Source organism: uncultured Campylobacter sp. (genome assembly GCF_937973075.1).
Classification (GTDB): Bacteria; Campylobacterota; Campylobacteria; order Campylobacterales; family Campylobacteraceae; genus Campylobacter_B.
Window position 1 is genome coordinate 1 of the sequence record NZ_CALBWL010000078.1, and the last position, 43232, is coordinate 43232.

Annotated in this window: 39 protein-coding genes and 1 tRNA gene; 25 read left to right on the forward strand and 15 right to left on the reverse strand. The window is 47.3% G+C overall.

Features of this window, described 5'->3' with window-relative positions; translation table 11 throughout:
• Positions 1-270: 270 nt before the first annotated feature.
• The 6 genes from metE to Q0274_RS10780 all read left to right on the forward strand — a co-directional run bounded on the left by metE (position 271) and on the right by Q0274_RS10780 (position 9463).
• The gene (gene metE / locus Q0274_RS10755; protein WP_298029614.1) at positions 271-2553 is read left to right on the forward strand and encodes a 5-methyltetrahydropteroyltriglutamate--homocysteine S-methyltransferase; all 2283 of its coding nucleotides are present in this window, start codon (positions 271-273) and stop codon (positions 2551-2553) included.
• 1483 nt (positions 2554-4036) lie between these two features.
• Positions 4037-5596 carry an MBOAT family protein gene (locus tag Q0274_RS10760; RefSeq protein ID WP_298029615.1) on the forward strand — a complete coding sequence of 520 codons (1560 nt, stop codon included), beginning with the start codon at positions 4037-4039 and terminating at the stop codon, positions 5594-5596.
• Positions 5597-6907 (forward strand): DUF459 domain-containing protein, encoded by a 1311-nt coding sequence (locus Q0274_RS10765; RefSeq protein WP_298029617.1) that lies wholly within the window; start codon positions 5597-5599, stop codon positions 6905-6907. It abuts the gene before it with no gap.
• On the forward strand, positions 6900-7952 hold the full coding sequence (locus Q0274_RS10770; protein WP_298029619.1) for a GDSL-type esterase/lipase family protein: 1053 nt from the start codon (positions 6900-6902) through the stop codon (positions 7950-7952). Before Q0274_RS10765 ends, Q0274_RS10770 begins: the two co-directional genes overlap by 8 nt.
• Before the next feature lie 416 nt (positions 7953-8368).
• On the forward strand, positions 8369-9079 hold the full coding sequence (locus Q0274_RS10775) for a metallophosphoesterase (protein ID WP_298029621.1): 711 nt from the start codon (positions 8369-8371) through the stop codon (positions 9077-9079).
• Between the two features lie 150 nt (positions 9080-9229).
• Complete coding sequence (locus Q0274_RS10780; RefSeq protein ID WP_255349569.1) at positions 9230-9463, forward strand: SelT/SelW/SelH family (seleno)protein; 234 nt, start codon at positions 9230-9232, stop codon at positions 9461-9463.
• Positions 9464-9739: 276 nt separating this feature from the next.
• On the opposite strand, the gene efp is transcribed toward Q0274_RS10780, so the two are convergent.
• Positions 9740-10303 carry an elongation factor P gene (gene efp, locus Q0274_RS10785; protein WP_298029623.1) on the reverse strand — a complete coding sequence of 188 codons (564 nt, stop codon included), beginning with the start codon at positions 10301-10303 and terminating at the stop codon, positions 9740-9742.
• Positions 10304-10391: 88 nt separating this feature from the next.
• Between efp and Q0274_RS10790 the strand changes: the two genes are divergently transcribed.
• Positions 10392-11132: a hypothetical protein gene (locus Q0274_RS10790; protein WP_298029625.1), complete on the forward strand. Its 741-nt coding sequence runs from the start codon at positions 10392-10394 to the stop codon at positions 11130-11132.
• Positions 11133-11285: 153 nt separating this feature from the next.
• On the opposite strand, the gene Q0274_RS10795 is transcribed toward Q0274_RS10790, so the two are convergent.
• Positions 11286-11420 carry a hypothetical protein gene (locus Q0274_RS10795; protein ID WP_298029627.1) on the reverse strand — a complete coding sequence of 45 codons (135 nt, stop codon included), beginning with the start codon at positions 11418-11420 and terminating at the stop codon, positions 11286-11288.
• Between the two features lie 71 nt (positions 11421-11491).
• Positions 11492-12328, reverse strand: a complete 837-nt coding sequence (locus tag Q0274_RS10800; RefSeq protein ID WP_298029629.1) for a DUF234 domain-containing protein — start codon at positions 12326-12328, stop codon at positions 11492-11494.
• 74 nt (positions 12329-12402) lie between these two features.
• On the opposite strand from Q0274_RS10800, the gene Q0274_RS10805 reads away from it, so the two are divergent.
• Positions 12403-13743: an aminotransferase class V-fold PLP-dependent enzyme gene (locus Q0274_RS10805; RefSeq protein ID WP_298029631.1), complete on the forward strand. Its 1341-nt coding sequence runs from the start codon at positions 12403-12405 to the stop codon at positions 13741-13743.
• A gap of 611 nt (positions 13744-14354) precedes the next feature.
• Here the strand turns inward: Q0274_RS10805 and Q0274_RS10810 are convergent.
• Genes Q0274_RS10810 through Q0274_RS10840 form a run of 7 tightly spaced genes read right to left on the reverse strand, consistent with a single transcriptional unit; the run spans position 14355 to position 20302 of the window.
• Positions 14355-16178 (reverse strand): phosphoethanolamine transferase, encoded by a 1824-nt coding sequence (locus Q0274_RS10810; RefSeq protein ID WP_298029633.1) that lies wholly within the window; start codon positions 16176-16178, stop codon positions 14355-14357.
• Positions 16179-16200: 22 nt separating this feature from the next.
• Positions 16201-16977 carry an undecaprenyl-diphosphate phosphatase gene (locus Q0274_RS10815; protein WP_298029634.1) on the reverse strand — a complete coding sequence of 259 codons (777 nt, stop codon included), beginning with the start codon at positions 16975-16977 and terminating at the stop codon, positions 16201-16203.
• Positions 16964-17578, reverse strand: coding sequence for a thiamine phosphate synthase (thiE, locus tag Q0274_RS10820; protein ID WP_298029636.1), 615 nt, complete (start codon positions 17576-17578; stop codon positions 16964-16966). The genes Q0274_RS10815 and thiE overlap by 14 nt, the downstream gene beginning before the upstream one ends.
• Entirely contained in the window at positions 17571-18107 is a 537-nt protein-coding gene (locus Q0274_RS10825; RefSeq protein ID WP_298029638.1) for a hypothetical protein, read from the reverse strand. The genes thiE and Q0274_RS10825 overlap by 8 nt, the downstream gene beginning before the upstream one ends.
• Positions 18108-18166: 59 nt before the next feature.
• Positions 18167-18907 carry a basic amino acid ABC transporter substrate-binding protein gene (locus Q0274_RS10830; RefSeq protein ID WP_298029640.1) on the reverse strand — a complete coding sequence of 247 codons (741 nt, stop codon included), beginning with the start codon at positions 18905-18907 and terminating at the stop codon, positions 18167-18169.
• Positions 18908-18918: 11 nt separating this feature from the next.
• A complete protein-coding gene (locus Q0274_RS10835; protein ID WP_298029642.1) occupies positions 18919-19647 on the reverse strand; it encodes an amino acid ABC transporter ATP-binding protein in 729 nt (242 codons plus the stop codon).
• Complete coding sequence (locus Q0274_RS10840) at positions 19640-20302, reverse strand: amino acid ABC transporter permease (RefSeq protein ID WP_291940149.1); 663 nt, start codon at positions 20300-20302, stop codon at positions 19640-19642. The genes Q0274_RS10835 and Q0274_RS10840 overlap by 8 nt, the downstream gene beginning before the upstream one ends.
• 169 nt (positions 20303-20471) lie before the next feature.
• Here Q0274_RS10840 and putP point away from each other — a divergent pair, with 169 nt between their 5' ends.
• The 7 genes from putP (at position 20472) to Q0274_RS10875 (ending at position 31432) form a co-directional block, all read left to right on the forward strand.
• Positions 20472-21980 carry a sodium/proline symporter PutP gene (gene putP / locus Q0274_RS10845; protein WP_298029644.1) on the forward strand — a complete coding sequence of 503 codons (1509 nt, stop codon included), beginning with the start codon at positions 20472-20474 and terminating at the stop codon, positions 21978-21980.
• The gene (locus Q0274_RS10850) at positions 21973-23316 is read left to right on the forward strand and encodes a DUF2130 domain-containing protein (RefSeq protein ID WP_298029646.1); all 1344 of its coding nucleotides are present in this window, start codon (positions 21973-21975) and stop codon (positions 23314-23316) included. The genes putP and Q0274_RS10850 overlap by 8 nt, the downstream gene beginning before the upstream one ends.
• A gap of 530 nt (positions 23317-23846) precedes the next feature.
• A tRNA-Ile gene (locus Q0274_RS10855) sits at positions 23847-23923 on the forward strand.
• Between the two features lie 247 nt (positions 23924-24170).
• Positions 24171-25481 carry a dicarboxylate/amino acid:cation symporter gene (locus tag Q0274_RS10860; RefSeq protein ID WP_298029648.1) on the forward strand — a complete coding sequence of 437 codons (1311 nt, stop codon included), beginning with the start codon at positions 24171-24173 and terminating at the stop codon, positions 25479-25481.
• A 28-nt stretch (positions 25482-25509) separates the two neighbouring features.
• Positions 25510-26190, forward strand: coding sequence for an aspartate/glutamate racemase family protein (locus Q0274_RS10865; RefSeq protein ID WP_298029650.1), 681 nt, complete (start codon positions 25510-25512; stop codon positions 26188-26190).
• A 323-nt stretch (positions 26191-26513) separates the two neighbouring features.
• Entirely contained in the window at positions 26514-30647 is a 4134-nt protein-coding gene (gene dnaE, locus Q0274_RS10870) for a DNA polymerase III subunit alpha (protein WP_298029652.1), read from the forward strand.
• A gap of 608 nt (positions 30648-31255) precedes the next feature.
• The gene (locus Q0274_RS10875) at positions 31256-31432 is read left to right on the forward strand and encodes a hypothetical protein (protein ID WP_298029654.1); all 177 of its coding nucleotides are present in this window, start codon (positions 31256-31258) and stop codon (positions 31430-31432) included.
• Positions 31433-31596: 164 nt separating this feature from the next.
• Here the strand turns inward: Q0274_RS10875 and hisG are convergent, their stop codons facing one another.
• Genes hisG through Q0274_RS10900 form a run of 5 tightly spaced genes read right to left on the reverse strand, consistent with a single transcriptional unit; the run spans position 31597 to position 34698 of the window.
• The gene (hisG, locus tag Q0274_RS10880; RefSeq protein WP_298029656.1) at positions 31597-32208 is read right to left on the reverse strand and encodes an ATP phosphoribosyltransferase; all 612 of its coding nucleotides are present in this window, start codon (positions 32206-32208) and stop codon (positions 31597-31599) included.
• Positions 32205-32825 carry a type III pantothenate kinase gene (locus Q0274_RS10885; RefSeq protein ID WP_298029658.1) on the reverse strand — a complete coding sequence of 207 codons (621 nt, stop codon included), beginning with the start codon at positions 32823-32825 and terminating at the stop codon, positions 32205-32207. Before Q0274_RS10885 ends, hisG begins: the two co-directional genes overlap by 4 nt.
• Positions 32812-33147, reverse strand: coding sequence for a hypothetical protein (locus Q0274_RS10890; RefSeq protein WP_298029660.1), 336 nt, complete (start codon positions 33145-33147; stop codon positions 32812-32814). Before Q0274_RS10890 ends, Q0274_RS10885 begins: the two co-directional genes overlap by 14 nt.
• Positions 33134-34147 carry an L-seryl-tRNA selenium transferase gene (locus Q0274_RS10895; RefSeq protein ID WP_298029662.1) on the reverse strand — a complete coding sequence of 338 codons (1014 nt, stop codon included), beginning with the start codon at positions 34145-34147 and terminating at the stop codon, positions 33134-33136. The genes Q0274_RS10890 and Q0274_RS10895 overlap by 14 nt, the downstream gene beginning before the upstream one ends.
• Positions 34147-34698 carry a hypothetical protein gene (locus Q0274_RS10900; RefSeq protein WP_297963491.1) on the reverse strand — a complete coding sequence of 184 codons (552 nt, stop codon included), beginning with the start codon at positions 34696-34698 and terminating at the stop codon, positions 34147-34149. The genes Q0274_RS10895 and Q0274_RS10900 overlap by 1 nt, the downstream gene beginning before the upstream one ends.
• 116 nt (positions 34699-34814) lie before the next feature.
• Between Q0274_RS10900 and gatC the strand changes: the two genes are divergently transcribed.
• The 10 genes from gatC to Q0274_RS10950 form a co-directional block, all read left to right on the forward strand.
• The gene (gene gatC, locus Q0274_RS10905; protein ID WP_298029664.1) at positions 34815-35102 is read left to right on the forward strand and encodes an Asp-tRNA(Asn)/Glu-tRNA(Gln) amidotransferase subunit GatC; all 288 of its coding nucleotides are present in this window, start codon (positions 34815-34817) and stop codon (positions 35100-35102) included.
• 10 nt (positions 35103-35112) lie between these two features.
• Positions 35113-36195, forward strand: coding sequence for a type IV pilus twitching motility protein PilT (locus Q0274_RS10910; RefSeq protein WP_005871218.1), 1083 nt, complete (start codon positions 35113-35115; stop codon positions 36193-36195).
• Positions 36195-36872, forward strand: coding sequence for a CvpA family protein (locus tag Q0274_RS10915; protein ID WP_100067315.1), 678 nt, complete (start codon positions 36195-36197; stop codon positions 36870-36872). The genes Q0274_RS10910 and Q0274_RS10915 overlap by 1 nt, the downstream gene beginning before the upstream one ends.
• Positions 36869-37336, forward strand: a complete 468-nt coding sequence (locus tag Q0274_RS10920) for a Fur family transcriptional regulator (RefSeq protein ID WP_005871221.1) — start codon at positions 36869-36871, stop codon at positions 37334-37336. Before Q0274_RS10915 ends, Q0274_RS10920 begins: the two co-directional genes overlap by 4 nt.
• Before the next feature lies 1 nt (position 37337).
• Positions 37338-38831, forward strand: coding sequence for a lysine--tRNA ligase (lysS, locus tag Q0274_RS10925; protein ID WP_298029666.1), 1494 nt, complete (start codon positions 37338-37340; stop codon positions 38829-38831).
• Positions 38832-38833: 2 nt separating this feature from the next.
• On the forward strand, positions 38834-40081 hold the full coding sequence (locus tag Q0274_RS10930; protein ID WP_298029667.1) for a serine hydroxymethyltransferase: 1248 nt from the start codon (positions 38834-38836) through the stop codon (positions 40079-40081).
• 94 nt (positions 40082-40175) lie between these two features.
• Positions 40176-41207: a hypothetical protein gene (locus tag Q0274_RS10935; RefSeq protein WP_298029669.1), complete on the forward strand. Its 1032-nt coding sequence runs from the start codon at positions 40176-40178 to the stop codon at positions 41205-41207.
• A complete protein-coding gene (locus Q0274_RS10940; RefSeq protein WP_298029671.1) occupies positions 41207-41992 on the forward strand; it encodes a shikimate dehydrogenase in 786 nt (261 codons plus the stop codon). Before Q0274_RS10935 ends, Q0274_RS10940 begins: the two co-directional genes overlap by 1 nt.
• 478 nt (positions 41993-42470) lie before the next feature.
• A complete protein-coding gene (locus tag Q0274_RS10945) occupies positions 42471-42677 on the forward strand; it encodes a DUF4492 domain-containing protein (RefSeq protein WP_298029674.1) in 207 nt (68 codons plus the stop codon).
• Positions 42678-42679: 2 nt separating this feature from the next.
• The coding region (locus tag Q0274_RS10950; RefSeq protein ID WP_298029672.1) for a cytochrome ubiquinol oxidase subunit I at positions 42680-43232 on the forward strand (553 nt) is incomplete at its 3' end.

Below are 43232 nucleotides of genomic sequence, written 5' to 3' on the forward strand. Positions count from 1 at the left end.
GTCGCAAGGCTTTACTAAGTTTTAGTAGAATCTTGCGACGAGGTTTAAATTATGATGAATTTAACGCCTTTAAATTCAATCCTAAAATTTTAACTTATGGAATTTCGTAGATAAAAATTCCATTTCAGATTTTATTGGCTAAATTCCACCCCTGCGCTTTTGGATAAAATTTCGTTCATTTTCGAGATTAGATTAAAATTTTAATGACGGCAAAAGAAATTTTAGATAAAATCAATATTTTAATACCAAAATTTTACTCAAAGGATAGAGATGAAGAGTTACGTTACGGGCTTTCCGCGCATCGGAGAGCAGCGCGAGTTAAAGAAGGCTTTGGAGAGTTATTGGGCGGGCAAGTGCGATTATGACGCGCTAGAGCGGGTTGCTACAGAACTAAAAGATCGCCACATCAAATATCAGTTGGATGCTTGGAGCGGCTTAATTAGCGTAAACGACTTTTCATACTACGATCTGATGCTCGATACCAGCGTGCTTTTCGGCGTGATCCCGCAGCGCTTCGCGGCTCTTTCGGCGCATGAGCAGTATTTTGCGATGGCGCGCGGCAGTAAAGACGCAGTCGCGATGGAGATGACGAAGTGGTTTAATACAAACTACCACTATATCGTGCCTGAGATCTCGGCGTATACGGAATTTAGCCTAAATCCTAGTAAAATTTTAAGCGAGTACAAGGCCGCGAAGAATAACGATTTTAAGGATTCCTGCGCGCTAAAGATAAATTTAATCGGACCTATTACTTACTTGGCGCTTAGCAAATCAAGCGACAAAAGCGATCCACTCGCGCATTTAGATGCCCTTGCCGCGAAATATGAGGAGCTGCTAAAGCTTCTTAGCGAGCTTGATAACGAGGTCGTAGTTCAGATCGATGAGCCTATCTTTGTGACGGATCGCGCAGCGGAGTTAGCGCCAAAGATCGAGCCTGTTTATCAGCGTCTAAGCAAGGCTGCAAGCAACGTAAAAATCATCTTTATGACCTATTTCGAGCACGCGACCGAGGCTGTACGCGAGATAGTAAAGACCGATGTTTGGGCGATCGGGCTTGATTTTGTTTACGCAAGCGAGGAGAATATCAAAAAAGAGCTTCAAGCTTTAAAAGACGCCAAGACCGTGCTTTTCGCAGGCGTGATCGACGGGCGCAATATCTGGAAGAGCGACATCGACAAAAAGCTCGCCCAGCTCAAGACCATCGAAGCCTACGTGCCTAAGGAGCGCATCTATGTGGGCACCTCCTGCTCGCTTTTGCACGTGCCTTTTACGCTAAAATACGAGGACAAACTAAGCACCGAGATCAGATCCTGGCTAAGTTTCGCGGTCGAAAAACTAAGCGAAATTTCGATTTTAACCCATCTTTTCTTTGAAATTCCGATGTGCGAACACGGCATGAAAGCTTACGAAGAAAATCAAAAATCCGCTAAAACCCGCGCTAGCTCGCCACTTATTCATGACGAGCGAGTGCAAAGCCGTGCCGCAAATTTAAATAAATTCGAGCGGGCCGATCGCTACGAGGATCGCATTAAGGTACAGAAAAAGGAGCTAGGCTATGGAATTTTACCTACCACTACGATCGGCTCCTTCCCTCAGACTGCCGAGCTTCGCCAGGTTCGCAACGCCTATAAAAAGGGCTTAATTGGCCGCGAAGCCTACGAGCGTGACATCAAAGCCTACATCGATGACTGCGTTAAATTTCAAGATGAGATTGGTCTGGACGTATTGGTTCACGGCGAGCCTGAGCGTAACGATATGGTCGAGTATTTCGGCGAGCAGATGAGCGGATACGCGTTTAGCGCCAACGGCTGGGTGCAGAGCTACGGCAGCCGCTGCGTGAAACCGCCACTACTTTTCGGCGACGTTAGCCGCCCAAAACCGATGACCGTAGAGTGGATCAAATACGCTCAAAGTTGCACCAAAAAGATCATGAAAGGCATGCTAACGGGCCCGGTGACGATGATGAACTGGAGCTTCGTGCGCGATGATAAGCCTCGCGAGCAAATAGTAAAGCAGCTCGCACTTGCGATTTTTGATGAAATTTCGGATCTACAAGATGCGGGCATCAAGATCGTTCAGGTGGACGAAGCTGCGTTTAAAGAGGGTTACCCGCTTAGATCCGAAAACATCCCTGCGTATGAAAAATTCGCCGTTAGTGCTTTTAAGCTCGCCGTCAGCGCCGCAAGTGCTCACACACAGATCCATACGCATATGTGTTATTCGGAGTTTAACGACATAATCAAAACGATAGAGGCGATGGATGCCGACGTCATAAGCATCGAGACTGCTCGCAGTGGCAACGAGCTACTTCGAGTTTTCAAATCAGTCGGCTATAAGCAAGAGGTCGGTCCGGGTGTTTACGACATCCATAGCCCGCGAATTCCTAGTGTGCAGGAACTCGTAAGCCAGATCCGCGCGCTGCTTGAGGTGCTTCCGAAAGAGCAGCTGTGGATCAACCCGGACTGCGGTCTAAAAACCCGCAAATGGGAGGAGGTCCGCCTTAGCCTAAAAAATATGGTCGAAGCGGTAAGAATCATCCGCACAGAGGCGTAAATTTCGCGCAGAAAAAGACTTTGCTGTCGGGCAAAATTCCGCCCGACAGCTGTTTTGCGATAGAATTATGTGGAACGTTTATTTCGAGCATGGACCACTAAAATATCTGGGCGAAATTTTACTTCGAACGAGCATTAAAGGGCGGTGCGAGATTTCTACGCGTCTGCTTGGCAAGCATATTTGATAGCCGCTAAGTAATGCAGCAATATGAAATTTAGTGCAGGATTTACGGCTTTTACAGACGCACAGAGACGGGCATTTCTTGAAAATGTGGCGTAAAATTTTATCTCGATTGCTAGCTCGGAATTTCATCGCAACTGCTCGTTTGATTGAGACGCGGAGCGTAAATTTTATCGCGATTGCCTTGAAGGCGGGCTAGGGCAAGTGATAAATTTTAAAATTTTAGCAAATTAATTCTTGCGCACACAAACCTCACCAGCCGAATAAAAAATGCTGAAATTTGCAATTTTACGCGGCACTTTATGAACTCGCGCCGCTAAATTAGAATTTCAAAACGCGAGCCAAAGCCGGTATCGTTGCGCTAGAAATTTTAAATTGCAAATTAAAATTTACATTATCTCGTTAGAATGGCTGGATTGCGAAGCGAGATTCGGCTCTGCTACGTTAAATTTCAGCCAAGTCAAAATCTATGTAGCCGCATTAATTTATGACTAATTTCGCCTGGCGAGCCTGAAGTTGCGCCGCGCCAAAACCAAGTCTAGAGCCAAAATTTTACGATGCGAAGCTCATTGATTTTAACTTGCGTTTTGTTCGAAAGAGCGAGGCTGGCGCAAGGCGCATTTACGCTGCCACGAAATTTAAAAGAGACTTTATGGTGGCGTAGGTTTTGTAATTTGCAGTAAAAATAAAGCCATGATTTTGGCTCATAAGGCGCAGCTTTTAGATGGTTTCTATCGCGCTTTAAAGTGGGATTTTGCTTAGTAATTTTGCGCGGTAGATTTTAACAGGCGGAATTTTATCATCGCTACAAAATTTAGGCTTTTAGATTTTATTTTGCAGAATTTTGGCCTCATAATTGCGATGAAGTGTGGCTCATCTTATTTCGTAGGATTTTAGCGGCATCGCGCGCGTCTAATTTATATGGCATGATTCCAAGGCGCTTATTTTGAAATCCTGCGGGTAGAACCTGCGAGACTGCGTTTGCGAGGTTTTGTAAGAATTTGATGGCAAAGCGCTCAGCGCGTTTAAAAATTTTATTTGTGCGCCGAGCCCTCATTTGCGTTTTAAATTTTGCCCTTGCGGCGAAATTTCGCTCACGTGGTAAGGGCTCGCATACAAAGCGTCCGTGAAATTTAAGGATTTGACGCTAAATTTATTAGCGTGTTTAGCGATGTAATGCCGTGCCTGCGCATAAAATTTTGCGTTGCAGGCGATTAAAAAAACTTTTTCGCTTCGTATAAATTTCGCGCCGCAAGCGTTTAAAAGCCGCAAGAGCTTTAAAAATTTAAATTGGAAAGATTGAATGACATTTTTTTCGCCTGAGTTTGTCCTTGCTTTTTTAGCGTTTTTAATCGTTTATTGGACTCTCAAAAATCATATTTTCGCGCAAAAAATCCTGATCCTACTGGCAAGCTACGGCTTTATGTGCTCCATAAATCCGCGCTTTGCGCTGGTGCTTGCAGCCTATAGTGCCTTCGTATATTTTGCAGGTGCGTGTATCGCGCGCGCTAATTACGTAGTCGCGAAAGCCATACCGCCCGCAAAGCAGTCTTCGCGTAAGAAAAAGCTCTCGCGTAAAGCGGCAGCCAAGCAGATGGGCGCAACAAAACAAGCTGGCATAGCAAAGCAGATGCAAAAAGCGGGGTTAGCGAAGCAGATTCCACTACCCACTGCGAAGGCACGCGCAGTGATGCTTGCGGCGGTTGCTGGTGGCTTATTTTTTCTCGCGTTTTTCAAATATTACGGCTACGTCAGGGAGTTTTTCAATGCCGCGCTTGCCGCGCTGCACCTAGGTGCCGTCGATAGCGTGGCGTTTCCGCTTGGAATTTCATATTATGTTTTTATGTCGATCACCTATTTCGTCTCAGTTTATAGGCGTGAATGCGGCGAGCAAAGCTTTTTGAGCTTGGCGTGCTTTTTAGCGTTTTTCCCTAGCGTCGTGATGGGTCCTATCGGGCGCGCTAGCGCTGCCAAGGGCGTAGAGCCAGTACTGCCGCAGTTTGATCGCTTCAAGCACTTTGGTAATGCCGATGAAATTTATGTGCTTATAATTTTTGCCTTAGTTAAGCTGCTGCTTATTAGCGGCTATTTGGGCGCGTATTATAGCGATGTGATTTCAGGCGTTTACGGCGAGGAGCCTGAGTCCTCCGCGGCGCAAATTCTAGCTGCACTGCTGCTTTACGGCGTGGTGCTTTATACGAATTTTAGCGGCTTTATCGATATGGCGCGTGCGCTTGGGCTTGCGATGGGCTTTAAGCTGCCACAGAATTTTAATATGCCCTACGCGGCTAAGAATTTAGGCGAGTTTTGGGATCGCTGGCATATCAGCTTGTCCACGTTTATACGCGATTATATTTATATCCCGCTTGGCGGCTCGCGCAATGGCTTTGCGCGCACCTGCGTAAATTTGCTAATCGCGTTTGCGCTCTCAGGCATCTGGCATGGCGCGGGATTAAATTTTTTGATTTGGGGACTTTTGCACGGAGCAGCGCTTGTATTTTTAAAATGTCTTGCCAAAGTGGGTGCAAAGCCGCTAAATCCGTATTTGGCGCTATTTTGCACCTATATTTTCGTAAGTTTCGCTTGGATTTTTTTCGCCAACTCCCTGCCAGATGCGGCGGCGATTTTGGGCGCTTTTACCCGCGCACGAGCTTTCGGAGATATTAGCGAGCTAGCGGTGCTAGCGGGGATTTTAGCGGGGATTTTTGTTTATCCTAAAATTTCAGCTCTTAAAGATACTTTGATCGCGCTTTTTGCCGAGCTGCCATTTTTGCCTAAAGCTCTCGCGCTCGGCGTGATATTCACGCTGATTTTCGCGCTGATGCCAAGCGGAATTCCAAATTTCATCTACGCAGGATTTTAGATGCTTAGGTTTGTTTCGACTCTGCTTTTTGCGCTGCTTTTCTCGGCATTTTTTATGCAAGGCTCGCTGCTTTATTATTTGGAGCAGAGATTTCACGATGATTTTGGGCTGGAAGAATGGCTGCGCCGCTCGCCGTTTCGCGTAGGCGGAGAGATCTACGAAAAAATTGCAAATGGCGTAGATAAGCTTGAGCAGCGCATCAAAGGCGAGGATATTAGCAAGGATGAGGACGCAAGTCCGCATAGCGGAAGCGAAAATTTTAAAAAATCTGCGCAAGATCGTATGGCGGAAAATCAAGCTTTGCAAAGCACGAGGGCGCGAGATCACGATGCTTCGCAAAGCGTTAAACTGCAAGATAGCAAGCCGCAAGCCCATGCTGCAAAGAATTCAGCTCTAAATAATTCTGCGCATCATTCAAAGACGCGCGATTCGGCGCAGGAGCCTTACGCACAAAATTCCATCCCTCAAAATTCTACTTCGCAAAATTCCGTGTCACAAAGACTGGCTACAACAAGCTCTGTGCCGCGCGGCTCCGCTGCGTCGCAAAATCCCGTCGTGGCAAGCGCAACCTTGCAAAGCGGCGAAAATTCCGATTCGCAACTTCCCGCTCCGCAGGCTTTGGAGCAGAATTTAACGACGCAAGGCTTCGTGGAGGTTGATGCTAAAATTTCGCTTAGCGACGATGGCAAAATCCGCCTAAATGCAGGCGATGAGGTGCTTTTTATGGGCGATAGTCTTATGCAATACGTGGGGATGAACGCTAAGAAATTTTTCCCGAAGCGAAGCCTGAGAGTGATCGATCTTAGCAAGCAATCGACGGGACTTGCGAGCAAGAAATCTTTCGACTGGCAAAAGACGCTCGATACCGCGCTTCGCGAGAACGGCGGCGTTAAGCTTGTAGTCGTGCTGCTGGGCGCCAATGACGTCTGGGAGTACCGCGCGGGCGGTAAAACTTATGGCATTAAAACGCCGCGCTGGCGGGAGTTTTACGCCTCAAGAGTGCGCGAGATCTACGATACGGCGCACTCGCACGGTGCGGGAGTGCTGTGGCTTGCGATGCCGTGTATGCAAAAGCCAGATTTTGAGGAGAAAACGCAGCTGCTAAATCAAATATATGCCGACGCCAGTATGGCGCTTGGCGGGTATTTTATGCAAACAACCCCGCTGGTGTGCGAAAAAGGCGTCTATAAAACCTATCTGCAAAGCGGCTCGAAGCTCGTGCGCGTGCGCCAAGACGACGGCATTCATATGAGCAAAGAGGGTTGCGAAGCGGTAGCGAAAGAAATTTTATCAAGGATTGAAGTTGAGTAAATTTATAGCGATTTTATTTGCCGTATTATTAAGCGGATGCGCGGCAAACGCAGGCGTTCGCGGCATAAATTCCGCAAATGCAAAAAGCTCTGCGGGCTTTGGAGTAAAATTTTTTGGCGATTCGCATTTAGGAAGCGATGCGCTGATAGATGCTTTCAGACACGGCTTTTTCGTGCAAAATAGCGTCGGCTTCGTGCCTGCAATGATGCCTAAATATCACAAAAGCGAAAATATAGAATTTAAGCAAAGCGGCTTTAATGTAATCTCGTCTCGCACCGAACAAGACCCCGATTTCCCACTATGCGGAGTGATCGCTACCGGCAAAAAGGGCGCTAATGTGCGACTGGAGCTAAAGCAGCTTAGCGGCGATTTTTACGTCGAAATTTTACATAAATCGGATCAGGGCGGCGAGATTTTTCGCGTGCGCGATGCAAGTGGGCTAAGCGCGTATATTTCGCAAGAAGTGCCGCAGAAATGGGAGTATTCTAAGCTGCGACTTAGATTTCCGATCGAAATTCGATCGCTACGTGATGGGGCAGAACTTGGAGGATATAAAATTTACCGCAAAAACGCGCGCTTTGCAGACTCTTGCGCGAGCAACGGCGCGTTTAGCAACCTCTACGAAAAATGGGGCGCAGATGCCTTTGGTAGGGATTTTTCGGGACTTAGATACAATCTCGTAGTTATCGCTTACGGCACAAACGATGCGATGGATCCGAAATTTGACGAGCAAAAATTCTACCAAAGCGTCCGTGGGCTGCTTCGCTCCGTCCGCTCTGCAGCTCCTGGTGCAAAAATCCTGCTCGTAGCGCCGCCGCGAAGCCCTAAAGTGCCAAACGCCTCACGCGCTGCGGAGGTGCTGGCGCATCTAGCGCGAGACGAAGGGGCTATGTTTTACGACATAGCCGGTCTTATGGACGAGGATGGCGGCTGGCGCGGCTGGCGCGAGCGCGGGCTTATTCGCCCTGACGAAATCCACTTGCAAAAAGAGGGCTACGAAAAAATCGGCGCAGCGCTGGCGACGAAATTGCGCGGCAGGCTTTAAATTTAATCTTTAAATTTAGGTGGTTCGCTGTGGAATTTATGAAGTTCGTTGTGAAAATTTACAAAGCTCTTTGTGAAAATTGCACAATCCGCCGCTAAATTTACGCAGTTAGTCGCTAAATTTAAAATTTGGCGGCAGTAAGCAAAGCTACGCTTACTCGGATTTCGCCGCTTAGATCCGCGCCGCGAAATTTAAGATCAGAGGCCGCGGCTTTAAATTTGTGCGGCGACAGGCTCGATGCCTGTGCTTTTAAAATACGTCGCCTAAATTTACGCTTTTAATTTGGATTAAATTTATGTGGCTACGGCTAGGGGCGAAAGGTCTGTGTGGCGCGTGTGCCGCGTAAAATTTAGCGCTTGAAATTTCATTCGCACGGGTTGTGACAAAGCGCGGCAGCCAGATTAAAGGAGAGGAATATGATATATCTTTGCGGCGATACGCACGGAATAAACGAGATCGGCAAAATAACGAAAAAGGCCTTTGCGGGCGGGCTTAGCGCCGATGATTTCGTCATCGTGCTCGGAGATTTTGGGCTGTTTTGGAGCGAGCGGATAGATGAGTTTATGGCGCGCAAAAATATAGAAAGATATTTCCCAGCCACACTTCTTTTTATCGATGGCAACCATGAAAATTTCGATATGTTGGACGAGCTGCCGCGCGAGCGAAAATTCGGCGGCACCGTGGGCGTGGGCGGCGAGAATATTTTTTGGCTGCGGCGCGGCGAAATTTACGAGATTGCTGGGCGACATTTTTTGTGCTTCGGCGGCGCGCTTAGCGTCGATAAGGTGCATCGGATACCGGGGCTTAGCTGGTGGGCGCGCGAGATTCCAAGCGAGGAGGAGTTTGCTTGCGCGGTGCAAAATGTGCGCAATTTCATAGCCGCGGGCGGGCGGATCGATGCGGTGCTGAGCCACACGGCGCCGTGGTTTGCGATGAAATTTTTAAAAGAATACCTTTGGTGCGGCAAAAGCACCCCCGATAAAACGTCTGAGTACTTAGATCGGATCTTTGAGCTCGTAAGGCCTGCACGGTGGTATTTCGGACACTTTCACGGCGATAAGAAATTCCAAGCGCAGGGCTGCGATTTTTATCTCTGCTACGATGAAATTTTAAAATTTGAGGACTAGCCTTGAGCCCGCGGCAGCGAAATTTAGAGCTTTGCAAACGACGAATTCGCTCGTAAATTTTAAATGCTGAGGCGCGCGAAATTGAGCCTTTATATTAAAATTTAAGCTAGTTTGGCTACAATGTGGCACTTTTTTTAGAAAGGAATAAAGATGAAGGTTGTAATTACTTATTGTAATTCTTGATCTTATAGACCGCAAGCTCTCCGTGTGAGAGATGAAATAACAGGCGTCTATAAGGATGCAGTTGTCGAGTTGGTCCCTGGTGGCAGCGGAGACTTTCTAGTAGAAGTTGACGGCAGAAAGCTTTTCTTTAATAAAGATTTTGCTAAGCCTCGTTTCCCAAGTGAAGGTGAAATTTTAAATCTAATTAAAGTTGCAGCCTAGCTCAAAGCCCGAAAGTGGGTCGCAAGATTTGCTTCGGGCGTTTTTTATACTCAAATTTCAAATCCGTAAATTTAATCTTAAAACCATCCTAAATTTGCCAAATTAGCGCTACGCAAAATTTAGATTAAATGATCCACGCTGCGGCAAATTCGAAAAGCCATTTTAATCAAAATTTACGCGACGATCGCGGTTTAAATTTATCGCTCGGAGTTTATAAATTTCAAAAGAAAGAGGAATTTTTGCGAAATCAAAATTTCGCAAAAACAGGGAGGGGGATTATTTATTTGCGCGCTCGATATACTCGCCGCGGACGGTATCAACGCGGATGACCTCGCCTTCTAGCACGTGAAATGGGATCTGTACCACGGCGCCGGTCTCAAGGGTGGCGGGCTTTTTGTTGCTGCCCTGCGTATCGCCGCGGAAATTCGGCGCAGTCTCTATGATCTTAAGCTCCACCACCTGCGGAACCTCTACGCCGATTGCTTTGCCATTGTAAAACATAATGTCCACCATCATGCCGTCAAGCATCCATTTTTTCGCCTCGCCCACCTCGTCGCTGATCGCGATCTGTTCGTAGCTATCAGTATCCATGAACTGACACGCCTCGCCGTCGTCGTATAGATACTGCATCTGCTTATCTTCGAGGTTTGGCGCCTCGCATTTATCGCCTGCATGGAAGGTCTTTTCAAGCACCTTGCCATCGATGAAGGATTTTATTTTAACGCGCACGAAAGCTGGCCCTTTGCCCGGTTTTACGTGTTGGTATTCTATGATTTTAAACGGAATTCCGTCCACCTCGATTTTTAGACCTTTTTTTAGATCGCCCATTGAATAAGCCATAAATTTCTCCTTAAATTAATGAGGCGCGATTATAACAAATTTTATTTTAAATTGATATAATTGGCGAAATTTTAAGGGGAGGGAAGCTATGAAAAAATTCATCTACGTTTTGGCTGCGTGTGCGGCTTTTGCGCTTGGCGCGAATGCAAACGAAGCGGAGTTTGTGAAAAACCTAAAGCAAAGTCTAAATGATAAAAACACTCAGCTCATCTCGATCGACAAGCTAAACTCGCTAAACGGGCTAAATTTGCTGATCGTCCGCTCGGGCGATAAAAAAGAGGCGTTTTTGGCTAGCGACGACGGCAAAAGCCTAGTGGCAGTAACTGAGGAGCCTAAGCTTGCAGACGCGGCGGATGCGGCACTGTTTAAGATGAGAACTCAAATTTTAAAGGACGCCAGGGACGCCGCCGCGCTTGAGCTGCTAAAGAGCATAGATCCCGCGAGATTTGCCTATATCGAGTCGTTTGATAAAAATAATCCCTACGTGACCTACATCGTGGGCGATCCGGAGTGCCCGTATTGCGCCGAGGAGATGAAAAGGATCACGAAACATCTTCGCAACAGCAACGTAAAATTGATCTTTGCGCCGGTGCACGGCAAGAGCGCGTTTATCAAATCGGCACTGATTTTAAAGCAGCTAAAAGCTCTCTCGCCTAGCGATCAAAAAGGCGCGATCGACGTGATCGAAAAATACTACGACAAGGACGTGCAGGTAAGCGATGCAAACGTCTCAAAAGCCGAGCTTGACGCCGTGTATGCGGACACCAAGACGCTGTTTTCCAAAGGCGTGATCAAATCAGTCCCATACGTGATCAAGGTGAAAAAATAGTCTGAATTTACGGAATTTAAAGCGCGAAGTTTGTGTGCGAATGATACAAATTTGCAGCCTTTGCGACGAGGGTCGCTCCGATATGCAAAGATAAACTTTTTGCGATTTGTTTGCGAGAGGTGCAAGCTTGCGTGCAGATGGCGCGCTGTCTGCCTATCCATAGCGCCCCGTCCGCTCAAACACACTTTCATACCGCCTATCGATAGCGCGTCTGCCATGCCTGCGCTTACCTATAGCTCTGCCCGTGCTGCCCGTAGATAGCGTATCCGTCGATAGCACCCCGCTCATTTCTTGCGGCATACCATACGCGCATGGTACCGCTCGCTCGCGCTATATTCTAGGTTTTTTTGGCGCGCAGCTCAAAGTAAAATTTTAAAATCCTCGAGCGAAAAGAGTAAAATTTTATCGCTTTTTAGGCTTGCTAGTTCGCCGCTAAAGCCGCTTTTGGAAAACAGCGCGAGCAGATCGGGCGCGAGGCGCGCTTTTTCGCATTTGAGCATAAGCTCGTTTAGTACGTTTTTTGAAATTTTTCGCTCCTTGTATTTGCACTCGCCCGCGACGCAAAAGCTCTCAAATTTCGCGTAGATGTCGATCTCGACCTCTTTGTTCCAAAAGCTTGAAATTTGCGAAATCTCTAAATTTAGATACTTCGCGAGCAGCTCCTTACTTAAAATTTCAAACCCGAGCCCCGCGTAGGCGTTGAAATCCGCTTTGATTAGGCTTAGTACGCGCCCTATTTCGCCGCGGCGCAGCGCGGGCAGGTTCGGCTCGATAAATCTAAACCAAAACCTCGCAAAGTTGCTGCTAAAATGGACTTTGTCGGTGATATGGTAGCGGCGTAGCGCGCGCGGTAGGCGGTCGTTTTTACGAGCCTTTTGCGCTCTTTGCTCGCTTGATTTTTCGGTGATTAGAAACTTCGCGTTTATGAGATCTGCGGTGATTTTTTGCGCCGTAAATCGCGGCAAGATTTTTGAAATTCCTATTTTTTTGCGGTCGCTTCTAGCAAATTTCATCAGCGCCTTTTTGATCTGCTCTTCGCACTCGCTGTCGAATTTAAAGCGCTCGCCGAGATGTTCAAAGCAGAGCAAAATTTCATTTTCGATCGCTTCGAAAACGTCCGCGTAGCCGCTTATGCAGCCGATCTCGTCAAATACGAAATGAAACTGCAAAATCGCGTCGATACCAGCATCGCCCAAATTTCGCGCCGTGTCTTTTAACTCGTAAATTTCGCCCTCCTTGCGGGCGTAATTTTAGCGAGTTTGGATATAATTTGCAAAAATTTTGGAGTCGCGCTTTGGATTTTGAAACGATCAAAAAAAACATCATCTTAAAAGAGGGGATCAAATACTTTGATTTCGCCGCCTCGGGCCTTGCGTATCGCCCTATAGAAGCGGAGATCGAGCGCGTGCTTGCAACATACGCCAACGTCCACTCCGCAGGCGGAGCGAGCGCCGAGATCACGAGCGATTACTACGAAAACGCAAGGGCCAAAATCAAAGAGCTTCTGGGCTGCGAGGAGCGCTACTACCTGGTCTCGTGCGGATTTGGCGCTACTGCGGCGATAAAGAAGCTTTGGGAAATTCTAGGCATCTACCTGCCGCCCGCGACGCGAGATAGGCTCGGCTTGCGGTGCGAGAGCATAAAAGAGCTGCCGCTTTTCATCATCTCGCCTTTTGAACATCACTCCGTAGAGATTAGCCTAAGGCAGGGGCTTTGCGAGGTCGTGCGCGTGCCGCTAGGCGCAGACGGGCTGATGGATTTTTCGCGGCTGAGCGAAATTCTATCCGAAAATAAAGGGCGCGAAATTTACGGCGTACTTACCGCGGCATCGAACGTGACGGGGCTAAAGCTTGATTACAAGCGCGCCTACTTGATGCTAAAAGCGCACGGCGGGCGGCTGTTTGTGGACGCTAGCGCGCTCATCGCGCACGAAAACGTAGATCTCGGCTTTTGCGACGGCATGTTTTTCGGCGCGCACAAGCTTTTGGGCGGCGTGGGCGCTAGCGGGATTTTGGCGGTGCGAAAGGAGCTTTTGCACGGCGAGGAGCCGACGTTCGCGGGAGGCGGCACGATCAAATACGCAGACGCCCAAACGCAGCGCTTTATAATCGATAAGGAGCGCTTGGAGGAAGCAGGCACGCCCGGCATCATCGCGCTGGTGCGAGCTTGTCTTGCCCTAAAGCTTCGCAAAAGTGCGGGGCTAGAGGCGATCAAGTCGCGCGAAGAGGCGATCTGCAGGCGCTTCATAAGCGAAATTTCAAAAATCCCCGAGATTGAAATTTACGGCAATCTCACTGCGCCGCGTGTGCCGATCTTTGCTTTTAATATGCAAGGGCTCGGCGCAGACGCGTTAGCGGGGGTGCTCGGGCAGAAATTTGAGATCCAGACTCGCGCAGGCTGCGACTGCGCCGCGCCTTACGGCTTTGATCTACTCGGCTTGCAGCCCGATACCGAAATGTCGCGCAAACCCGCTTGGGTGCGGGCTAGCTTCTCGTTCATCCATGACGAGAGCGATGTGGATTTCTTGGCGGAGGCGCTAAGACAGATCGCTCAGATCCGCGATAAAATCACCTTCGTAGCGGGCAAATATCGCTGCGGCAGCGTAAATTAAGCTAGTGAAATTTTATAACAAGAGCCGCTTTTAAATTTTACGGCGCGGGGTTTTGCGACATAAAATTTTGTCGGTGAAATTTCGCAGCGTGGAATTTTAAAGCGCAGAATTTTATACGCGGCTCGGCAGCAGATACTCCGTGCCGATTGGGACGTGAAATTCTTCGGCATAAAATTTCGTGGCACGGGATTTTGAAATTTTAAATTACGAGCTGAATTCTATCGGTAAATTTTGTGTTGAGGAGTTTTGCGCCGTGAAATTTGAGCGGTAAAATTCCGTGCTGCGCGGATAAATTTTAACGCTGCCAAATTTTAAAATTCCGAAATTTCAAATTTTCGCTATTCGAACGAGCTTCGCAAATTTTATATTTCGTAAAGGCATGGAAAATTCTGCGTCGTGGAATTTTAGCCGCAAAATTTTGAAATTTTACAAAGCTGAATTTTACTCGGCAAACTTCTGCGGCGAGAAATTTTACCGCAAAGCTCGTGGCGGCGAAACTTGGCGTAGTCGCATCCGCCCGAAAGCTAAATTAAGGCGCGAGCGTTTGCGATAAGAGCGCATTTTAAGAGGTGAAATTCTGCGCCCTCAAAAGACGCAAAATTTCACCGAATTTACTCGCCGAATTCCTTCTGCAGCCTATAAACCTTATCGTAATCGACCCCCTCGATGATGCGCGGGCGCGAGGCGTTAAAATCGGCGTTTATCACCGAGCGAGTGGGATCGTACTCGGGCAGGTCGGTCATCTCTAAAATTTCTGCAATCGCGTGGATGAGATCGTCGTTTAAAAACGGCCTGTTTTTAGCTGCTGCGATGCGAGCCCAAAGATCCGCGTTTTGCTCTTTAAATTTATCCGACGCCATGAAAATCAGCGGGATTTCGAGCGTGAAGCGGTTGATGCCGCCGTGGATTAGCTTGCCGCGGTATTGATAAAGGCTCTGGGCGTGGTCGCTGAAATAGACTATCAGCGTGTTGTCGTCTGCGAAAATTTTATAAATTTCGCTTACGATAAAATCGTTGTAAGCCACGGTGTTTAGGTAGTGCGCAAGCTCTTTTTTCTGCCCTTCGTCCAGCGGCTCGCGCGAAATATCCGCGGCGCTAAATTTAGTAAAGCTTTTTGGATAGCGAAACTCATAGCTCGGGTGCGAGCCCATCAGATGAAGGATGAAAAATTTATCCTTTTTCTGCGTACCATTTACCTCTGCGGCGGAGCTTTCATCCTTGCGCGCAAGAGGTGATTTTTTCGCACCCGATTTGAAATTTTTTATGCTAGGCAGCATAACTTCGTCGAGCGAGTAGGCGTATTTGTAAACCGGGATCTGGTTCGTAAAGTCCGAGTGATCCGTCATCTGCGCGCTCGCGCCGCTTGCGACCGCCCACTGCCCGTAGCGCTCCTGGTTACTGATCCAAAAGGTTTCGTAGTTTGCGAGCCGCGCGAGATTTACGATGTCGAGGTTGGCGCTCCACGGGCGCTGCTTTTCGCTCTCGTAATTTCCGAAATTTAGCACGTATTTTAACACGTCGTTGGTCTTAGCTCCAGGCGAGACGACGTCGCTAAAGGCGATTAGATTTCCGCTTTGCTCAAGCGCTTGCAGATTCGGCGTAGTGGGCAGATAGTAGCCGTATAAGCTCATAAAATTTCGCTGTAGGCTCTCTCCGATAATGAAAACGACGTTTGAGATGCGGTTTGGCGTGGTTTTATGCGAATGTGAGGCGTAAATGCTTTGGTATCCCGCTTGCAGCTCGCGCACGCTTTTAAAATCGGCGCCGAAATAATCCTTCGTAACGAAAGCAAAGTTGTAAATCGGAATTTTATTTAGCGCGATTATGATGCTGGCACGCATTTTCGAACTTTTGGCTACGTAGCTTTTAAATGCCGCATGTGCGATAAAAACGAGCAAGCTAAGCAAAAAGGCTAGCTTTATCGCGCGACATAGCTTCATTCGCGCTCGCTGGCTCACTCTAAGCCTAAGGGCAGCGATGACGAAAATTAAAAGCGCCAAAAAAGCCGCAATAAGCTTAAAATTTAAAAACGCATGCGCGAACTCAAAGGCCTCCTTGGGCGTCGTTTGCACTAGCGCGTCCAGCGTGCCGTGCGAGTAGGTAAGCTCCAGGCTAAAGATCAAAAAAATCTGGGCGATCGCAAAGACCACGTTTAGCGCCAGAAGCGCAAAGGCGAGAATTTTATATAGCCTGGCGCTATAAAAGCTAAGCGCGTAAAGCGCGAAAAAAAATATCGTCACGCCGCAGATTGCGGACGCCGCAAAAAACAGCGCCTGCGCAGAGAGTAGCTCGCCGCCGCGCGCGATAAGAAGTAACCCGAGCGATAAATTTAATGCTAAAACTAGCGCGTATGCGTTTAGCACCGCACCATCAAATACCGATAGGAGGCTGAATCTGTCTTTTAAAAATGCGCCGATATTTTTTGCTAGGCTCATGAAATTCCTTTGTTGATTGCGTTTAAAAAACGAAGATGAAAAATACGACGCCGATTAGAATTCTATAAATTCCAAACGAAATGAAATCAAACTTTGAAACGAAGCTTAGAAATAGCTTGATTGCCGCAAGCGCCACGACGAACGCCACCGCGCCACCTACGAGAAAGGTTGTGGTATTATCGGAGTTTTGCGCGAAGGTGTCTAAATTTTTATAGGTGTCGTAAAAAGTCGCCGCAAACATCGTAGGGATCGCGAGTAGGAAGCTAAAGCGCGCGGCTAGGTTTCTGCTTAGTCCGCACAAAAGCCCTGCGATGATGGTGGCGCCGCTGCGCGAAGTACCCGGCACCATCGCAAAACATTGCGAAAGCCCGATGATAAAGGCCTGAACATATGAAATTTGATCCAGATGCTCCAGTTCATTCTCTCTAGGGCGCGCCTTACGAAAGAGCTCTACCGCGATAAAAATAACGCCCCAACCGATCAGCGCGTAGGCGACGGTCTGTGGCGCGAATAGCGATTTGATGCTTTTATAGAGCAAAAAGCCGATCGCGGCGGTAGGGATAAAGCCCACGACGAGCTTGCACCAGAGCTTAAAATCGACCAAAAGCCGCTTGTAAAACATCGCCACGACCGCTAGGATCGAGCCTAGCTGGATAACGACTTCAAAGCATTTAAGCGTGTCGGTTTGCTGCAAGTCCATCAGTTTCGCAGCTAGGATCATGTGTCCGGTCGAGCTTACGGGCAGAAACTCTGTCAGCCCCTCAACGATGCCTAAAATCACGGCGTCAAATATATTCATCCATTTTTTCCTTTAAATTTGTTAAATTCTGAGTGATCGAAGCGGGCCTGTAGATCGCCTCTACCATCGCGATATAATCAGGCTTGAGGGCTAAAATTTCATTTAAATTTTCTAAGTTTATCCCGCCGATTACGGCGATTGGAAGGTTTAGAGATTTTCGCGCCTCTTGCACAAGCGCATCGGGGCAAAGCGGCGCATCAGGCTTTGTCTTGCCGCGCCTGAGCGAGCCGAAGGCTACGTAGCTAGCGCCCTGCGCTTCGGCCTTTTGCGCGCGAGCAAGATCAGCGTAGCAGCTAACGCCGACGATCTTATCTGCGCCTAAAAACTCGCGCATCTGCGCCGTCTCGCCATCGTCCTTTCCGATATGCACGCCGTGCGCACCAAGCTTTTTGGCAAGCGCCGCATCGTCATTGATGATGAGTTTGGCGCCGTAATCCTCGCAAAGGCCGATGAGAGAGCGGATTAAAGCTTCGTCTTTCGCGGCGAGCTTGCTGCGATACTGCACGAGCTTTACGCCACAGCGTAAAATTTCATCTATCTGCGAAAAGATAGTTTGCGGCGGCGTTAAGACATCGTCGCTAAGCGCGTAAATTTCATTCATCTATCTTTTTCGGCATCGGCACGCCGTTTAGAATGCAGTTGGTAACATCCCAAAATTTTGCGCTATACATTCCCCGCTTAGCCTCTTTGGCTTCCTCGGCGGCTTTTAAAAGAAGTTCACTATCGTCGGTTGTCGGCACGGCAAATCCTGCTGCCACTAGGTCCAATCGCAGATTGCTTTTAGGATCGCTTGCGTCGCAGACATAGGCGTCATTGCCGCGATCGATTAAATTTACGTAGTAGCGCTTGCCGGGTTTTATCACGGACTCGAGAGCTTTTTTATATTCTTTGTCGAATTTCCTTAGCTCCTTGGCGTCCGTTATGCACCTAGAAGCGCCCGCGGCGATTATGTTTAAATTTTTTAAGTCGCAGGGAAAGAAACGATCTTTTTGAGCCTTTCTGAAAGTAAAAACGAAGCTTCTACCGTCATTGCCAAGACCTGCAAACGCAGCGATGCCGTATCTGTCTTTTTGCTCCGCAAAGCTCTGCGTGCAGAGCAAAATCGCAAGTGCTAAAAATATCTTTTTCATAGGATTCCTCTTAGGCGGCGCAAATTCTATGAGAGGAATTTGCGCCTAAATTTTGCGGATTATTTTAAATTATACTTTTCCAAAAGCTTTTCGTAGCTTCCGTCTTTTTTCATCTCCTCAAGCGCTGCGTTAAATTTAGCGAGTAGCTCGGGATATTTGCCCTTATCAAATGCGATCGAAAAGCCCTCGCTGCCGTCGGATTCTTTAAAAAATGCGGTTAGATCGTCATTTTTCTTAAGATACTCGTAGCCCACGGATGAATCCACGCAAAGCGCATCGATCTTTTTGTTCTTCAGCGACATAACGGCTACAAAGACGTTCTCCGTAGCGCTAACCTCGGCGCCTTTGATGTCTCTGATCGCAAGCTCCTGAATAGTGCCTAGCTGCGCAGCAAGACGCTTACCCTGTAGATCCGCCTTAGAATTTAACGAGTTATCGTCCTTGCGCTTGACGTATAAATTTTCGACCTTGTAGTAAGGATTAGTAAAATCGATCGCCTTTTTGCGAGCCGGCGTCGCGCTCATTCCCGAGGCGATCATATCGATTTTGCCGCTTTTAATCGCAGGGATCAGCCCGTCAAAGCTCATATTTAAAATTTCATATTTCACGCCCGCTCGCTTTGCAAGCTCGGCTACCAGATCCATATCAAAGCCGGTAACCTTGGAGTTTTCATCCACGAACTCAAACGGCGGATACTCGGCGTTCGTGCCCACGATGAGCGTATCTTTGGTGATGTCTTTAGCGACTAGCGAGCCGCAAAGCAAAGCGCCCGCAACTAAAAATCTCATAAATTTTTTCATTTCCCTCTCCTTTAGTGGTTTAAAATTTTATTTAAAAATTCTTTCAATCTCGGATTTTGCGGATTTTCAAATACGTTTTTAGGCGTATCGTCCACAGCGATCTTGCCGCCCTCCATAAAAAAAATCCTATTTGCGACATTGCGTGCAAAGCCCATCTCATGCGTTACCACAAGCATCGTAATGCCCTCTTTGGCGACCTCTTTCATTATGCTTAAGACCTCGCCTATCATCTCGGGATCTAATGCCGAGGTGGGCTCGTCGAATAAAATCACGTCCGGATTTACCGCCAAACTTCTAGCGATTGCGATGCGTTGCTTTTGTCCGCCGCTAAGCTTGTGCGGATAGGCGTAGGCTTTGTCGCTAAGACCCACTTTAGCTAGCAGTTCCTCCGCTTTTGCTAAGGCTTGTTCTTTAGTATAAATGCCCGCTTTTATAGGCGCTAGAGTTAAATTTTCCAGCACGTTTTTATTCGCAAAGAGGTTGAAATGCTGAAACACCATACTAACTTTGCGGCGAATTTTATTAATATCGGTGTGCTTATCGGTAATATCCTCGCTGTCTATTTTAATAATGCCGCCGCTTGGAATTTCAAGCAGATTTAAGCAGCGCAAAAAGGTTGATTTACCGCCGCCGCTTGGACCGATGATCGCTACGATATCGCCTTTATTTATGGTCTTTGAAATTCCTTTTAGCACCGATAAATTGCCGTAGGATTTGGTTAAATTTGATATTTCAATCATTGCGGTTTAACCTACTTTCTAGCATTTTTACTAAAAACGAGAAAAATTTCACGCTTGCATAGTAAAGCACTGCGGCAAAAAGTATCGGCTGGACGGTATAAAGCGCCGCCTGCATGCTTTTTGAAAAAAACGTAAGATCGGTAATTGCTACGAGGCCCACGACCGAGGTTTCTTTAAAAAGGCTTATAAACTCATTCGCAAGCGCGGGCAGGATGTTTTTTATCGCCTGCGGAAAGACGATCTCCTTCATCGCCGTGCCGTAGCCTAGACCCATCGCGCGCGCTGCTTCCATCTGGCCGCGATCGACGCTGTTTATACCGCTGCGCACGATCTCTGCGACGTAGGCGGAGCTATTAAGCCCCAGCGCAAAGATCGCAGCTGCGATATTATTGCTCCACGTAGCAAAAATTATAAACACAAACACCATCAGCTGGATAACGATCGGAGTTCCGCGGATGATGTCTACGTATTCGTCGATAATGAAGCTTAAAAATTTATTGTTCAGAAATTTTAAAAATGCTAGCATAAATCCTAATGCGATACCGATCACAATGCCGCCGGAGGTCAAAATAAGAGTGATGCCGTAGCTTTTGGCGTATGAAATTTTTTGCGCTTCGCTCAGTTCGGGATAGGTGAAATAAAGCCCCACGGCGATTACAGTCAAAACAAATACGACCTTTAAAATTTTCTCGTTCAACCAAGGCGCCTTTTTCTTAAAATTTAAACGGCAAGAATACTAAAATTTCGTTAAAATCTGGCTAAATTCCGAAAGTAAAATTTTATTTGAAATAGAGTAAAATTAGCTTTTTTAAAAGGAGGCAACGATGAGCTTTTGGACCTATTGCGCAATCGCGATATATTTTGGCGCGCTTATTTTTATAGGTAGGTATTATTATGACAAGAATGCGAGCTTAAGCGAGTATCTGCTCGATAACCGCCGCCTGGGCCCATTCGTAACGGCACTTAGCGCGGGCGCTAGCGATATGAGTGGCTGGATGCTTTTGGGAGTGCCGGGCGCGATGTTCGCAACGGGGATTTGCAATATCTGGATCGCCCTAGGACTTTGCGTGGGCGCGTGGTGCAACTATAAATTTCTTGCTAAAAGGCTTAGAATTTACACCGAGGTAGCAAGCGACAGCGTCACGATCCCGGATTTTTTAGAAAACCGCTTCAAAGACCGCACCAAGACGCTTCGCATTATCTCGGGGCTTTTGATCATCATATTTTTTACGCTCTATGTTAGCAGCGGCATCATCGCGGGCGGCAAGACCTTTGAGAGCTTTTTCGGGCTAAGCTTTACCTACGGCGCGATCGCTACGATCTTAATCGTCGTGTTTTATACCTTTTTCGGCGGATTTAAGGCCGTCGCGATCACCGACGCATTTCAGGGTGCGCTGATGTTTGCGGTGCTTATTTTAATCCCTCTGTTTTCTTACCGCGCGCTGCAGATCCCCGCAGACGGCTCCTTTTTTGCACAGGTGCGGCTCTACGGCGCGAGCCACCTCGATCTGTTTTACAATCAAAGCTTCTTGGGCGTTTTGGGCCTGCTTGCTTGGGGACTCGGATACTTCGGGCAGCCGCACATCATCGTGCGCTTTATGGCGATTAGAAGCTCGCGCGAGCTTGATAGCGCGCGCCGCATCGGAATTTTGTGGATGGTGCTAGGTCTTGCGGGCGCGATGCTTAGCGGTCTGATCGGCTTTGTATATTTTTCGCAAAAAGGCCTTAGCATAGACGATCCAGAAAAAATTTTCCTAGAGCTCGGTAAAATTTTCTTTCATCCATTCATCCTAGGCGTCATAATCTCTGCGGTGCTGGCGGCGATTATGAGCACCATCTCAAGCCAGCTTTTGGTAAGCGCGAGCGCGGTTACGAAAGATTTTATCTTTGCGTTTTATAAAAAAGAGGTGAGCGAGCGCACACAGACGCTAAGCAGCCGCATCGCCGTCGTGATCATCGCCGCGGTAGCCGCGATTTTGGCGTTTGGCTCAAACGATACGGTGCTAAACGTCGTCGGAAACGCTTGGGCGGGATTTGGCGCGAGCTTTGGAGCGGTGCTGCTTTTCAGCCTGTATTCTAAAAAAATGAGCGCGCTCTCGGCTTTGGTGGGTATGCTCGTAGGCGGTATCACGGTTATTTGCTGGATCTTATCGGGGCTTTCGGCGATCGTTTACGAGCTGCTGCCGGGCTTTTGCTTTTCGGCGCTTGCGATACTGCTCGTAAATCGCTACAACTCCGTGCTAGATAAGATGGCGGATGAGCCCAATGCCGCGCAAATTTCGCAGGAATTTGAAAAGATGAAAGAGCAGAGTTTAGGAAGCAAAAATGGCTAACGTAAAGTGCCCGCACTGCGGCTCTCAGATCGACATAGACGAGGCGCTGCAACGCGATATCAAGGCTAAATTTGAAGATGAAATTTTGCAACAGAAGCGAAAGTGGCAGCAGCAGCAAAACGAAGCTACGCTTAAATTTGAAGCCGAGATCGCCGCTAAGCGCGAGGAGTATGCAAAGCATCTAGCGCAGTTGCAAGCGAAGGAAAACGCCTTCGAGCAGCGCGTAAAAGTGGCGACCGATTCTGCGCTAAATAGCGAGCGGGAGAAAATTTTAGCGCTTGCAAAATCTCAGATCGAGAGCGAAAACGCGGCGAAATTTGAAATTTTACAAAAGGAGCTGCAAGAAAAATCGCAAAGAATTTCCGAGCTAAATTTAATAAAGGCCGAGATGGAGGCGCAAAAGCGTAAATTTAGCGAGCTTGAAGCTGAGAATAAAGCCAAATCCGAGATAGAGCTAACCAACCGCGTAAACCAAGAACGCGAGCGGCTTTCGAAGCAAATTTCGCAGGAAAACGAGCTGAAATTCCGCCAAAAAGATGAGCAGATCCAAAGCCTAATCGGCCAAATAAACGAGCTCAAACGTCGCTCGGAAGTGGGCTCGCAGCAGCTTCAGGGCGAGGTACAGGAGCTCGCGCTGCAGGAATATCTGCGGCTAAACTTTCCTTTGGACGAGATAGATGAGGTCAAAAAGGGCGCGCGCGGCGCAGACTGCGTGCAGATGGTGCATACGAGGGAGTTTGTGGGCTGCGGTAAAATTTTATACGAGAGCAAGCGCACGAAAAGCTTCGAGCCTAAATGGATCGACAAACTCAAAGACGATATGATAGGCGAGGGCGCGCAGATCGGCGTTATCGTCACCGAGCAGATGCCGCCTCACAGCTCTAGGCTGCACCAAGCGCCGAGCGATGCTAGCATCTGGATCTGTTCGTTTGAGGAATTTAAGGGGCTTTGCGCCGTCTTGCGCGAACATGTCGTGGCGCTTGCGTTTGCCAAAAGATCGGGGCAAAATCAAGATAGCAAAACGGCGATGCTCTACGACTATCTGACCTCGCCCGAGTTTGCAAACCAGATAAAGACGATCGTTTCGGCATTTGTCGGCATGCAAGAGAGCCTAAATAAGGAGCGCAACGCGATGGAGCGCATCTGGAAACAGCGTGAAAAACAGATCGCGCGTGCGCGAGACGGCGCGATCGCGATGCATGCAAGCATCAGAAGCATCGCCGGAAGCGGCGTAGCGCAGCTGGAGGACGTCGATGAAATTTTAAGCCTCGAGGCGATTGCGACGGAGGGCGAAGCGGACGCGCTTCAAAACCAAGACGGCGACGAGACGTCATAGCGGCATGCGGACAGATCGCGGCTATGGCGATAGCGCGAGACGATCTCGTGGCGCAAGAAGTTTGTGGAACGGAGAGCTAAATACCTATGAATTCGCGTGACGCAACTTGTTAAATTTCGTCCGCTCTTGCGCTTTGATGCAGTGCAGAACCTCACAACCTCGCTTTCTATATTCACATATCTTGTATCTATATAATAAATTTTAAGCGCAAAATGTTTTATCTCTCCAGTGCGGCGTCTCTGGTACTTTATCGCGACGTAAAATTTACCGTAAAATTTCCTTTAAATTTGCCGCGTAGAGCGCCGCGGTACGTTTTAGATCACGCCATTAAATTTTAAAATTTCAAAACGTTTGCTTTGATTTGTTGGTTGCTCGCTTTCAAAGCGACGCGAAATTTTGCACAAAAGCCGTGCTGAGCGCCATAGAGTTTATCGTGACATTCGCTTGGCGATAAGCGTGAAATTTATGATTGATTTTAACGCCGTTTTAAGATTATTTTTGTAAAATCACATTTCTTTTTCACCGCTGGCGGGCTCATAGCTCAGTTGGTTAGAGCATCCGGCTCATAACCGGATGGTCCTAGGTTCAAGTCCTAGTGAGCCCACCACAAAATTTTTTGCTTTTCACTACATCAAAATCCGCAAAATTCTATAAATTTCATGCGTCGTTTTTCCTTTGAAATTCCGCTTCATAACTTCAAAAGACAAAGTCTGCTGCATAATTCCCGCTTTAAAATGCGGTTAAGCTTGTGATCGAATTTTCAAATTTAACTTTCATTTGGCGACTGATTAAATTTTATTTTATGGCAAGTTGCGGTAGAATTCCGTTAAAATTCTTAGTGCAGGGAGATGTCCATGTCAGAAAATCAAACGAAAAAAGGCGGAATTTTAGCCTTTTATTTTAACTCAAGCTTGCTTTGGCGCATCATTATCGCTTTAGTGTTGGGCTCTGCGATCGGTATGTTACTACCTAAAAATATGCCGGTGGGTGATACCACGTGGGTGGCGATTTTAACGCCTTTGGGAGATCTTTTCGTGAGACTTTTAAAGATGATTATGGTGCCGATCATCATCTGTTCGCTGATCGTGGGCACTAGCAGTATCTCGCCCGCGCACCTTGGCAAAGTAGGCGTTAAGGCGATCATATTTTACGCTATAACGACGCTTTTTGCGATCGTCATCGGTCTAGCGTGTGCGTTTGTATTTTCTCCAGGTAGCGGGCTTGATCTAAGCGATGCGTCCAAGGCCGTCGAAAAGGCAGCGAACGCGCCTAGTATGAGTAAAATTTTGCTTAATATAATTCCTACGAATCCTTTTGATTCCATAGCCAAAGGCGAAATTTTGCCGATTATCGCGTTTTGCTTATTTTTCGGCGTAGGGCTTGCGTTTTGCCGCGACAGTAGCGACGCGCGTATCAAAAATTCTGCCGACACGGTTTATAATTTTTTTGATGGAATGAGCGAGATTATGTTTAAGGTCGTGCACTGGGTAATGCAATACGCACCAATCGGCGTTTTTGCGCTAATGTTTGTAGTGTTTAATAAAAGCGGTATCGAGGCTTTCAGCTCACTACTAAACGTCACGATTACCCTATACGTGGGACTTGCGATCCAAGTATTTGCGGTTTATTGCGTTATTTGTATGCTTATCGGAGTTAGCCCGATTAAATTTCTTAAAAAAGTGCGCCCGCCGATGCTTACGGCTTTTGTTACCCGCAGCTCCAACGGCACGCTTCCGATTACGATGCAAACCGCCGAAGATATGGGAATTCCAAAGGCGATCTACGGCTTTGTTTTGCCAGTGGGCGCTACGGTGAATATGAACGGTACGACCGTATATTTGGGCGTGTGTACGCTCTTTATCGCTAATGCTTGCGGTATCGATCTAAATAGCAGCCACTACCTCACGATCATTATCACTTCGATGCTTGCGGCGATCGGAACTGCCGGAGTTCCGGGAGCTGGTGCGCTGATGCTGCTTTTAGTGCTCGAATCTATCGGCGTCAAGGTAAGCGGTAATGTAGCGATCGCTTACGGAATGATTTTAGGCATTGACGCGATTTTGGATATGGGGCGAACCTCGATGAACGTAACGGGCGATGTTGTGGCGTCGATCTACGTCGCAAAGAGCGAAAACGAAATGGATATGAGTAAGTGGGAGGATTAACCCAAGTAAAATTTAGAAAGGACGAGCTATGAAAAGAGTTGGGATTATCGGTGGAATGGGACCTTTGGCGAGTGCGGATCTGTATATGAAGATCATAGAAGAGACTGCTGCGGGCAGCGATCAAGAAAATATTCCGCTTGTAATCGATAGCTATCCGCAGATTGAAGATCGCACGGCATTTATCTTAGGCAAAGGTGAAAATCCGCTTCCGCGCCTAAGCGAGAGCGCTGTTAGGCTCAAAAATGCAGGCTGCAAGGCGTTTGCGATGGCGTGCAACACGGCGCATTTTTTCGCAGACGATGTAGAAGCTGCGGCGGAAATCCCGCTAATTCATATCGCCGAGATCACCGTAAAAGCGATCCGCAAAAATTATCCAAACGCCCATAAAATCGCTGTGCTAGCTACTATCGGTACAAAAAAAGCTAAAATTTACGACGATCCGCTTAAAGAAGCAGGGTTAATCAGCGTGGAGCTTGGCGAAGAAAATCAAGCGGTTTTGATGGATTGTATCTACAAAGGCGTTAAGGCGGGCAAGACTGCCGAATACGTGGGGGCTTTTGAGAATTTGCTAGGCAAAATCGATGCTGATATTTACGTCGTTGCCTGCACTGAGCTGCCGCTATTTTTGCCGTTAATCAAAAGCGATAAAATTTTCGTCGATCCTACTAGAGAGCTTGCTAAAGCGATCGTGGAATTCTCAAGATCGTAGAGCCGCAAGGCTTTGCAAGCGCGAATTTTAAACCGCAAAATTTTATGATGATTTAAGTCGTAGATTTTTGCGGAATTGCGTTAGCTCAAAATTCCGTGTGAGCGGAATTTATATGATAGCAAAATTTCATCACAGTATTTTAAGCTTAAAATTTTGTCAAAATTTAATCCGCAAAACCCAGAATGTAAAACCTCCGAAGTAAAATTCCGTAACAAAATTTGTTCGTAAAATTTCGCGCTGAAATTTAAGCTAAAATTCCATTAAATTTGACCGTTTCTAAAGCCCGAATTTAATATAATCGCTCCAACAGAAAAAGGATCAAAATGAGCGACTACACCCACCTACACCTTCACACCGAGTATTCGCTGCTAGACGGCGCGAATAAAGTAAGCGAGCTCGCCGAGCTTTTGCAGAGCCGCGGCACCAAGGCGTGCGCGATCACCGACCACGGCAATATGTTCGGCGCGATAGACTTTTATCAGACGATGAAAAAGCACGGCATCAAGCCGATCATCGGCATCGAGACTTATCTGCACAACCACGAGGATATCGGCGATAAAAGCGACCGCCAGCGCTACCACTTGATACTGCTTGCCAAAAATGAGACGGGCTATAAAAATTTAATGTATCTTAGCTCACGCGCATTTTTGGACGGATTTTACTACTATCCGAGGATCAATAAAAAAATTTTAAAAGAGCACAGCGAGGGGCTCATCTGCTCCTCGGCATGCCTAGCGGGCGAGGTGGAATTTCATCTAAATAGAAGCGAGCGAAATTTAAAGCGCGGAGCGGGTGGCTACGAAGCGGCGAAAAAAGCGGCGCTTGAGTATAAGGAAATTTTCGGCGAGGATTTTTATCTTGAGATCATGCGCCACGGCATCGGCGAGCAATTAAATGTCGATAAAGACCTCATCCGCCTCTCGCGCGAAATCGGCGTCAAGATCATCGCCACGAACGACGCTCACTACGCGCGCAAGGACCGCGCCAAGGCTCACGACGTCTATCAGTGCATCTCGATGGGCAAGACGATCAACGACGGCGATCGCCTAAAACACGTCGTTTCGGAATTTTACGTAAAAAGCGACGAGGAGATGAGGCGGCTTTTTGCGGACATCCCCGAAGTGATCGAAAATACCGCCGAGATCGTGCAAAAGTGCAATCTGAAATTTGCCTTCGACGAGAAGGATTATGCGCCGACGCCGCCGAATTTTAAATTTACGATAGAATACGCCGCTAGGCTCGGGCTTTCGCTGCCCCAGCCCGATGAGCGCTATAGCTTTGCAAACGACGATTTTTTATTCGATTATCTGTGCCGCGAGGGGCTTAAAGAGCGTCTTAAATTTATCGACCCACAGAAACACGAAATTTATCGCGAGCGCCTGGAAAAGGAGCTTGCCATCATCAAAAACATGCATTTTTCGGGCTATATGGTCATCGTGCAGGATTTCATCAACTGGGCGAAGGATCACGACATTCCGGTTGGCCCAGGTCGCGGCTCTGCGGCGGGCAGCATCTGCGCGTACGCGCTTCGCATTACCGACCTCGATCCGATCCCGTATAATCTGCTTTTCGAGCGATTTTTAAACCCGTCGCGTATCTCGATGCCCGACATCGACGTGGACTTTTGCCAGGCGCGCAGAGGCGAGGTGATCGACTACGTCATCGATCAGTACGGCAAATACAACGTCGCGCAGGTTGCGACCTTCGGTAAGCTGCTCGCGCGCGGCGTCATCCGCGATGTGGCTCGCGTCTGCGATATGCCGCTTTCGCAAGCCGATAAGATGGCGAAGCTGATCCCCGATAAGCTCGGCATCACGCTTACGCAGGCTTACGACGCCGAGCCGAAGCTGAAAGAATTTATCGATGCAGATCCGATCGCGCAGCAGGTTTGGGAATTCGCGCTGGATCTTGAAGGGCTAAATCGCAACGCAGGCATGCATGCTGCGGGAGTGGTGATCTCAAACGAGCCACTGTGGAACAAAGCACCGCTATTTAAGCAGGATAAGGGCGAGGATGCGCGCCTAGTAACGCAATACACTAAAAACTATCTCGAGGACGTCGATCTGATAAAATTTGACTTTTTAGGTCTAAAAAACCTCGATGTGATCGATAATGCCATCAAGCTCGTCAAGCGCCGCTATAATCGCGACATAGTTTGGGAGGAGATAGACTTTAACGATCCGCAAACTTACAAAACCATTCAAAGCGGCAACACGCTGGGGATTTTTCAAATCGAGGGCGCGGGCATGCAGGATCTGGCGATGAACTTGCGCCCCGACCGCTTCGAGGATATCATCGCGATGATCTCGCTCTACCGCCCGGGACCGATGGATCTAATCCCTGATTTTATCAGGATCAAACACGGCGAGCTAAAGGCTAGCTATATCTTCCCCGAGATAAAAGAAATTTTAGAGCCAACATATGGCATCATCGTCTATCAAGAGCAGGTCATGCAGATCGTGCAGAAGGTAGGCGGCTTTAGCTTGGGCGATGCCGATCTGGTACGCCGCGCGATGGGTAAGAAGGATGAGAAGAAGCTCGCTCATATGCGCGAACAATATCTAAGCGGCGCCAAAGAGCTGGGCTTTGACGTAGCTAAGGCGGATGAGCTATTTGATCTGATTATGAAATTTGCCTCCTACGGCTTTAACAAATCCCACGCCGCGGCGTATTCGATGATCACCTTTCAAACAGCCTATCTTAAGACCTACTATCCGGCGGAGTTTATGGCGGCGCTGCTTACTTCGGAGGAGGGCAATACCGATAAAATTTCAAAGTATATCGACGAGGCAAGCCGTCTAGGCATCGGGCTTTTGCCGCCGTCGATCAATCAAAGTTTAAGAGGTTTTAGCGTCGTGGACGACGAAAACTCCAAATCGGGCACCTCGATCATCTACGGCCTCGGCGCTATCAAGGGGGTGGGCGGCGCCGCGATCGAAAATATCTTAGAACTTCAAAGCGAGGCTAAATTTCAAAGCATCGACGATTTTGCTTCGCGCGTGGATAATTTCCGCGTCAATAAAAAGGTCATCGAGTCGCTGATCTACGCAGGCGCGATGGATTGCCTGGGCAAGAGTCGCCTGGCGATGATTCAAAATATGGAAAATATCCTTGAGGTAATGAAAAAGATCACCGAGATTAAAAAGGACGCCGCAAGCTCGCTTTTTGGCGAGGATGAGGATATGACGAGCGGCATGAGCGTGAGCTTCGTCGATACCGACAAGGAATTTCCGCAGGGCGAAATTTTAAAATTTGAGCAGCAGACCGTGGGCGTGTATCTTTCGGGACATCCGCTAGATGATTATAAAGAGGAGATGGAAGGTATCGACTACACGCTATCCTCGGCGTTTAGCGAGATCGAGGGCGATAGCGCCGAGGTGCTTAGCGTGGGGCGGATCGAGGATCTATCCACGCGCATGACGAAAACGGGCAAAAAAATGGGGATTTTAAACGTGCTTGATCTGCACGGCAGCTTCGAGCTCGCGGTGTTCGATAACGCGCTAAAGGCGATCGAAAACTTAAGCCCGCAGGAGCGGGAGCGCCCGTACGCCTTTATGATTAAAATTTCAAAAAGCGCGGTCGGCGGCACGGCGTATCAGCTGTCGTTTCTTTCGATGATGAGCCTGCAAAACGCTCGAGATGCGAGCTTTCGTCCGCGCGCGGGAGTATTTTTGAGCGAGAATCCACTAAGAGCCTATGCTAGTGAGCTTGACGGCATTTCATACACCAAATCCAGCGAATTCGGCGAGCTGGTGGACGACGGGGGCGCGGGCGTTAAAATTTTATGCGTCGGCAAGATCGAAAACGTCTTTTCGCGCACGACCAAATCGGGCAAGCAGATGGCAAATCTTACGGTGCTTGATCTTGCGGGCAGCTTCGAGATGAGCGCATTCGGCGATATTTGCGATGCGGTCACTGCGCTAACGGATGCGCAGCTGGAGCGTCCGATGGCGTTTTTGGCGCGGCTTAGCAAAAACACATCCCCTTACGGCGGGAAATTTCAAATTTATCTGGATGAAATTTTAACTCTAGATGCCGCGCAAAATATCGACGGCTACGTGCCTAGTAAGGTGCGAGGTTTCGGCGGTAGGGAGCGCGGAGGCTTTAACGGGAGCAATTCCGGCTCCGGCGGCGAACGAAGTGGCAGCTTTGGCAGCGGGAATTTTGCGGAGCGAAGGGGAGGGTTTGCTGCGGAGGATCCCGCTCTTAAGGCGCGCAAAGAGCGCGAGGCACAGCGCAAAAACGCGCAGGATTTTGAGTTTGAGCTAAGCTTGGGCGAGTTAAGTCGCGAGAAAATTTATAAAATTTACCACCTCGCTTTTTGCGATACGGCGCTGAAAAACACCAAGCGGCTGATTCTGCGGATCCGCAACGGCAGCGAGGTGCTCGTTTATCCGACCGAATACATCGTGAGCGATAATTTTACCGAAAAGGTGCGTGAAATCATAGCGGCGTAGGTGCGGCTCTTTCGTCGCGCTGGATCGGTTAAATTTTATTCTTGCCTGTCGCCGCACGTAAGAGGTATCTGCGCGCATAGAGCCTAGGCTTTGGCGCTGTTGCGATAAGAGACGACAATATTTTCGACTCAAAGCTTGCTGCATGTAAAATTTACTGTGTTGCACGCAAAAACTAAAATCACGCAGATCGTCCGTGATATCTAAATTTATTGTGTTTATCGCGGTGGAATTTTATCTGCCACAAATTTCATACACATAGACCGTTTCCTGCTTTATTGCGTCGGTGAGGCTTGGTAGCATGCCGCTTGAGTTGCCGCAATAACAGCTCGCCATACCTCGACAGAGTTGAATTATATTGTCGCGCTAGCCTACCTTCGGTACAATAAATGGCGCGGACACTTTTAAATTTCGAGCTAAATTTTTGCGAAGCCTTACTTCGGCGAATCTCCGCGCAGCTTTAAAATTTTAAACTTTAGCGGATTTGAAATTTTAGGCATAGTTTTACTACGTAAAATTTTATCGCGGTAAAATTTCGCCGAGTAAAATTCTTAAACCCCGCTTTCTCCAAGCCTTTTGAATTTGAGCCTAAATTTAGAGCTTGCAAAATTTTGAAATTTGACTGCGCAAAATACGGAGCGAGATTTTGGAATTTTGAAATTCTATGCCGCAGGGTTTTAGAATTTAGGAATTCTACGAGCTGCAAATTTAGGCTAAATTTTAAAATTTGTAGCGATAGAATTTTAAAATTTTACACCCCGTGGCTCGACAGCGCTTCCGTTTCTTGATAGATCAAATTTGTAAGCTGTTTGAAATTTAATCGGTGCGGTTGCCGCCGTAAAATTCTATACGCAGCAGTTTTTTAAACAACAGCGCGCCAAGACGGCGATGATCACCCACGCAAAATATGCCGCGCGGACCGCAAGCACTGCGTGGCGGGGCAAGCGAGCGTTTAGGCGATCGTGCGGGCTAGTTTATCTCTTAAATTTAAAATTTTATCGCGTTTTAGCACGAAGCTGTTTTTGTTGGTGATGAGGTGCGCCGAGCTTTGCATTATGGTTTCTGCGGGTTGCAGCCCGTTTTGCTTCATCGTAGCGCCGGTCTCGACGACATCGACGATAGCGTCGGCAAGCCCTATGAGCGGGGCTAGCTCGATCGAGCCGTAGAGTTTGATGATATTTACGGCGACTGCCTTGGAGGCGAAGTACTCGCGAGTGATGTTAGGCATTTTCGTAGCGATTTTTAGGCTCGGAGCGCCGTAGTTTAGCTGCGTGCCCGCATGTACGCCCACGCAGACGCGACATTTTCCGATTTTAAGATCGAGCAGCGTAAGTACGTCCGGGCGATGCTCCTCAAGCACGTCAAGCCCCACTACGCCGATATCCGCCGCACCTCCCATAACGTAAGTAGGGATATCTTGGTTGCGGACGTAGAGGAATTTAAAATCGCTCTCTTGCATTATGAGTTTGCGATCCTCGAAAGCAAAATCAAGCCCGAAAATGGTTTTGAAAATTTTAAGCGTATCGTCGGCTATGCGGCCTTTTGGTAGGGCTATGGTTATCATGCGAGCTCCTTTTTTGCGATTAAGCTCACCATCGATTTAAAGATCAGATCCTTTTCGTAGATAGAGTTGCGGAAATACCGCATCAGATAGGCTCCGTCGCCGCCAGTGAAGTAAATTTTATTATTGCCCGCGATGTTTTCGATCGTAAGCACAATAGGCTTTAAAATCCCGTAGTTTACGGCGTTTACGGTCTTTTGCGGTAGCGGATCCAGATCGATATTGGTTGAAAGCGTGACATCCAGCACGGGTGCAATGCTCGCGAAAGATTTTAAAAGCGTACCGATACCGGGCATTATAAATCCGCCTAGGTGCGAGCCTTTAAACATCAAATCCACGGTGATCGCGCTGCCTGCATCAACGACGACGCCGGTGTTTACGGCCGAGCACGCCGCTATGCGGTCGATCCCAAGCCCGCGGTAGGCGGTTTTTAGCTCAAAGTGCGGCGCCAGATCGACAAACAGAGTGTTTTTCAGCTTTTTTTTCACGCTATCATTGACGTTAATGAAAAAAATTCGCTCCTTCGGCTCGTACCGCATAAACTCCGCTACGGGCATACTTTGCGTTACGCCGCCTTTATAAAATTTAACCCTGGAATTTCCTACGTCACACAAAAGCATAGAGGCTAAATCCGTTTTCTTTTAAAAATTTCGCGCTTTTAGAGCACATCTGCGAGTTGTAAAACAGCACGCGCTTTTTTACGACCTTGCCTAGGCTTGCGCTAATGTCGCTTGCGAGTGAGAGCAGAAATTCCGCGTCGCGCATCACAAAGCGAGATTTTGCGTCGCGCATAAATAAAAGGACGTTGTAGCTTTTCAGATCCACGCCGAAATACGCGCCGTATGAGCGCGAGCGCGTGAAGCTAGCGATATCTAGCGTTTTAAATTTTTGAAGCAAAAGGTCTTCGCGAACGCAGAGTTTTGAAATTTTATCTAGCATCAAAATTTAAAATTTTATCGTCGTAGTAAAACGAGCTGCCTGCAATAAAGGACTTATCATCGAGTTCGCCATTTAGCTCGTAGATCGCTTGTCCCTCTAAATTTTCGTCCACGCGGATGACGTAGCCATTACGCTCGATGATATACAGATAACCGCCGCTAAGCAACACGCCGCTAAACTGTGCGAAGGTAAATTTACGCGATTTGATCAAATTTAGCCCGCGATCAAGTAGCTCGACTCTGCCGTCTTTTAAGAAAAGATAAATTCTATCGCCGCTAAAAATCACGTCTTTGATGTCTACGTTATGGTTTTTATTGCCCGCAGGACTTACCAGCATTAGCCTAGTGGCAGTTACGGCATAAAGGTTATCGCCCTTGTTTTCTAAGGCGATAATGTTGTTAAAAAACGGCTGGTTGCTCACGACGAAATCGCGTGCCGAGCGCCCGCCTACGTTTTCTGCGATGCTGACTAGTCCGTCTAGCGCAGGATAAGCGATAAGCTGGTTGATAAATAGCGGTGACGCTACGCGCGAATCGATTGCGAATGCATCGCCTACTTTATGATCGAGTACCACTGCGCCCGAGCTTAGCTTGATAAGCATGATCGAGTCATCACTCATCACTAAAGCCAAATCATCGCCGCGTATATTTGCACTGAGCGCTTGTCTGCCGAGGGCTTTTTCAAATTTTACGGCGCCTGCGCCACTAACTACTTTAAGCGTGCCATTGATATCGGTTACGACGAAATTTCCGTCATATTCGCCTAAAAATTTCTCACTTTTTAAGACTTTGAAATTTTTCACCAACCCGTTTTTAGAGATGACTTCGCCGTCTTTTAGCGTCGCACCATCTTTACTAACCGCTACGATTTCTGATGGCAGTGAGCCGTTAAATTTCATATCACCTGTGATGTTTTCGTCGCTAGGTTCGAAATACTGGCGCTTCGTCGAGCAGCCTAAAAATAAAAACGATAGTAAAAGCGTAAATATCAGCGTTTTTTTCATTATTTATTGCCTCCATAGTGTTTCAAAGCAAGTGCGATTTGACGAACTGGCGAGTTGAGCGGAATTTTATCTAGCTCTGCGTGAGCTTGCTCGATTTTGCCCTCTTTTAGCAGGTCGTAGCCTTTGAGCAAAGAATCGTAATCGGCGAGTAGCACCCCGCCTTGTTTGCCGTTTTGTAGATTTATTATCTCTTTTAGCATAACATCGATGCCTTGGGTATTTTCTAGCGCCGCTCGCTCGTCTGCAGAGCCATTTTGCAAAATATAAAGAGCGTATAGATTTATATCTTTTTGCTTAAGCTCGGCTAGCTTAGTGTCGTCGCGCTTGTTAAGCAGCTCGTCATAGATCGCATTAGCACTTGCTATGCGGCGATCACTTAGAAATTCATTTGCGTAATATCCGATAAATGCTACGATCAAAACCGCAGCCAAAAATATCAGCGGCTTTTTGTATTTTTTTACGAAAATTTCACTTTTTATGACGCTTTCTAGAAACTGCTCTTCTGTGCCAATCTCTTTTTTCACGCCTTCGATGTCGTCTTTTAAAGCCAAAATTTAGTCCTTTATTTGAGAAAATCGGCGTAATTGTAGCATAAAAAATTTTAAATACCGCCTAAGATAAAGAATTTTTATGATATAATGTCGCATTTATCAGAAAAAGGAAAGTTATGATAATAGATGATGCCTTGCTAAGTAAGCTGGAAAGGCTATCTGCTCTTAAAATTCCAGATGCTAAGCGAGAGGAATTTAAAGGGCAATTAAATAATATCGTAGATTTTGTAGAAATTCTAAATGAGCTGGATTTGCAAAGCGGCGAGGCGGCTATCACTACGTTAAAAGGTGGTACTCCGTTTCGCAAAGATATCCCACGCAAAAGCGACGTCGCAGATAGCGTCTTAAAGCATGCTCCACAGTCCGAAGGCGGCTACTTCGTAGTACCGAAAATCATAGATTGAAAGGAATTTTATGGAAGAAGTTCAAAGAAATTTAGTAGATATCGAAACCCTACTAAAAACCGTCGTTTTTAACAAAGCAAGCGACCTTCACTTAGTTTCGCGCTCGGCGCCTCAAATACGTATCGACGGAACATTGCGCCCACTTGCCATGGATCCGCTTAAGGGCACGGATATCGAGTATATCTGCTACGCGCTCATTACCGATGCTCAAAAAAGTGCACTCGAGGAAAATAAAGAGCTCGACTTCGCGATCGAGCTTCCTAATATCGGACGCTTCCGTGGAAATTACTATTACACTATGAACGGCGATTTGGCTGCCGCATTTCGTATTATTCCTATCGATATTCCTAGCCTGGACGATTTAAAAGCCCCTACGATTTTTAAAGAGGTAGTCAAGCACGAAAAAGGCATGATTTTGGTTACCGGGCCTACTGGTAGCGGTAAATCAACTACTCTTGCCGCGATGCTAAACGAGATCAACGAAAAAGAGCGCAAACACATCATTACCGTCGAAGATCCGGTCGAGTTCGTCCATACCAATAAAAAAGCGCTTTTCTCTCACAGAAATATTGGCACTGATACCCATTCCTACGCTAACGCATTAAAATTTGCCTTGCGTGAGGACCCGGACATCATCCTAGTTGGTGAGATGCGCGATAGAGAGACTATCTCAATCGCCATTACCGCTGCAGAGACCGGTCACTTGGTATTTGGTACGCTACACACCAACTCCGCGATGCAAACGATCAACCGTATTATCGATAGCTTTGATGGCGGCGAGCAGCTCCAAGTGCGAAATATGCTCTCCGTATCGCTTACTGCGGTCATTTCGCAATCGCTTTTGCCAAAGCTTGGCGGCGGACGTATCGCGATCCATGAAATTTTGCTCAATAACAATGCCGTAGCAAATCTAATCCGCGAAAACAAGGTGCATCAAATTTACTCTCAAATGCAGCTAAATCAGCAATCTACCGGTATGATAACTCAAACTCAAGCGATGGTTAAAGCGATCCGTGCAAATCAAATTTCAAAAGACACGGCATTTAGGTATTCGACTAACCTACAAGAGCTAATAGGCGTGGTGGGTGCTTGATGGAGGGTATTAATTGGTTCGACGTCGGCTGTTTGGTACTCGTAGTGCTCTTTGGACTTCGCGGCATCACCAACGGCATCGTAAAAGAAATTTTTGGAATTTTGGGTCTCATCGGCGGTCTTTTTGCCGCGATGCGTTATAAAACTATGGCGGGCGAGTGGATTGCAGCAAAAATTCCAGCTTTGCAGAATGCAAACGGCGTGCTTTCGGGCGATACGACGCAGGTTCTCATCGGCTTTATCGCTGTGCTTTTTGGTGTATGGATCTCGTGTCTGATTATAGGCGAAATCATTTCAAAATTCTTTAAATGGAGCGGACTCGGATTTGTCGATAAGATCGGCGGCTTTGTGTTTAGCGTAAGTAAAATTTTCTTAATTTTTGCCGTTATCGTTACGCTTGCAAGCGGTCCTATGTCGATGAATGAACAGACTAAAAAGTATTTTGAAAGCAGCAAAACTGCGCCGATTTTTTTAAAAATCGGAAATTGGATTTTAAATCTCAAAGACGATCCGAAGATCAAACAAAGCTTGGATTCTATCGGTTCTAAGATGGATGATAAGCTCTTAAAAGATCAGAATTCTACCGCCCGTATGAACTCGGATCAAAATCAAAGCACTGAACCTAGCGATTTTAACGCCAGTTCAGAAGTAAATTCTACAGAAAGGACAAAATTATGAATGCAAAAATCGAAAATTTAGAGTTTGACGCTCTAATTGTTGAGTTTAAAAAGGCACTTGCCGCTAGCGGTCTAAAATATACCAAGCAGCGCGAGGTTTTGCTCCGCACGCTTTATAACAATAACAAACACTTTACACCTGAGGCGCTTCATAACGAGATCAAAGCGAAATTCCCCGAACTAAACGTAGGCATAGCGACGGTGTATCGCACCTTAAATTTGCTTGAGGATTCGGGGATGGCTACGTCGATCTCATTCGGCGCGCAGGGTAAGAAATTTGAGCTTGCGAACAAGCCTCACCACGACCATTTAATCTGCAAAAGCTGCAATAAGATCATAGAATTTCAAGACGCCACTATTGAGCGAAAACAGCTTGCCGTCGCCAAAGAGCACGGTTTTACGCTTACGGGGCACATGATGCAGCTGTATGGAATTTGCCCTGAATGCGCGGCAAAAAGGAAGTAGATTGTTTGATAGCCAGTTAGAGATCCAAAGGATAGACAAGGCGTCGGAACTTCGGAATTTGGGGGCTAATCCCTATCCGCACTTTCTAAAAAAAGATATGAGCATAGCCGAGTTTAAAGAAAAATTCGGCTTCATAAAAGATACCGAGGATAAAAAAGCGAGCGAGGAGGTAAGCCTCGCCGGGCGGCTAAAGCTAAAGCGCGTCGCGGGCAAATCCACCTTTGCAAACATAGAGGATCAAAGCGGCAATATTCAAATTTATTACTCGCGCGACAGCATCGGCGAGGAGGATTACGCTAAATTTAAGAAAAATCTCGAAGTGGGCGATATAATTTTGGTGTGCGGATACGCCTTCGTCACGCAGACGGGCGAGTTTTCGATCCATGCTGGCAAAATAACGCTTGCGTCCAAAGCAATCTCGCCGCTTCCGGAGAAATTTCACGGACTAACCGACATCGAGATGCGCTACCGCCAAAGATACCTCGATATGATAATGAACCCCGAGATTCGCGAGGATTTTATCAAGCGCTCGATCATCGTTAGCGAGATCCGCAGCTTTTTTGAAAAACATGGATTTTTAGAGGTCGAAACGCCGATGATGCATCCAATCGCAGGCGGCGCGAATGCTAAGCCATTTATCACACACCACAACGCCCTCGACGTCGATCGTTACCTACGTATCGCGCCGGAGCTGTATCTCAAGCGTCTCGTCGTAGGCGGCATGGAGGCGGTCTTTGAGATCAACCGAAACTTCCGCAACGAGGGTATGGATCTGACGCACAATCCGGAATTTACAAGCATAGAATTCTACTGGGCGTGGCATGATTATAACGACGCGATGAACCTAACCGAGGAGCTATTTAAAGCGCTGTTTAAGAGGCTCGGGCTAGGCGAAATTTTAACCTACGATGAGCGCGAGATCGATTTTTCAAAGCCTTTTGCGCGCATAAAGTATCTCGACGCGCTTACGCAGATAGGCGGCATCGAGCCGCAGATCGTAAATGATCGCGAAAAGATCATCGCTAAACTTAAAGAAGACAGATTTGAAGTCAATGAAAAGCTTGATCTAGGCCACCTGCAGAGCGAACTTTTTGATAATTACGTAGAAGCTAAGCTCATAAATCCGACCTTCATCGTGGATTTTCCGATCTCGATCAGCCCGCTTTCGCGCAGAAGCGACGAAAATCCGCAGATAGCCGAGAGATTTGAGCTTTACATCGCAGGCAAGGAGCTAGCCAACGCCTTTAACGAGCTGAACGATCCGCTCGATCAATACGTCAGATTTAAGGCTCAAATCGACGCCAAAAACGCAGGCGACGACGAGGCTCACGAGATGGATGAGGATTACGTTCGCGCGCTTAGCTACGCGATGCCGCCGACTACCGGCTGGGGGCTTGGAATCGATCGCTTGGCGATGATTTTGCTGAATAAAAAATCGATCCGCGACGTGATTTTATTCCCTGCGATGAGGCCGCTAAATTTAGAGAAGGAGTGAACGTGTCAAATTTAGAAAAATTCGATAATGAAATTTTTAGTCTAACCAATAAAGAGCTTGCCCGCCAGTGCGATTATTTGGAGATGATCGCGAGCGAAAATTTCACCTATCCCGAGGTGATGGAGGCGATGGGCTCGGTGCTAACGAACAAATACGCCGAGGGCTATCCCGGCAAGCGCTACTACGGCGGTTGCGAGTTCGTAGACGAGATCGAACAGATCGCGATCGATCGCTGCAAAAAGCTCTTCGGCTGTGAGTTTGCAAACGTTCAGCCAAACAGCGGCAGCCAAGCCAACCAAGGCGTATATGCTGCATTTTTGAAACCTGGCGAGAAAATTTTAGGCATGTCGCTTAGCCACGGCGGGCATTTGACGCATGGTGCGAAGGTCTCAAGCAGCGGAAAGATGTATGAGAGCTTCGAGTACGGCGTAGAGCTCGACGGCCGCATAAACTACGATAAGGTGCTTGAGATCGCTCAGATCGTAAAACCAAAGATGATCGTTTGCGGTGCGAGCGCCTATACGCGCGAGATAGATTTTGCTAAATTTAGACAGATCGCTGATAGCGTGGGCGCGTTTCTTTTCGCCGATGTAGCGCATGTCGCAGGGCTCGTCGTCGCGGGCGAACATACTAATCCGTTTCCGCACTGCCACGTCGTAAGCTCGACTACGCATAAAACGCTTCGCGGTCCGCGCGGCGGCATCATAATGACCAACGACGAGGAATTTGCTAAAAAGATCAACTCGGCTATCTTCCCGGGTATCCAAGGCGGCCCGCTAATGCACGTCATCGCCGCTAAGGCGGTGGGCTTTAAACACAATCTAAGCCCCGAGTGGAAGGTCTACGCTAAGCAGGTCAAGGCAAACGCTAGAGCTTTGGGCGAGACGCTGGTTGGGCGCGGCTTTGATCTCGTTAGCGGCGGCACCGATAACCATCTGATTTTAATGAGCTTTTTAAATAGGGATTTCAGCGGCAAGGACGCTAGCGCCGCGCTTGAAAATGCAGGTATTACGACGAATAAAAACACCGTACCGGGCGAGACGCGCAGCCCGTTCATCACCAGCGGCATCCGCGTCGGCAGCCCCGCACTTACCGCGCGCGGCATGAAGGATAAAGAATTTGAGTTTATCGGAAATAAAATCGCCGACGTACTAAGCGACGTCTCAAATTCCAAGCTTCAGGCGCAGGTTAAAGAAGAAGTGCGAGATTTGGCGCACCGCTTTATCATCTACGACCGCGCGATGTATTAAATTTAATAAATTCGGGTAAGCTTACCCGAATTATTTATTTCGTAAATTTTGCGTGGTAGAATTTACAAAGTAAATAATAATCTTAGGAGAGAGTATGAACGACAAAAATTTCGATATGAGCAGCATAGACGATATAGTGATAAACAGTGGCAACGTCGATAAGAACGCAAATTTAAAAAAGGGTCTTACCGTCGCAGCCGGCGTTGTAGTTTTATTCTTAATCATTTTAATCATAATGAAGGCTATTAATAAAGACGATATTGATACTAACGCAGGTCTTACTATGCCTAGTGAAGAAGAGCTTGCCAAAGCGGAGCAAAAGCCTGCCGTACAAGTTCAAAAGCCTGAGCCTTCGCAGCCTGAGCCTGTAGAGGTGAAATCAGAACCCAATACAGCATCTGCAGCTCCAACCAAAGTAGAGATAAAAACCCAAGAGCCTAATTCCGAAAGCAAGGTTGTCGCAAGCGCTCAGCCTGAAGCACAGAAAGTAGAAATCCAAAAGCCCGAAATCAAAGAAGAGCCAAAAAAATCCGAAGTTAAAATAGAAAGTAAAAAGATTGAGCCTAAAGACGAAGCTAAAAAACCTGAAAAAACTGACGTAAAAAAGTCCGAGCCTAAAAAAGAGTCTGCAAAAGACGAGGTGAAAAAAGAGCCTTCTAAAACTGAAATTAGAAAAGTAGAGCAAAAAGTAGAGCCTAAAAAAGAACCCGAAAAACAAGCAAAAGCAGAAGTTAAAAAAGAGCTTTCAAAAACGGAAGCTAAAAAGGAACATGCTAAAGCTGAGACCAAGAAAGAGCCCGCTAAGCCCGAGCCTAAAAAAGAAGCTAGCAAACCAGAGTCTAAAAGTGAGAGCGTAAAGGCTGGCGTTGCAGCAAAGAGCACCAGCACCAGCGTGGCAAACGGCAGTTATGTGCAGGTTTTCGCATCCAATGCCTACGATCCAAACGGGTCTGATACCAAAAAAATCACCAAAAAAGGCTACAATCCGATCGCTTTGCAAACCCATGTCGGAAGCAAGAGCGTGACTAAAATTTTAGTCGGACCTTTTGAGGGCGAGGCTCTACAAAAGGCACTTAGCGATATGCGCAGCATCAATAGCGGAGCGTATATCTACCGAGTGAAATAATGGACAGATTTGCGGTTTTCGGCAACCCGATCGCCCACTCTCTCTCGCCGCTACTTCATAATTACGCTATAAAATTTTTGGAGCTGGATGCCTACTATGGGCGAGTTTTGCTGCAACGCGGCGAGGAACTGCGAGCTAAATTTGAAGCTTTAAAGCTTGCGGGTGCGAACATAACCGTGCCTTTTAAGCTCGACGCATTTAAAGCATGCGACATCCTAAGTGAAGCGGCGCAGAAGATCGGCTCGGTAAACACCCTGGTACTAAAAGGCAGCGCGCTGCACGGCTTTAACACCGACGCGCAAGGCTTTTTCTGCGCGATTTTGGGCTTTGGTGAGATTCGCAATGCGCTTATTTTAGGCGCGGGTGGCACGACGCTGGCAATCGGCTACGCGCTAAGCAAAAACGGCGTGAAATTCGACATTCTAAACCGCAGCACAAAAGATTTTGACTTCGGCTGCGAGGAATTTTTTAGCTACGAAAATTTCAAGTCCAAAGACTACGATCTGATCGTCAATGCCACCGGTGCGGGGCTCAAAGATGACGCGCTACCTGCGCCCGAGGGGGTAATAGATGAAATTTTATCCCGCGCAAAATTTGCTTTTGATGCGATCTATGGCAAGCAGACTCCGTTTTTGCAAGCCGCACGCGCAAAAAATTTACCCGCAAAAGACGGCAAAGAGATGCTGATAAATCAGGGCGCGCTTGCTTTCAATCTCTTTTTCGGCGGCAAATTCGACTTAGCAGAGATTGTATCGCTGATGAGCCGTGCTGCGAATTTGCGCTAAATCGGCTCTTGGGCTTTTCAATTATCCGCCCAGTCTAATGAAATGCTTTAAATTTTGCATGGAGTTAGTTATCCGTTCTTAAATTTCGTATCGTGTAGCTTTGGGCGTTTAATTTTAAAATTCTTACGTCTGCTTTCAGCCGAGCCGTATTAATTTGTCTACAAAAAATTATATTAAAAATCGCTACGAATTAGGCACAAAGATGCTTGGCAAAACCTCGTATATTTTTCTACTTGCTTCTTGATATGTTCTATTTTAAAATTTTATGATGAATCTAAACTAAAATTTTGTGCAGTTTAAGTAAAATGTGATTGGTTGTGAATTATGCAGTAGAAACTTTATTTAAGTGTGGCGGCGCAAAAACTCATTTATTAAAAAGATAAAATTGCTACCAAAATTTCAAAATTTAAAGCTAAATTTTAATTAATTGTTATACAATAAAAAATATAAACTAATAATTGCTAAAGGTTAAAATTTGATGTTTTTCGGCAAAATTTTAAAATTTTACGCGCACGGATTCGCTTCGATGAAGCTTGGCAAAACGCTGTGGGTGGTGATTTTGATCAAGCTATTTATAATTTTTGTGCTACTGAAATTTTTCATTTTCGACGAGAACTTGGATTCTAAATTTAAAACCGATCAAGAAAAAATCGATTTCATTTATAAAAATTTGACTAAGGAGTAGGAATGCAAGAGCTTGCTAGCGTGGATTGGTCGAGGGCGCAGTTTGCGCTCACGGCGCTTTATCACTTTCTTTTCGTGCCCCTAACGCTGGGGCTTAGCTTTATTGTAGCGTTTATGGAGAGCCTGTATGTCGCGACCGGTAAGCAGGAGTGGCTCAAGATCACTAAATTTTGGCTGCGCCTTTTCGGTATAAATTTTGCCATCGGCGTCGCGACCGGCATCATAATGGAGTTTGAGTTCGGCACCAACTGGTCGAATTACAGCTGGTTCGTGGGCGACATCTTCGGCGCGCCGCTGGCCATCGAGGGCATTGTGGCCTTCTTCATGGAGGCCACGTTTGTGGCTGTGATGTATTTCGGGTGGGGCAAGGTGAGCCGTGGCATGCACCTGGCCTCTACGTGGCTGACGGTCATCGGGGCCACCCTCTCGGCGCTGTGGATCCTCGTGGCCAACGCGTGGATGCAGTACCCCGTGGGGATGCAGTTCAACCCGGAGACGGTGCGCAACGAGATGTTCGACTTCTGGGCCGTGGCGCTCTCGCCGATGGCGGTGAACA

What these genes read in the sequence shown, in the direction of transcription:
- metE (WP_298029614.1), top strand. Translation starts at nt 271, where the DNA reads ATGAAGAGTTACGTTACGGGCTTTCCGCGCATCGGAGAGCAGCGCGAG.
- Q0274_RS10760 (WP_298029615.1), top strand. Translation starts at nt 4,037, where the DNA reads ATGACATTTTTTTCGCCTGAGTTTGTCCTTGCTTTTTTAGCGTTTTTA.
- Q0274_RS10765 (WP_298029617.1), top strand. Translation starts at nt 5,597, where the DNA reads ATGCTTAGGTTTGTTTCGACTCTGCTTTTTGCGCTGCTTTTCTCGGCA.
- Q0274_RS10775 (WP_298029621.1), top strand. Translation starts at nt 8,369, where the DNA reads ATGATATATCTTTGCGGCGATACGCACGGAATAAACGAGATCGGCAAA.
- efp (WP_298029623.1), bottom strand. Translation starts at nt 10,303, where the DNA reads ATGGCTTATTCAATGGGCGATCTAAAAAAAGGTCTAAAAATCGAGGTG.
- Q0274_RS10790 (WP_298029625.1), top strand. Translation starts at nt 10,392, where the DNA reads ATGAAAAAATTCATCTACGTTTTGGCTGCGTGTGCGGCTTTTGCGCTT.
- Q0274_RS10795 (WP_298029627.1), bottom strand. Translation starts at nt 11,420, where the DNA reads ATGAGCGGGGTGCTATCGACGGATACGCTATCTACGGGCAGCACGGGC.
- Q0274_RS10810 (WP_298029633.1), bottom strand. Translation starts at nt 16,178, where the DNA reads ATGAGCCTAGCAAAAAATATCGGCGCATTTTTAAAAGACAGATTCAGC.
- Q0274_RS10815 (WP_298029634.1), bottom strand. Translation starts at nt 16,977, where the DNA reads ATGAATATATTTGACGCCGTGATTTTAGGCATCGTTGAGGGGCTGACA.
- thiE (WP_298029636.1), bottom strand. Translation starts at nt 17,578, where the DNA reads ATGAATGAAATTTACGCGCTTAGCGACGATGTCTTAACGCCGCCGCAA.
- Q0274_RS10825 (WP_298029638.1), bottom strand. Translation starts at nt 18,107, where the DNA reads ATGAAAAAGATATTTTTAGCACTTGCGATTTTGCTCTGCACGCAGAGC.
- Q0274_RS10830 (WP_298029640.1), bottom strand. Translation starts at nt 18,907, where the DNA reads ATGAAAAAATTTATGAGATTTTTAGTTGCGGGCGCTTTGCTTTGCGGC.
- Q0274_RS10835 (WP_298029642.1), bottom strand. Translation starts at nt 19,647, where the DNA reads ATGATTGAAATATCAAATTTAACCAAATCCTACGGCAATTTATCGGTG.
- putP (WP_298029644.1), top strand. Translation starts at nt 20,472, where the DNA reads ATGAGCTTTTGGACCTATTGCGCAATCGCGATATATTTTGGCGCGCTT.
- Q0274_RS10850 (WP_298029646.1), top strand. Translation starts at nt 21,973, where the DNA reads ATGGCTAACGTAAAGTGCCCGCACTGCGGCTCTCAGATCGACATAGAC.
- Q0274_RS10860 (WP_298029648.1), top strand. Translation starts at nt 24,171, where the DNA reads ATGTCAGAAAATCAAACGAAAAAAGGCGGAATTTTAGCCTTTTATTTT.
- Q0274_RS10865 (WP_298029650.1), top strand. Translation starts at nt 25,510, where the DNA reads ATGAAAAGAGTTGGGATTATCGGTGGAATGGGACCTTTGGCGAGTGCG.
- dnaE (WP_298029652.1), top strand. Translation starts at nt 26,514, where the DNA reads ATGAGCGACTACACCCACCTACACCTTCACACCGAGTATTCGCTGCTA.
- hisG (WP_298029656.1), bottom strand. Translation starts at nt 32,208, where the DNA reads ATGATAACCATAGCCCTACCAAAAGGCCGCATAGCCGACGATACGCTT.
- Q0274_RS10885 (WP_298029658.1), bottom strand. Translation starts at nt 32,825, where the DNA reads ATGCTTTTGTGTGACGTAGGAAATTCCAGGGTTAAATTTTATAAAGGC.
- Q0274_RS10895 (WP_298029662.1), bottom strand. Translation starts at nt 34,147, where the DNA reads ATGAAAAAAACGCTGATATTTACGCTTTTACTATCGTTTTTATTTTTA.
- gatC (WP_298029664.1), top strand. Translation starts at nt 34,815, where the DNA reads ATGATAATAGATGATGCCTTGCTAAGTAAGCTGGAAAGGCTATCTGCT.
- Q0274_RS10910 (WP_005871218.1), top strand. Translation starts at nt 35,113, where the DNA reads ATGGAAGAAGTTCAAAGAAATTTAGTAGATATCGAAACCCTACTAAAA.
- Q0274_RS10915 (WP_100067315.1), top strand. Translation starts at nt 36,195, where the DNA reads ATGGAGGGTATTAATTGGTTCGACGTCGGCTGTTTGGTACTCGTAGTG.
- Q0274_RS10920 (WP_005871221.1), top strand. Translation starts at nt 36,869, where the DNA reads ATGAATGCAAAAATCGAAAATTTAGAGTTTGACGCTCTAATTGTTGAG.
- Q0274_RS10935 (WP_298029669.1), top strand. Translation starts at nt 40,176, where the DNA reads ATGAACGACAAAAATTTCGATATGAGCAGCATAGACGATATAGTGATA.
- Q0274_RS10940 (WP_298029671.1), top strand. Translation starts at nt 41,207, where the DNA reads ATGGACAGATTTGCGGTTTTCGGCAACCCGATCGCCCACTCTCTCTCG.
- Q0274_RS10945 (WP_298029674.1), top strand. Translation starts at nt 42,471, where the DNA reads ATGTTTTTCGGCAAAATTTTAAAATTTTACGCGCACGGATTCGCTTCG.